The 55666-nt window shown below is 66.6% G+C and carries 54 protein-coding genes, 1 tRNA gene and 2 pseudogenes (2 of these 57 running past the window's edge); 25 read left to right on the top strand and 32 right to left on the bottom strand.

Going from position 1 to position 55666, the window contains the following annotated elements:
* A protein-coding gene (locus ACW18B_RS20050) for a cytochrome ubiquinol oxidase subunit I (RefSeq protein WP_492048758.1) crosses the window boundary here: on the bottom strand, nt 1–1170 show its 5' portion. It extends 390 nt beyond the left edge of the window; only the first 1170 of its 1560 coding nucleotides appear in the window; the start codon lies at nt 1168–1170; its stop codon lies beyond the left edge, outside the window.
* Nucleotides 1171–1293: 123 nt separating this feature from the next.
* Here ACW18B_RS20050 and cydD point away from each other — a divergent pair, with 123 nt between their 5' ends.
* From cydD to fixJ, 4 genes are all read left to right on the top strand, one after another.
* Nucleotides 1294–2955, top strand: a complete 1662-nt coding sequence (gene cydD / locus ACW18B_RS20055) for a thiol reductant ABC exporter subunit CydD (RefSeq protein WP_492048759.1) — start codon at nt 1294–1296, stop codon at nt 2953–2955.
* Nucleotides 2952–4604, top strand: a complete 1653-nt coding sequence (locus ACW18B_RS20060; protein WP_492048760.1) for an ATP-binding cassette domain-containing protein — start codon at nt 2952–2954, stop codon at nt 4602–4604. The genes cydD and ACW18B_RS20060 overlap by 4 nt, the downstream gene beginning before the upstream one ends.
* 82 nt (nt 4605–4686) lie before the next feature.
* Nucleotides 4687–6156 (top strand): PAS domain S-box protein, encoded by a 1470-nt coding sequence (locus ACW18B_RS20065; protein ID WP_492048761.1) that lies wholly within the window; start codon nt 4687–4689, stop codon nt 6154–6156.
* Entirely contained in the window at nt 6153–6770 is a 618-nt protein-coding gene (gene fixJ / locus ACW18B_RS20070) for a response regulator FixJ (RefSeq protein ID WP_492048762.1), read from the top strand. The genes ACW18B_RS20065 and fixJ overlap by 4 nt, the downstream gene beginning before the upstream one ends.
* Here the strand turns inward: fixJ and ACW18B_RS20075 are convergent.
* On the bottom strand, nt 6767–7159 hold the full coding sequence (locus ACW18B_RS20075) for a response regulator transcription factor (protein ID WP_492048763.1): 393 nt from the start codon (nt 7157–7159) through the stop codon (nt 6767–6769). The two genes, fixJ and ACW18B_RS20075, sit on opposite strands and share 4 nt — an antisense overlap.
* Nucleotides 7160–7322: 163 nt before the next feature.
* Between ACW18B_RS20075 and fixK the strand changes: the two genes are divergently transcribed.
* Nucleotides 7323–7967 carry a transcriptional regulator FixK gene (fixK, locus tag ACW18B_RS20080; protein ID WP_492048764.1) on the top strand — a complete coding sequence of 215 codons (645 nt, stop codon included), beginning with the start codon at nt 7323–7325 and terminating at the stop codon, nt 7965–7967.
* On the opposite strand, the gene ACW18B_RS20085 is transcribed toward fixK, so the two are convergent.
* A complete protein-coding gene (locus tag ACW18B_RS20085) occupies nt 7964–9274 on the bottom strand; it encodes an MFS transporter (RefSeq protein WP_492048765.1) in 1311 nt (436 codons plus the stop codon). The two genes, fixK and ACW18B_RS20085, sit on opposite strands and share 4 nt — an antisense overlap.
* A gap of 117 nt (nt 9275–9391) precedes the next feature.
* Between ACW18B_RS20085 and motA the strand changes: the two genes are divergently transcribed.
* The 3 genes from motA (at nt 9392) to mnmC2 (ending at nt 12689) form a co-directional block, all read left to right on the top strand.
* Complete coding sequence (gene motA / locus ACW18B_RS20090) at nt 9392–10261, top strand: flagellar motor stator protein MotA (protein WP_492048766.1); 870 nt, start codon at nt 9392–9394, stop codon at nt 10259–10261.
* A 147-nt stretch (nt 10262–10408) separates the two neighbouring features.
* The gene (locus tag ACW18B_RS20095) at nt 10409–10735 is read left to right on the top strand and encodes a hypothetical protein (RefSeq protein WP_492048767.1); all 327 of its coding nucleotides are present in this window, start codon (nt 10409–10411) and stop codon (nt 10733–10735) included.
* Nucleotides 10736–10910: 175 nt separating this feature from the next.
* A complete protein-coding gene (gene mnmC2 / locus ACW18B_RS20100) occupies nt 10911–12689 on the top strand; it encodes a tRNA (5-methylaminomethyl-2-thiouridine)(34)-methyltransferase MnmC2 (RefSeq protein WP_492048768.1) in 1779 nt (592 codons plus the stop codon).
* Between the two features lie 286 nt (nt 12690–12975).
* On the opposite strand, the gene ACW18B_RS20105 is transcribed toward mnmC2, so the two are convergent.
* From ACW18B_RS20105 to cpdR, 3 genes are all read right to left on the bottom strand, one after another.
* Entirely contained in the window at nt 12976–14187 is a 1212-nt protein-coding gene (locus ACW18B_RS20105) for an OmpA family protein (protein ID WP_492048769.1), read from the bottom strand.
* A gap of 315 nt (nt 14188–14502) precedes the next feature.
* Nucleotides 14503–14577, bottom strand: a tRNA-Val gene (locus ACW18B_RS20110).
* Nucleotides 14578–14675: 98 nt separating this feature from the next.
* Nucleotides 14676–15032, bottom strand: a complete 357-nt coding sequence (cpdR, locus tag ACW18B_RS20115; protein WP_492048770.1) for a cell cycle two-component system response regulator CpdR — start codon at nt 15030–15032, stop codon at nt 14676–14678.
* A 217-nt stretch (nt 15033–15249) separates the two neighbouring features.
* On the opposite strand from cpdR, the gene ACW18B_RS20120 reads away from it, so the two are divergent.
* The 3 genes from ACW18B_RS20120 (at nt 15250) to ACW18B_RS20130 (ending at nt 21137) form a co-directional block, all read left to right on the top strand.
* Nucleotides 15250–16140 carry an N-formylglutamate amidohydrolase gene (locus ACW18B_RS20120; RefSeq protein WP_492051802.1) on the top strand — a complete coding sequence of 297 codons (891 nt, stop codon included), beginning with the start codon at nt 15250–15252 and terminating at the stop codon, nt 16138–16140.
* Nucleotides 16141–16691: 551 nt separating this feature from the next.
* Complete coding sequence (gene typA, locus ACW18B_RS20125; RefSeq protein WP_492048771.1) at nt 16692–18524, top strand: translational GTPase TypA; 1833 nt, start codon at nt 16692–16694, stop codon at nt 18522–18524.
* 183 nt (nt 18525–18707) lie between these two features.
* Nucleotides 18708–21137: a putative bifunctional diguanylate cyclase/phosphodiesterase gene (locus tag ACW18B_RS20130; RefSeq protein WP_492048772.1), complete on the top strand. Its 2430-nt coding sequence runs from the start codon at nt 18708–18710 to the stop codon at nt 21135–21137.
* A gap of 19 nt (nt 21138–21156) precedes the next feature.
* Here the strand turns inward: ACW18B_RS20130 and ACW18B_RS20135 are convergent, their stop codons facing one another.
* Complete coding sequence (locus tag ACW18B_RS20135) at nt 21157–21405, bottom strand: GlsB/YeaQ/YmgE family stress response membrane protein (RefSeq protein WP_492048773.1); 249 nt, start codon at nt 21403–21405, stop codon at nt 21157–21159.
* 74 nt (nt 21406–21479) lie between these two features.
* Nucleotides 21480–21935 (bottom strand): GNAT family N-acetyltransferase, encoded by a 456-nt coding sequence (locus ACW18B_RS20140; protein WP_492048774.1) that lies wholly within the window; start codon nt 21933–21935, stop codon nt 21480–21482.
* A 52-nt stretch (nt 21936–21987) separates the two neighbouring features.
* Here ACW18B_RS20140 and ACW18B_RS20145 point away from each other — a divergent pair, with 52 nt between their 5' ends.
* Entirely contained in the window at nt 21988–22110 is a 123-nt protein-coding gene (locus ACW18B_RS20145; RefSeq protein ID WP_492048775.1) for a hypothetical protein, read from the top strand.
* Entirely contained in the window at nt 22107–22640 is a 534-nt protein-coding gene (locus ACW18B_RS20150; RefSeq protein WP_492048776.1) for a GNAT family N-acetyltransferase, read from the top strand. The genes ACW18B_RS20145 and ACW18B_RS20150 overlap by 4 nt, the downstream gene beginning before the upstream one ends.
* A gap of 41 nt (nt 22641–22681) precedes the next feature.
* Here the strand turns inward: ACW18B_RS20150 and ACW18B_RS20155 are convergent, their stop codons facing one another.
* Both ACW18B_RS20155 and ACW18B_RS20160 read right to left on the bottom strand, forming a co-directional pair.
* Complete coding sequence (locus tag ACW18B_RS20155; protein ID WP_492048777.1) at nt 22682–25267, bottom strand: ATP-binding protein; 2586 nt, start codon at nt 25265–25267, stop codon at nt 22682–22684.
* A gap of 88 nt (nt 25268–25355) precedes the next feature.
* Entirely contained in the window at nt 25356–26120 is a 765-nt protein-coding gene (locus ACW18B_RS20160) for an SDR family NAD(P)-dependent oxidoreductase (RefSeq protein ID WP_492048778.1), read from the bottom strand.
* Nucleotides 26121–26276: 156 nt separating this feature from the next.
* Between ACW18B_RS20160 and ACW18B_RS20165 the strand changes: the two genes are divergently transcribed.
* From ACW18B_RS20165 to ACW18B_RS20175, 3 genes are all read left to right on the top strand, one after another.
* A complete protein-coding gene (locus ACW18B_RS20165) occupies nt 26277–26747 on the top strand; it encodes a pyridoxamine 5'-phosphate oxidase family protein (RefSeq protein WP_492048779.1) in 471 nt (156 codons plus the stop codon).
* 90 nt (nt 26748–26837) lie between these two features.
* Nucleotides 26838–27320, top strand: coding sequence for an SRPBCC family protein (locus ACW18B_RS20170; RefSeq protein ID WP_492048780.1), 483 nt, complete (start codon nt 26838–26840; stop codon nt 27318–27320).
* A gap of 93 nt (nt 27321–27413) precedes the next feature.
* Nucleotides 27414–27710 (top strand): hypothetical protein, encoded by a 297-nt coding sequence (locus ACW18B_RS20175; protein ID WP_492048781.1) that lies wholly within the window; start codon nt 27414–27416, stop codon nt 27708–27710.
* 18 nt (nt 27711–27728) lie between these two features.
* On the opposite strand, the gene ACW18B_RS20180 is transcribed toward ACW18B_RS20175, so the two are convergent.
* Entirely contained in the window at nt 27729–28481 is a 753-nt protein-coding gene (locus ACW18B_RS20180; RefSeq protein WP_492048783.1) for an extensin-like domain-containing protein, read from the bottom strand.
* A 188-nt stretch (nt 28482–28669) separates the two neighbouring features.
* Here ACW18B_RS20180 and ACW18B_RS20185 point away from each other — a divergent pair, with 188 nt between their 5' ends.
* Entirely contained in the window at nt 28670–30061 is a 1392-nt protein-coding gene (locus tag ACW18B_RS20185) for an MFS transporter (protein WP_492048784.1), read from the top strand.
* A gap of 7 nt (nt 30062–30068) precedes the next feature.
* Here ACW18B_RS20185 and ACW18B_RS20190 read toward each other — a convergent pair whose 3' ends face one another.
* From ACW18B_RS20190 to ACW18B_RS20220, 7 genes are all read right to left on the bottom strand, one after another.
* A complete protein-coding gene (locus tag ACW18B_RS20190) occupies nt 30069–30425 on the bottom strand; it encodes a HepT-like ribonuclease domain-containing protein (protein WP_492048785.1) in 357 nt (118 codons plus the stop codon).
* Nucleotides 30418–30708 (bottom strand): nucleotidyltransferase family protein, encoded by a 291-nt coding sequence (locus ACW18B_RS20195; RefSeq protein WP_492048786.1) that lies wholly within the window; start codon nt 30706–30708, stop codon nt 30418–30420. Before ACW18B_RS20195 ends, ACW18B_RS20190 begins: the two co-directional genes overlap by 8 nt.
* A gap of 22 nt (nt 30709–30730) precedes the next feature.
* A complete protein-coding gene (locus tag ACW18B_RS20200) occupies nt 30731–31075 on the bottom strand; it encodes an HVO_A0114 family putative DNA-binding protein (RefSeq protein WP_492048787.1) in 345 nt (114 codons plus the stop codon).
* Between the two features lie 109 nt (nt 31076–31184).
* Nucleotides 31185–31763, bottom strand: coding sequence for a hypothetical protein (locus ACW18B_RS20205; RefSeq protein WP_492048788.1), 579 nt, complete (start codon nt 31761–31763; stop codon nt 31185–31187).
* Between the two features lie 89 nt (nt 31764–31852).
* Entirely contained in the window at nt 31853–33841 is a 1989-nt protein-coding gene (locus ACW18B_RS20210) for a methylmalonyl-CoA mutase family protein (RefSeq protein ID WP_492048789.1), read from the bottom strand.
* A 137-nt stretch (nt 33842–33978) separates the two neighbouring features.
* Nucleotides 33979–34221, bottom strand: a complete 243-nt coding sequence (locus tag ACW18B_RS20215; protein ID WP_492048790.1) for an HP1242/YdcH family protein — start codon at nt 34219–34221, stop codon at nt 33979–33981.
* A 107-nt stretch (nt 34222–34328) separates the two neighbouring features.
* Nucleotides 34329–35057, bottom strand: a complete 729-nt coding sequence (locus ACW18B_RS20220; RefSeq protein ID WP_492048791.1) for an enoyl-CoA hydratase/isomerase family protein — start codon at nt 35055–35057, stop codon at nt 34329–34331.
* Between the two features lie 255 nt (nt 35058–35312).
* Between ACW18B_RS20220 and ccrA the strand changes: the two genes are divergently transcribed.
* Nucleotides 35313–36587 carry a crotonyl-CoA carboxylase/reductase gene (ccrA, locus tag ACW18B_RS20225; RefSeq protein ID WP_492048792.1) on the top strand — a complete coding sequence of 425 codons (1275 nt, stop codon included), beginning with the start codon at nt 35313–35315 and terminating at the stop codon, nt 36585–36587.
* 52 nt (nt 36588–36639) lie between these two features.
* Here ccrA and ACW18B_RS20230 read toward each other — a convergent pair.
* The 4 genes and pseudogenes from ACW18B_RS20230 to ACW18B_RS20245 all read right to left on the bottom strand — a co-directional run.
* Nucleotides 36640–36768, bottom strand: a pseudogene (locus ACW18B_RS20230) (hypothetical protein); the annotation flags it as partial.
* Between the two features lie 34 nt (nt 36769–36802).
* Nucleotides 36803–37975, bottom strand: a complete 1173-nt coding sequence (locus ACW18B_RS20235; RefSeq protein ID WP_492048793.1) for a carboxynorspermidine decarboxylase — start codon at nt 37973–37975, stop codon at nt 36803–36805.
* Between the two features lie 4 nt (nt 37976–37979).
* The gene (locus ACW18B_RS20240; protein WP_492048794.1) at nt 37980–39185 is read right to left on the bottom strand and encodes a saccharopine dehydrogenase family protein; all 1206 of its coding nucleotides are present in this window, start codon (nt 39183–39185) and stop codon (nt 37980–37982) included.
* Nucleotides 39186–39453: 268 nt separating this feature from the next.
* A complete protein-coding gene (locus tag ACW18B_RS20245; protein WP_492048795.1) occupies nt 39454–40353 on the bottom strand; it encodes a LysR family transcriptional regulator in 900 nt (299 codons plus the stop codon).
* A 92-nt stretch (nt 40354–40445) separates the two neighbouring features.
* Between ACW18B_RS20245 and ACW18B_RS20250 the strand changes: the two genes are divergently transcribed.
* Nucleotides 40446–41465, top strand: coding sequence for an NAD(P)H-binding protein (locus ACW18B_RS20250; RefSeq protein ID WP_492048796.1), 1020 nt, complete (start codon nt 40446–40448; stop codon nt 41463–41465).
* Nucleotides 41466–41555: 90 nt separating this feature from the next.
* On the opposite strand, the gene ACW18B_RS20255 is transcribed toward ACW18B_RS20250, so the two are convergent.
* Both ACW18B_RS20255 and ACW18B_RS20260 read right to left on the bottom strand, forming a co-directional pair.
* Nucleotides 41556–42497, bottom strand: a complete 942-nt coding sequence (locus ACW18B_RS20255; RefSeq protein ID WP_492048797.1) for an electron transfer flavoprotein subunit alpha/FixB family protein — start codon at nt 42495–42497, stop codon at nt 41556–41558.
* Entirely contained in the window at nt 42498–43244 is a 747-nt protein-coding gene (locus ACW18B_RS20260) for an electron transfer flavoprotein subunit beta/FixA family protein (protein ID WP_492048798.1), read from the bottom strand.
* A gap of 212 nt (nt 43245–43456) precedes the next feature.
* On the opposite strand from ACW18B_RS20260, the gene ACW18B_RS20265 reads away from it, so the two are divergent.
* A complete protein-coding gene (locus ACW18B_RS20265) occupies nt 43457–43732 on the top strand; it encodes a hypothetical protein (RefSeq protein ID WP_492048799.1) in 276 nt (91 codons plus the stop codon).
* A gap of 4 nt (nt 43733–43736) precedes the next feature.
* On the opposite strand, the gene ACW18B_RS20270 is transcribed toward ACW18B_RS20265, so the two are convergent.
* Nucleotides 43737–44315, bottom strand: a complete 579-nt coding sequence (locus tag ACW18B_RS20270) for a cob(I)yrinic acid a,c-diamide adenosyltransferase (RefSeq protein ID WP_492048800.1) — start codon at nt 44313–44315, stop codon at nt 43737–43739.
* Between the two features lie 26 nt (nt 44316–44341).
* The gene (locus tag ACW18B_RS20275) at nt 44342–44539 is read right to left on the bottom strand and encodes a twin transmembrane helix small protein (protein WP_492048801.1); all 198 of its coding nucleotides are present in this window, start codon (nt 44537–44539) and stop codon (nt 44342–44344) included.
* 310 nt (nt 44540–44849) lie between these two features.
* Between ACW18B_RS20275 and ACW18B_RS20280 the strand changes: the two genes are divergently transcribed.
* The 3 genes from ACW18B_RS20280 (at nt 44850) to ACW18B_RS20290 (ending at nt 46399) form a co-directional block, all read left to right on the top strand.
* Nucleotides 44850–45074, top strand: a complete 225-nt coding sequence (locus tag ACW18B_RS20280; RefSeq protein ID WP_492048802.1) for a CC0731 family SpdR-regulated protein — start codon at nt 44850–44852, stop codon at nt 45072–45074.
* Nucleotides 45071–45718 (top strand): TetR family transcriptional regulator, encoded by a 648-nt coding sequence (locus ACW18B_RS20285; RefSeq protein ID WP_492048803.1) that lies wholly within the window; start codon nt 45071–45073, stop codon nt 45716–45718. The genes ACW18B_RS20280 and ACW18B_RS20285 overlap by 4 nt, the downstream gene beginning before the upstream one ends.
* Before the next feature lie 72 nt (nt 45719–45790).
* Nucleotides 45791–46399: a TetR/AcrR family transcriptional regulator gene (locus ACW18B_RS20290; protein ID WP_492048804.1), complete on the top strand. Its 609-nt coding sequence runs from the start codon at nt 45791–45793 to the stop codon at nt 46397–46399.
* A 1-nt stretch (nt 46400) separates the two neighbouring features.
* On the opposite strand, the gene ACW18B_RS20295 is transcribed toward ACW18B_RS20290, so the two are convergent.
* On the bottom strand, nt 46401–48041 hold the full coding sequence (locus ACW18B_RS20295; RefSeq protein ID WP_492048805.1) for a serine hydrolase: 1641 nt from the start codon (nt 48039–48041) through the stop codon (nt 46401–46403).
* A gap of 106 nt (nt 48042–48147) precedes the next feature.
* Nucleotides 48148–49839, bottom strand: a complete 1692-nt coding sequence (locus tag ACW18B_RS20300) for an acyl-CoA dehydrogenase family protein (RefSeq protein WP_492048806.1) — start codon at nt 49837–49839, stop codon at nt 48148–48150.
* Nucleotides 49840–49943: 104 nt separating this feature from the next.
* On the opposite strand from ACW18B_RS20300, the gene ACW18B_RS20305 reads away from it, so the two are divergent.
* Nucleotides 49944–50570 (top strand): glutathione S-transferase family protein, encoded by a 627-nt coding sequence (locus ACW18B_RS20305; RefSeq protein WP_492048807.1) that lies wholly within the window; start codon nt 49944–49946, stop codon nt 50568–50570.
* 191 nt (nt 50571–50761) lie between these two features.
* A complete protein-coding gene (locus ACW18B_RS20310) occupies nt 50762–51334 on the top strand; it encodes an SH3 domain-containing protein (protein ID WP_492048808.1) in 573 nt (190 codons plus the stop codon).
* Nucleotides 51335–51446: 112 nt separating this feature from the next.
* On the opposite strand, the gene ACW18B_RS20315 is transcribed toward ACW18B_RS20310, so the two are convergent.
* The 4 genes and pseudogenes from ACW18B_RS20315 to ACW18B_RS20330 all read right to left on the bottom strand — a co-directional run.
* Nucleotides 51447–52550, bottom strand: a complete 1104-nt coding sequence (locus ACW18B_RS20315; RefSeq protein WP_492048809.1) for a Rieske 2Fe-2S domain-containing protein — start codon at nt 52548–52550, stop codon at nt 51447–51449.
* Between the two features lie 43 nt (nt 52551–52593).
* Complete coding sequence (locus tag ACW18B_RS20320; RefSeq protein WP_492048810.1) at nt 52594–54069, bottom strand: M20 family peptidase; 1476 nt, start codon at nt 54067–54069, stop codon at nt 52594–52596.
* 248 nt (nt 54070–54317) lie between these two features.
* Nucleotides 54318–54398, bottom strand: a pseudogene (locus tag ACW18B_RS20325) (hypothetical protein); the annotation flags it as partial.
* Between the two features lie 265 nt (nt 54399–54663).
* Nucleotides 54664–55666: the end of a TonB-dependent receptor domain-containing protein gene (locus tag ACW18B_RS20330; RefSeq protein ID WP_492048811.1), read on the bottom strand. It continues 2000 nt past the right edge of the window; the window shows 1003 of its 3003 coding nt (coding positions 2001–3003); its start codon lies off the right edge, out of view; the stop codon is at nt 54664–54666.

A 55666-nucleotide genomic window follows, 5' to 3' on the forward strand; every position in this document is an offset into this window, starting at 1 on the left:
CGCCCAGAACATCACGGGCACGTTGGGCACGGTGTCCCACGAGGCCTTCTTGATGGTGGCGGCGTCGGCCATGCGGGGATCGGCGACATAGCGCTTGAGCAGCAGGCCATAGCCCAGATCGCGGCGATGGGTCTCGAAGGTGGCCCGGGCGGTCATGTCCTTGGGATTGGCCTTCAGGGTCTCCAGTGCGCCATAGGCGACGACACCGGACTCGATGCGGTCCTCAGCGGTGGCGACCAGCTCGAAGATGCCGGCGACGGGCTTATCGATGCTGCGCGTAGCGATCAGGCCCAGCACATAGGGGATCTTGACCTCATAGTGGGTCTCGCGATCGGCGAGGCTGGGGATGCCGAAGGCGGTCAGGCCGGCCGGGGCGGGCTCGGTCTCCCACATGGCTTCCAGAGCCGCGAGCTTCATTTTCTGGTTGTCGGTCAGGGCGTAGCCGCTCTCGTCGCCCAGCACGACCGCTGACAGCGATGCGGCCAGGCCGAAGGCGGCCGCGACGGTCATCGAACGCTTGGCGAAGCCGACATGGCGGCCCTTCAGCAGATAGAAGGCCGAGATCCCCAGCACGAAGACCGCGGCGATCACATAGCCGGCGCTGACCGTGTGGACGAACTTGGCCTGGGCCACGGGATTGAACAGAACCGCGCGGAAGTCAGAGATCTCCATGCGCATGGTCTCGGGATTGAAGGTCGCGCCAACCGGATTTTGCATCCAGCCGTTGGCGACCAGGATCCACAGCGCTGAAAGATTGGTGCCCAGGGCGACCAGGAAGGTGACAACCAGGTGGCCGACGCGGGACAGCTTGTCCCAGCCAAAGAACATCAGGCCGACAAAGGTGGCTTCCAGGAAGAAGGCCATCAGGCCCTCGATCGCCAGCGGCGCGCCAAAGATGTCGCCGACATAGTGTGAGTAGTAGGCCCAGTTCATGCCAAACTGGAATTCCATGGTCAGGCCGGTCGCCACGCCCAGCACGAAATTGATGCCAAACAGCAGGCTCCAGAACCGCGTGACCGTTCGCCAGATCGGGCGCTTGGTCATCACATAGATGCTCTCCATGATGACCAGCATGAATGATAGTCCGAGCGTCAACGGCACGAACAGGAAGTGGTACAGCGCGGTCAGCGCGAACTGCAGCCTCGAGAGGTCGATGACGGCGGGGTCCATGCTCAACTCCGAAACGGACGACGAATGATTGCGCCAGCCGAGGACAGTGTCCTAGACGGGGCGAGGTCCCAGGACCTTGATCCAGATCAAGGCTCGCAGATGAGCGCAACCTACACTCAAGTCATGCAATCTCGTCCATCGCTTATCGACGTCCGTTCCCAAGTTGCGACGCGATTAAAGGCCCTGGAACGAGCCGGCGCGGGCGCGCTGCGCCGCGCCAAAATTCTCACGCTGCTGGACGGCGCAGCCGCCGTGACCTTCGCCGCCGCCTTGGCTTTGGCCATAGACGCCCTCGCTGCGGGACAGCCCCTGACCGGCGTCGCGGGCTGGCTGGGCCTTCTGGTCCTCTCGGGGATCGCGCGCGGCTATATGACGCAACTGGCGGGCGAGGCGGGGGCGACCGCCGCCGCCGCCGTGAAGACATCCGCCCGCGCCGACACCGCCAGCGCCCTGATCGCGCGGTCGCCGGGGGGCGGCGTGTCGACGGGCGACGCGACCACCGCCCTGGTCGAGGGCGTCGAGGCGCTGGACGGCCACATCTCGCGCTTTCTGCCGGCCCGTTTCGCGGCGACCGCGACGCCGCTGGCCCTGATCGCCATCGCCGGCATCGCCAGCCCGATCGCCGCCGTGATCCTTCTGGGCGCGCTGGTCCCGTTCATTGTCGCCATGGCCCTGGCCGGCACGGCCGCCGCCGCCGAGTCGCGCGCCCAGTTCCAGGCTCTGGAGCGTCTGTCAGGCCGGTTCCTCGACCGCGTCCGCGCCCTGCCGGTGGTTCTGGCCTTCCAGGCCGAGGATCGCATCACCCGCGACCTGGCCAGGTCGGCGGATGAACTGGCCTCCCGCACCATCCGCGTGTTGCGCGTGGCCTTCCTGTCTTCGGGCGCGCTGGAGTTCTTCGCCGCCCTGTCGGTCGCCCTGGTGGCGGTCTATTGCGGCTTCAATCTGCTGCGACTGCTGCCCTTCCCGGTTCCCGAGCAGTTGGACCTGAAGCGCGCCTTCTTCGTCCTGGCCCTGGCCCCGGAGGTCTATCTGCCCCTGCGCCGCCTGGCCGCCGCCTATCATGACCGTCAGGCCGCCGAGGCCGCCGCCGCCAGCCTGATCGCCCTGCCCCGTCCTTCGCCGCGCCCGGCCGCGCCGGAGTTCACCGCCCCGCCAGCGATCCGCTTCAGCGGCGTGACCATCCGCTACCCCGACGCCGACGGACCTGTGCTGAAGGACTTCGATCTGGACGTTCCCGCCGGCGCGATCACCGTGCTGCTGGGTCCCAGCGGCGCGGGCAAGAGCTCGCTGCTGAACCTGCTGCTGGATCTGGCGCCGCTGAGCGCCGGCGAGATCCTGCTGGATGGTCATCGTCTCGCCGATCTGGGCGCCCTGTCCGGCGCGGTCGCCTGGGCAGGACAGCACCCGCTGATCACGCCGGGCTCGATCGCTGACAATATCGCCCTGGCTCACCGTGCGGCCAGCCGGGCGCAGATCCAGGCCGCCGCCGAGCGGGTGGGTCTGGCCGGCGCCCTTTCCGGACGCGCCGGCGGTCTCGACACCGTGCTGGACGAGCGCGGCGGCGGGCTCTCCGGCGGCGAGCGCCGGCGCCTGTCCCTGGCTCGCGCGATCCTGAAGCCCTCCCCGATCCTGCTGATGGACGAGCCCACCGCCAATCTCGACCACGTCGCCGAAGCCGAACTTCTGGTGGCGATCCGCGAGGCCGCGCGGGGCCGCACCACCCTGATCGCCACCCACTCCGAGGCCGTCGCCGATCTGGCCGACCATGTGGTGAGACTGACATGAGCGCCTCGCCCCTCCAGACGCTGATCCGGGCCCAGCGCCGTCATCATGCCCAGGGCCTGTTGCTGGCCGCAGTCTGCGCCGGCGTGGTCGGCGCGGCCTCGACCCTGCTGCTGGGCCTGTCGGGCTGGTTCATCACCGCCTCGGCCCTGGCCGGCGCGGCCGGGCTTGCCGCCGCCCAGACCTTCAATGTCCTGCTGCCCAGCGCAGCGATCCGGCTGCTGGCGATCCTGAGAACCGGCGCCCGGTACGGCGAGCGGCTCAGCGGGCATATCGCGGCGCTACGGGCTCTGGCGGCCATTCGCCCCGTCCTGTTCTCCGCCCTGGCCGCCGCGCCCCCCGGCGAGGCCTTGGTGCTCTCCAGCGGTGAGGCTTCATCGCGGCTGGTGCAGGACGTGGACGCGGTCGAGACCCGGTTCGTTCGCCTCTCGGCCCCCTGGGGCGCCGCCGCCGCCGTGACGGCCGGTATGGCGCTGGCCGTCCTGGCCGGTTGGCTCGCCGCCCTGATCATCCTGCTCTCGGCGGGGGCCGCGATCCTGGTCGCGCGCGCCCTGGCCCGATGCTTTTCGGACCCCGCGGGTCGCGAGATCCAGATCCGGATGGGCGCCCTGAAGGACGCCGCCGCCAATCTCGCCGCCGCCGCGCCCGAACTGCGCGCCTATGGTCTTGAGGCCTGGGCCGGCGAAACCCTGGCGGCCCGCGGGCAGGCCGTCGATGCGGCGCGACAGGTTGCGGCCCGGGCCCGGGGCCTCATCGCGCTGTCACAGGCCGCAATCCTGGGACTGGCGACCGCCGCCGCCATCGCCGCCGCCGTCCCGGCCGGCGCCGCCCTGGCCGCCCTGGCCGGCCTGGCCGCCGCCATGGCCGTGGACGGCGTCTCCAACCTGGCGGCCGCGTTCGACCAGGCCGGCGCGGCTGACGAAGCGGCCGACCGCCTGGACGCCGTGCTGCGGCACGCGCCGCCGATGGCCCCGAGAGAGCCGCGCCCAGCCGCGCCAGGCCTGCGCCTGCTGAGTGAGGACTTCGCGCCCGGCGAACGGATCGCGATCCTGGGTCCGTCCGGCGCCGGCAAGACCACCCTGCTGGAACAACTGTTGGTCTTGCGGCCCTGCGCTCCCGGCGTGCTCAAGATCGGCGATGCGGATCTGGCCGGGCTGGCTCCCGCCCACGCCCGAGCAGCCTTTGCCTATGCGCCCCAGGACGCCGCCCTGATCGCGGGTTCGGTCGCCGACAATCTTCGCCTCGCCGCGCCAGAGGCCTCGACTGAGGACATGTGGGCGGCGCTGCATGATGCGGTTCTGGACGCGCGCATCCGCGCTGCGCCAGCCGGTCTCGACGCCTGGCTGGGCGACAATGGCGAGCGACTGTCGGGCGGTGAACGTCGCCGACTGGCTCTGGCCCGCGCCTATCTGCGTCCCGCGCCCTGGCTTTTGCTGGACGAGCCGACCGAAGGCCTGGACCCAGCCACCGAAGCCCTGGTGCTGGAGCGGCTCGCGGCGCGGCTGGATCGTTCCGGGCAAGGCGTCCTGCTGGTCAGCCACCGTCCGGCGCCGTTGACGCTCTGCAGCCGACGCCTCGTGCTGTCGGGCGAACCAACACTCCCCGGCGAACAGCCGACCGCACCGCGGTTGATCCTCGGCGAAGCGCGGTAGACGAACGATGGCGTCTCGCGAAGCCGGCTCCCTCCGCTATAAGGCGCTTGAGCGCTTGGCGCGCCACGGAGACGACGACACGATGAAGGCGCTCAGGTTGGGCCCCTATCCGCTGTTCAGCGACCCCCGTCCCGGCCCCTATATCGTGGCCGCGATGACGGTGGCCGCGACCATTGTGGCGCGACTGTCGCTAGGCGACGCCTTCTCTGCGGCTTCATCATTCTTGCTGTTCATTCCCGCCGTTCTGGTCAGCGCCGCCATCGGCGGGCTGGTCTGCGGTCTGTTCGCGACGATCGTCGCCAGCATAGCCGTCGGCTGGGTCACCGAGGGCGACGCCCAGTCGCTGGTGGGCGCCCTGAGCGGCGTGATCTTCCTGCTGGTCGGGGCCGGCATGGCCGTCGGCGGGGGATGGTTCCACGCTGCGCGGCTAAGAGCGGCCGCCACCAACGCCCACCTGCAGTCCATTCTCGACACCGTGCCCGAAGCGGTCGTGGTCATTGACCGCAACGGGATCATGACCTCGTTCAGCCCAGCCGCCGAGCGGCTGTTTGGCTGGACGGCCGCCGAAGCGCTCGGCCAGAACATCAAGCTGCTGATGCCCAGCCCCTATCGCCAAGCGCATGACGGCCATCTCGAACGCTATGCGCGCACAGGCGAGAAACACATCATCGGCGTCGGTCGGGTGGTTGTGGGCGCGCGCAAGGACGGTACGACGTTTCCCATGGAGCTGGCGGTCGGCGAAACCAGGGGCCCCCGTCCGTCCTATACCGGCTTCATCCGCGACTTGACGGATCGCCAGAAGACCGAGACCCGGCTGCAGGAGCTGCAGAATGAACTGGTCCATGTGTCGCGCCTGACGGCCATGGGCGAGATGGCCTCGACCCTGGCCCACGAGCTGAACCAGCCCCTGTCGGCGATCGCCAATCTGCTGACCGGGTCCCGGCGGCTGATCGACCGGGGCCGCGAGGTCGACCAGACCAAGGTTCGCGACGCCATTGACCGCGCGGCGGCCCAGGCGCTGCGGGCGGGCGAAATCATCCACCGCATGCGCGACTTTGTTCGGCGGGGGGCGAGTGAGCGCGAGCCCGAAACCGTTTCCAAGCTGGTTGAGGAGGCCAGCGCCCTGGCCCTGATCGGCGAGAAGGAACGGCGCGTCGACGTGCGCCTTTCGCTGGATCCCGCCGCCGACGCGGTGTTCGCCGACCGGGTCCAGATCCAGCAGGTGCTGCTGAACCTGATCCGCAACGGCATCGACGCCATGGAAGGGCAGGACAGGCGCGAACTGATCATCTCCAGCGGCCTCAATGACGAGGGCTGGACCCGCATCAGCGTCTCGGACACCGGCAGCGGCATCGCCGCCGATGTGCGCGAAAAGCTGTTTCAGCCCTTCATGACCACCAAGCCCCAGGGCATGGGCGTGGGTCTGTCGATCTCGCGCTCGATCATTGAGGCGCATGGCGGGCGGATCTGGGCCGACGCCAATCCGGGCGGCGGAACGATCTTCAGCTTCACCCTGCCGCCGTTTGACCAGGAAGACGAGATTCAGCCATGAAGCCCGCCCTGCCCGAAGCCACCGTGCACGTGGTCGATGACGACGAAAGCGCCCGCGAGTCTCTGGCCTTCCTGCTGGAGTCGGCCGACTTTCAGGTCGCCACCTATGACAGCGCGCTCGCCTTTCTCGAGGCCCTGCCCGACGCCGCTCCGGGCTGCGTCATCACCGATGTGCGGATGCCAGAGATGAGCGGCCAGGAGCTGGTGGCGCGGATGGCGACGCTGACCCCACGCATGCCTGTCATCATGATGACAGGTCACGGCGACATTCCGATGGCGGTGGAGGCCATGCGCTCCGGCGTCATCGACTTCATCGAAAAGCCGTTCTCCGAAAGTCGCATCCTCGACGCGCTGAAGCGCGCCCTTGCGATGGGCGTCGAGTCTCCGACGCCTTCCGGAGATCAGATCGAGGTTCGTCAACGCCTGGCCACCTTGTCGGAACGCGAGCGGCAGGTTCTGAACGGGGTCGTCATCGGCCATCCCAACAAGGTCATCGCCCGCGATCTGGGCATCAGCCCTCGCACCGTCGAAATCTATCGCGCCAAGCTGATGACCAAGATGCACGCCGACAACCTGGCGGCTCTGGTGCGCATGACCCTTTCAGCGCGGAGCTAGTTGGTCGACAGCGCTTCGGCGATCTGGCGGCTGAGCGCGTCGGTGATCAGCGGCTTGTCGACCACCCTGATCCGTCCGACGCCGCGCAAGCGACGGGGTCCGCCCGCCGACATCAGGACAACAGGAGCCTTCGCGCCACGCAACGCCCCTCGCAGACGCTGATCACAACCTGCTTCGTCGATCACGAAACAGGCCACGCCCAGGCTGTCGGCGCAATCCAGGAGGTCTGCGGCCTGGCCAAACGTCAGGACCCGGTAGCCTTCGGTCTCCAGCGAAAAGTGCAGCGCCTCGCGCAGCGCCTCGTCCTCGTCGAGGACCACGATCAACGGGCGCTGGGCGAAATCGCCATCACCGGCATCGAGACCCGAGATATCTGTACGACCGCACATTCGATCAAAAAACCATGATCGGCCACAAGCCGCCTTGATCCATCGCAAGCCCGTGTCGAGAGCGCCTCCGCAGCCGCGCTTACGTGGAGACACTTAGGCGCCGCACCCGAATTTACCGCGGGGCCAGCACCCGCCAGAACTGAGCCAACAAGAGGTTCGCCACATGTTGTCTCCCCTTCGCCAAACCCACCTTGAACCGTTGGCCGTCGCGCCCCTGGGCTTTACGGGGCCTTGTCAGCATCACACGCGCGACGAGGAAATCTTCGGCGAGGGCGAAAAGGCCGACTACATCTATCAGGTCATTTCCGGTTCGGTCCGGACCTTGCGGTCACTGCGTGACGGTCGACGTCAGATCGATGAATTCCATTTCGCCGGCGACTATTTCGGCATCGAGGCGGGCGATCTGCACCGCGTCACCGCGGAAGCCATGACCCATACCACCGTGCGCATGGTCCGGCGCGGGACGCTCAGCCAACTGGCCTCACAGCGCGAGGGCGTCGCCCAGGCTCTGTACCAACTGACGGTCGACGGACTGCGCCGCAGCCAGGATCACGTGGTGATGCTGGGTCGCAAATCGGCGCGCGAGCGGGTGGTGGCCCTGCTGGTCGACCTCGCCGAGCGGACTGGCTCGGACGTCGAACTGGACGTGCCGATGTCGCGCCAGGACATGGCTGACTATCTGGGCCTGACCATCGAAACCGTGTCGCGCACCCTCACCCAGCTTCAGACAGACGACGTCATCGCCATTCCCAGCTCGCGCCACATCGTGCTGCGCGACAGCGCGGCCCTTCGGCGTCTGCAGGACTAGCTGCCCTCGTCGCTGCGCTCGAGGCTGGCGAGCGTGGCTTCGTCCTGGGCGTCGGCTTCGCTGGCCCTGCGCAGGGCCGACTGGCGAAGGGCGTAGATCAGCAGTCCCGACAGGATGGCGGCGTTCAGCACGAACGGCCCCCAGCCGATCGCGCGGTACAACATCACGAACAGCGGCCCAAACACGACATTGAGGCCATTGATCGCCGCAATGGCGCCGGCGGCCCCGGCCTGGTCCTTGGCCCCCACCGACAGGGAAGCGCCCGCCGTGAACCCGGGGCGCGCGAAGCCGTAGCCCAGATTGGCGATGGCGAAGCCGATGGCGACGGCCGCGTAGTCGGGCGAGAAAGCCACCACCACATTGCCGATCGCCGCCGCCGCGACGCCCCAGCGCATCAGGTCGCGCGGACGCATGGAAAACATCCGGATCAGGCCCCACTGGGCCAGCAGCCCCGCCACCGCCCCCGCCGCCATGGCCAAGGTGATATAGCCCTGGGCCTGCATCGGCGGCAGCTTGAGCTTGTCGATGATCAGAAAACCCAGGGTCTGGGACTGGGCGGTCTGGCAGGAGGCGACCAGGAAACCGTAGATCAGGAAAGGCTTGAGCCGCGGGTCCTTCCAGAGCGCCGCGCCCTCGCCCCTGAAGGTAAAGCTCATCCGCCTGCGGGGCGGAATGTCGCCGCGACCCGGCTTAAAGGTCTCGGGCAGCCCGCGCTGCACCACGACCAGCATGATCCCGGCCAGGATCGCAAAGGCGAACATCGGCCCCGCCAGACCGACAAAAGGCAGAACAAACAGCGGCGCCAGAAGCGGCCCCACCACCGTGCCCAACCCGAAGGCCCCCGCCAGGGTGGCCATGCTCTGGGTGCGTTCCTCGCGGCTGGTTCGCTCGGCCATATAGGCCTGGGTGGCGGGATTGGAGGCCGAGCCGAACAGGCCAAACAGCGCCCGCGCGGTCAGGAAGAGGCCGAAGATCACCATGGGCGCGGCCAGATGATGCAGGCCGGCGCTGACCACGATGGCGCACAGGGTCATGGAGACGCTGAACCCGGCAAGGCCAAGGAGGATCAGGGGTTTGCGGCCGTGAATATCGGACTGCCGCGCCCAGAACGGCGAACTGATCGCCCACAGCACCGCCGACAGCGAGAAGATCGCCGCCACCAGCACATCGGGGATCCCGATCTGGCGGCCGATGGCCGGCAAGACCGACCACATGCCGCTGTTGCCCATGGCCGAGACCACCGACACTCCAAAGAGGATCGCAAAGGCGCCCCGGTTATCCCGGGTTTCTGGCGTGGCGGTCGACATCAAACACTTGTTAGGCCCGGTGATGCGCGCGCGCAACTCACCACCCGAGGGCCGGGAACCTTGGCTTAATCATTAACCGCGATGATGCCGCATCAATTCTCGGGGTCGGCTTTCGTCATGTTCCAGATCATCGGCATCGTCATGCTTTTCGGCCTCGTCTTCGGCAGCTTTGTCATGGCCGGCGGCAAGATGGACGTTATCATCGAGGCCGCGCCCCACGAACTGATGGCCATTCTGGGGGCCGGCGTCGCCGCCTTCCTGATCGCCAACTCGATGACCGTGATCAAGGGCACGGCCGCAGGCTTCGGCAAGATCTTCGCGGGTCCGAAATGGAAGAATTCCGACTATCGCGATCTGCTGGCCCTGCTGTTCCTGCTGACCAAGACCATGAAGTCCAAGGGCGTCATCGCCTTGGAAAGCCACATCGAAAAGCCGCACGAAAGTTCGATCTTTTCGCGCTACCCCAAGATCACCAAGGACCACTTCGCCGTCGACTTCATCTGCGACACCCTGCGGATGATGACCATGAACCTGGAAGATCCCCACCAGGTCGAGGACGCGATGGAAAAGCAGCTCGAAAAGCACCATCACGAAGCGCACGGGCCCGCCCACGCCTTGACCCAACTGGCCGACGGCCTGCCCGCCCTGGGCATCGTCGCCGCCGTGCTGGGCATCATCAAGACCATGGGCGCGATCAGCGAACCGCCGGCCGTGCTGGGCGGGATGATCGGCAGCGCCCTGGTCGGCACCTTCCTGGGCGTGTTCATGGCCTATGGTCTGGTCGGCCCCATGGCGACGCGCCTGGCGGCGGTGATCGATGACGATGCCGCCTTCTACAAGATCATCCAGGCCGTCCTGGTGGCCCACCTGCACGGCAACGCCGCCCAGATCTCGGTCGAAATCGGTCGCGGTAACGTGCCCAGCGCCGCTCAGCCCAGCTTCCTGGAGCTGGAAGAGGCCCTGTCCCAGATCCCCAACGAAGCCTGATCGGGCGATCCGAGTCTGTCGCCGATGTAATCACGGACGCGTGACCTCACGCTTGCGCGCCCGATCGAACCGGTATTCCCTTCCGCGGGTAGACGTCATTCGGACCTGCGCGCGACGCGCTTGAGCCATCAGCCGTAAGGGATATCCATGAACACCCATAGTCTTCGCATGTTGTTCATCGCGGGCGTGGCCGTCTCGGCCCTCTCGCTGACCGCCTGCGGCAAGAAGGACGAGGGTCACGACGCCTCGACCGCCGAGGCAGCCGCCGGCGACGCCAGCACGGTTCAAGACGCTGCGACGGCCCAGGAACAGGCCATCGCCGACGCCAACAAGGCGGCCGCCGACGCGGCTGTCGCGCCGATCGACGAAAGCGACACGGCGACCACCGCCGAGGCCCCAGCCGCCGCCACCGCCGCCGAAGAGCCGGCTCACCCGCCCGCCGCCCATGCCGAAGAGAAGAAGGCCGCGCACTAAAGCGTCGTGCGGAAAAGTGGACGCCGGTTTTCCGCAAAAAACGGTGCGAAAAGAAAAACCTAGAGCAAGACCGGCAACGGCGCTCTCCAGGGTCGTCCGAGAGGGCGGCCCTTTTTCGTGGGCGGTCCCCGGCCCGGATTGACAGCACGCGTCGTGAAGAGGCTTTAAGCCGCGCATGAGCGACACCGCCGAGCCTTCCGACGACGCCTCCCCCCTTATCTGGAATGCGGACGGACTGCCGCGCTCGCGGTTCTATGGCGACGTCTATTTCTCCAGCGCCGATGGCCTGGCTGAAACCCGCGCGGTGTTCCTGGCCGGCTGCGGCCTGCCGGACGCCTTCGCCGGACGTGAGCGATTCGTGGTGGGTGAACTGGGCTTTGGCACGGGCCTGAACATCGCCGCCCTGCTGGACCTGTGGCGACGCGAAGCGCCCCCGACGGCGCGGCTGCACATCTTCTCGATCGAGGCCCATCCGATCAGCCGGGAAGACGCCGCCCGCGCCCTGGCGGTCTGGCCCGAGCTTGGCGAAGCCGCTGAGGTGCTGCTCGACGGCTGGCCGGGCCAGGCGCGGGGCTTCCACCGCCTGGACCTGCCGGGCTTTCGGGCCACCCTGGACTTAGCCGTGATGGATGTGCGGCCGGCCCTGGAGGCGTGGGACGGCGCAGCGGACGCCTGGTTCCTGGACGGCTTTTCGCCCGCCCTCAACCCGGCGATGTGGAGCGAGGACATCATGGCGGCCGTCGCCGCACGCTCGGCGCCCGGGGCCAGGGCTGCGACCTTCACCGTGGCGGGCGCGGTGCGGCGCGGTCTGCAGGCCGCCGGCTTCGAGATCGCCAAGCGCCCCGGTTTCGGCCGCAAGAAGGACCGTCTGGAAGCCTGGCTCCCCGGCCCGCCCCTCGCGGCGCGACGCCCCGCAAGTCTGGCGATCATCGGCGGCGGGATCGCGGCGGTCTCCCTGGCGCGGGCCGCCGCAGCCCAGGGCCTGCCGGCCACGATCGTCGATGACGGCCTGGCGCCCGCCTCGGGCAATCCGGCCGCCATGGTCACGCCGGCCCTCGACGCCGGCGGCGGTCGCCGCGCCGCGCTCCACGCCCAGGCGTTCGGGCGGGCGGGCGATCTCTATGAGGCCCTGCCCGCGGCGGTGATCGCGCGCGGCGCCCTGCAGTTGGCTCAAACCGAACAGGTTGAGGGGCGTTTCGCCGCGGTGGCGGCCCAGGACATCTTCGAGCCGGGATCCATGACTGTGCTCGCCTCATCCTCGGACCGACTGGGCGAGCCCGGCGGTCCGGCCCTGGCTCTGGATCGCGCTCTGGTCGTCGAGCCACAGATCGTGCTGACCGCCTGGCGCGGCGCGGCGATCACAGATCAGGTTCACGCCCTCGAGCGCGACGGCGCCGGTTGGCGTCTGCTCGATGCGGCCGGCAAGGAGATCCTTCGCGCCGACGCCGTGGTGGTCGCGGCGGGCGCCGGACTGAGCCGCCTGCTGCCGCACCTTCCCCATCTCTCGATCCGGGGCCAGGCCAGCTGGACCCGCCTCGAGGAAGGCCCGGGCCGCGTCGCCGCCGCGTTTGGCGGCTATGTCATCCCTACGCGGGACGGCCTCCTCTTCGGGGCGACCCATGATCGCGGCGACCTGGACACCGACGAGCGACCGGAGGATCACGCGCGAAATCGCGAGGCCCTGGCCAAGGGCTTGCCAGAACTTGCGGCGCGGGTGCGTGACGCGCCTCTGTCGGGCCGCGCCGCGACACGGACCGCCACAGCCGATCACCTGCCTTTGGCTGGACGGGTGGCGGAGGGTCTGTTCGTGCTGGGTGGCCTGGGCGGTCGGGGCTTTTGCCTGGCGCCATTGCTCGCCGAGCACGTGGTCGCCCAGGTCCTGGCGGCGCCCTCGCCGCTCCCGCGCGAATTGTCGCACCTGGTCAGAACGACGCGTTTTGACTGGCCCGCTTAGCGGCCAAGCTTATAGTCGCACCATGCCGGACGACGACGTTCGGCGAACAGATTTCACCCAAACCGCCAGGCTCGGGTGTTGGGCTTCCGCAACCAAAGCGGGGCCCGAAGACATGAGGCCGACGCCCCCAAAAAAGGTCGGTCCGTGACGACGGCCACGTCGCCCTCTAGGCCGTCGATATTGACGCTCCCGACGCCCCATCGGGAGCGTCCTTTCGTTCAGGCCTGGCGCAAGAAAAAGGGCCCGGCCTTTCGGCCGAGCCCCAGATCTTCAGAGACGTTCGATCTTAGAAGTTGATCGAGATCGCCGAACGACGGTTCAGCGGTTCCTTGACACCATCGCCAGTGGAGACGGCCGGAGCGCTTTCGCCCTTCCAGTCGACGGCCAGGGTCGTGGCGGGAACGCCCAGACCCACCAGGCCGTCGGCGACGGCCTTGGCGCGGCGTTCCGACAGACGGGCGTTGTACTTGTCCGAACCCGACGTGTCGGTGTGACCCGTCACGGTGATCTTCGTGGCGCCGCCGGTGCGGGCGTAGTCAGCGGCCTGTTGGACCACCGATTGGGCTTCCGGCGTCAGGACGTACTGATCGAACGGGAAGTAGACCACGAACTCACGCGCCTCATAGGCCACCGGAGCGGGCGGGGGCGGCGGGGGCGGCGGAGCCTGGGGCGGCGGAGCCGGAGGAGCCATCGGGGGCGGCGGAGGCGGCGGCGGGGGCGGCGGCGAACCGAAGGTGTAACGCACGCCCAGGGTCACCGAGGTGTCCTTGTACTTGCCGGCGAAGACGCCCGTGTCGGTGATCGAGCCGACGCCCGGTCCGACGTTCTGCGTCACCTGACCCCACTTGAGGTCCTTGGTTTCGAGGTAACGACCGGTCAGGTCCAGGCTCCAGTTGGGCGCGAAGTCCCAGGCCAGACCCAGAAGACCCTGATAGGCGAAAGCCTGATCAACGTCGTCAAAGCTGGCGTTCTGGAACGGCGCGCCGCCGGCGGGAACGCCGCTCAGCTGGCCATAGACCTTGTTGTGAACCCACGCCACGCCCGCGCCGGCGCCGATGAACGGGTGCAGGCTGGAGTCGGGCATGAAGTCATAGATCACGTTGGCCATCGCGGTGGTGGCCTTCATCTCGCCGTTCGGCTCGCCGCACTTGGGCGAGGCCGCGGTGCGAACCGGGCCGGCCGTGCAAAGGCCGGTCGGCTGAGCGCCGGAAAGGCCGTTGCCGCGAACGCCGTCGATGTCGGAACCGCGATAGCCGTATTCGGCTTCAACACGCCAGTTGGGCGTGAACTTGTAACCCATGCGGCCGAAAGCGGCCCAGTCTTCCTTCTGGGAGAAGTCCCAGTCATAGCCCTTCGAAGACGTCGCCTTGACGTCCGTGGGCATGTGGTAGCCAGCGTCGCCGGCCACATACCAGCCGCTCGTCGCGCTTTGAGCCGACGCGCCATTGGCTGCGCACAAGGCGACCGCCGCGACGCCAGCCAGTAATTTGAATCTCATGGTTTGCACCCTCTCGAGGAATTGTCGTGGAGCCGACCTAGAGGCGGACCCGAAAGACAAACGCAGTGGGAGCGATTTCGTATGTGGCTAAAGAGCAACAGTTGGGAAAAACGGCATCAAGGCCGAAGGAACGCCCCGGCGGCGGGCTGTTTGCGCCCCGCCAAAACCCGTGCGGGGTCAGGCCGCATCACAGGCACGGACCCCGTCGCGTTGACCTGTCTCCGGCGATAGCCGATTCCGCGGAACAGCCAGCGCGCAATCGGACGAAGGCCGCGCGGATGCGATCCTGATACGGCGGCATGTTGTGAAGGAGAATGGTGGACGCGACAGGGATTGAACCTGTGACCCCCTCGATGTCAACGAGGTGCTCTCCCGCTGAGCTACGCGTCCGCCAGAGCGGCCTGGAAGCGCCTCGCAAGGCGTCCCGGTCGGGAAGGTCCGGGGATATAGCGGCGGCCTTTGCGATGCGCAAGCCGCTTATCGGCCTTTTATGCTGCCATCATCTTTTCGACCTCGGCGACGAGGTCGCGGAGGTGAACGGGCTTGGACAGCACCTTGGCGCCGGCCGGCGCACGGTCCTGCGCCGAAAGGGCCACGGCGGCGAAACCGGTGATGAACATGATGCGCAGGGACGGATCCCGTGCGGCGGCCTGGCGGGCGACCTCGATGCCATCCATGCCGGGCATCACGATGTCGGTCAGCAGCAGGTCCCAGGGATGATCCAGATGGCCCACGGCTTCTTCGCCGTCAGCGCAGGCCTGAACCTCGAAGCCGGCGCGCTCGAGCGCTCGGGCCAGAAAGCCCCGGAGGGAATCGTCGTCTTCGGCGAGGAGGATGCGGGCCATGTCGGTCTTTTTTCCGGAAGTCGTCGGAGGTGAACGCCTACTATAAGGTACGGACTGTAAATCGGGCATGAACCCGACGCCTCATCCACAGGAACACCGAACTCGTCCAAAGGTGTTTGACCACAGATAGCGCGCCTTGCGAATATGCCCCATGAGCGCCAGCAAGCCGATCGCGACGACACTGCAGACCGCGACGGCCCCGGCGCCGGCCGCTGATATGTCGGCGAGGTCCGGATATGAGTGCTCGCCCGCCCACGATCTGCTGCGCGCCGCGCCCGAGCCCCTGCCGCCGCCGACGGCGCTGGTCTTCGCCTCGCCGCACTCGGGCAGCATCTATCCCGATGACATGATGGCCGCCGCGCGCCTGGACGCCGCCGCCATCCGCAGTTCGGAGGATGCTTTCGTTGACCGGATCATCGCCGGCGCGCCAGCCCTGGGGGCGACGGTCATCCAGGCGCGTCTCGCGCGAGCCTATATCGACCTGAACCGCGAGCCCTGGGAACTGGACCCGGCCATGTTCGAGGACGACCTGCCCGACTACGCCAGAAGCCGCTCGCCGCGCGTCGCGGCTGGGCTTGGCGCAATCGCCCGGGTCGCAACTGAGGGGCGGCCGATCTACGCGCGCAAACTGACCTTCGCCGAGGCCAAGACCCGCATCGACCTGGCCCACCGGCCCTATCATGACGCCCTGACCCGGCTGTTGGCGGCGGCGCGAGCCAGCCACGGCGTGGCGATCCTGGTGGATTGGCATTCGATGCCGGCTGCGGCGGCCCAGGGCCAAAGAGGCCGAGCGGGCGGCGCCTGTGACATCGTACTGGGCGACCGGTTTGGCGCGGCCTGCTCGCCCCTACTCACCGGTCTGGTCGAGCGCGAGCTGGAATCGATGGGCTACAAGGTGGCCCGCAACACCCCCTATGCCGGCGGCTACACCACCGAGCACTATGGGCGGCCGGCCCGGCGCACCCATGCCCTGCAGATCGAGATCAATCGGGCGCTCTATATGGATGAGGTCACGCGCGAGCCGACGGAGGGTCTTGCCCGGCTAACCGCCGACGCAGAGCGTCTGACGCGGACCCTGGCGGCCCTGGACCTGACCAGCCTGCGCTGAGGACGAAGACACCCGCCTTATTGTCATGATTTTTTTGATGGACGCTCCGGGCTCCATCGAAGCGCGATCCTGCCCTCAAGCCTGACCGATACCGCTACCATCGCTTAGGCCAAAAAAAAGCCCGGCTCGAAAGCCGGGCAGTTCATTAGGGAGGAAACGCCCAGGAAGGGCAGAGGCGGCGAGGCCGCCTCACCCCTCGTTTATAGGGTGCGGTGCGAAATTGGGCAAGCGGAAAAGTTGGCGTTAATGTCGATTTCTTTGAGGGGGTTTCGAGAAACCCTTTGCAGAGCAAGGAATAGAGATTGACGAGTCGTGAATAAGCTTAATTTTCAGGCATGCTGCACTGCACAATTAGTTGCGCAAGAAACAACCTCAGTCGCGAACGGATCTCAAACCCCGATAGAATAAGGGTTTCGCATTGACACCGGTTTCCCGAAACTCGCCTTTCGCAACAGGTGGGGTGGATAAATCCAACGCAGTCGCGTAAAAGCCGCGCGCCTGACGCGCGCAGCGTCAAACCTTATTCTCTTCCCCGAAAGTTCGCCTTCTCCATGTCCATGCGAAACATCGCCATCATCGCGCACGTCGATCATGGCAAGACCACTCTCGTCGATCAGCTCCTCGCCCAGTCCGGCATCTTCCGTGCGAACGAAGCCACGACCGAACGCGCCATGGACTCCAATGACCAGGAGCGCGAGCGCGGGATCACCATCCTGGCCAAGTGCACCAGCGTCCTGTGGCACGGTGAGGCGGGCGAAACCCGCATCAACATCATCGACACCCCCGGCCACGCCGACTTCGGCGGCGAAGTCGAACGCATCCTCGGCATGGTCGATGGCTGCGTGATTCTGGTCGACGCCGAAGAGGGTGTCATGCCCCAGACCAAGTTCGTCCTGGGCAAGGCCCTGAAGATGGGCCTGCGTCCGATCCTCTGCCTCAACAAGGTGGACCGTCCGCACGCCGATCCGGACCGCATCCTCAACGACGTGTTCGACCTGTTCGCCGCCATGGGCGCCACGGACGAGCAGCTGGACTTCCCGCACATCTATGCGTCGGGCAAGAACGGCTGGGCGACCATGGACATGAACAAGCCCAACGACACCCTGGCCCCGCTGTTCGACCTGATCGTCAAGCACGTGCCGGAACCCAAGGTCGTCGAGAACGTCGACAAGCCGTTCCAGATCCTGTCGGTCCTGATCGAAAACGACCCCTTCCTGGGTCGCCTGCTGACCGGGCGCATCACCTCGGGCAAGGCCGTCCCCGGCATGTCGATCCACGCCCTGTCGCTGGACGGCAAGGAAATCGAACGCGGCCGCATCACCAAGGTGCTGGCCTTCCGCGGCCTGAAGCGCCAGCCGGTCGATGAAGCCGAAGCCGGCGACATCGTCGCGATCGCGGGCCTGTCCAAGGCGACCGTGGCCGACACCCTGTGCGCCATGGAAGTCACCGAGGCCCTGCCCGCCCAGCCGATCGATCCGCCGACCATCTCGATGACCGTCTCGGTCAACGACAGCCCGCTGGCCGGCAAGGAAGGCGATAAGGTCCAGAGCCGCGTCATTCGTGACCGTCTGCTGCGCGAAGCCGAATCCAACGTGGCCATCAAGGTCAGCGAAACGGCCGAAGGCGACGCCTATGAAGTCGCCGGTCGCGGCGAACTGCAGCTGGGCGTGCTGATCGAAGGCATGCGCCGCGAAGGCTTCGAAGTGTCGATCAGCCGTCCGCGCGTGGTGTTCCAGACCGATCCGGAAACCGGCAAGCGCCTGGAGCCGATCGAAGACGTCATGATCGACGTCGACGACGAGTTCTCGGGCATCGTCATCGAAAAGCTGTCGATGCGTAAGGCCGAGCTGAAGGACATGGGCCCGTCGGGCGCCGGCAAGACCCGCCTGCAACTGGTGGCTCCGTCGCGTTCGCTGATCGGCTATCAGGGCGAGTTCCTGACCGACACGCGCGGTTCGGGCGTGCTGAACCGCGTGTTCAGCCACTACGAGCCCTACAAGGGCGCCATCGACAGCCAGCGCAAGGGCGTGCTGGTCTCGAACTCGGACGGTGAAACCGCGGCCTTCGCGCTGTGGAACCTGGAAGATCGCGGCACGATGTTCGTCGGCGCCGGCGAAAAGACCTACCAGGGCATGATCATCGGCGAGAACGCCCGTCAGGACGACCTCGACGTCAACCCGATGAAGGCCAAGCAGCTGAACAACATCCGCGCCTCGGGCAAGGATGAAGCCGTTCGCCTGACCCCGCCGCGCCGCATGACCCTCGAACAGGCCATCGCCTATATCGAGGAAGACGAACTGGTCGAAGTGACGCCCAAGAACATCCGCCTGCGCAAGCAGACCCTGAACCCGTCGTTCCGCAAGCGTCGCGTCAAGGAAGAGTAGGACCGCAAGGCTCCTGATTGAGACAGGAAGGCCGCCGCCCCGAAAGGGACGGCGGCCTTTTTCTTGCCTGACAGGGCGCTGTACGACGGGCGGCCGGCGCCAACAGGCTTAACCGAGAGTTTACATAAACCACGGACAGTCCAGCCGGGGACCTCGTCGTCCTGGGGAAGTCAGGACCGCTCCGTGGGCCCAGTCGCCGCAAACCCGATCATTGAGGGGCGCCTAACCGCCCTGCTCACGCGCCTGAACCCGACCGTACCCGAAGAGATGGCCGGCCGCTTCCGCATGGAGCAACTGGTCAGCATCCTGCGCCTCACGCCGATCATGATGGGCGCCAATATCGTCATCGCGCTGCTGGTGGGCCTGGCCGGTCTGACCGGCCCCAATTCCGTCGCCGTGATCGTCTGGTCCGCCGTCGTTGTCAGCTACGCCCTGCTGGGTCTGCGCGGCTGGCTGGCCGCCCAGCGCCGCAAGGGCGGCAAGGCCACCGTCTCTGCAGCCGGCCTGCGCCGCATCGCCCAGCAGGCCGGCCTTCTGGGCGCCCTTTGGGGCGCCCTTCCGGTCCTCGCCATGCATGGCGACGCCGCCAGCGTGCAGATGCGGATGCTGATCGTCTCGGTCATTGCCGGCATGATCGGCTGTGGCGGTTTCGCCATGCTGACCCTGCCGACGGCCGCGATCGCCTATTCCACGCCCATGGTGATCGGCTCGCTCTATGTCCTGGTCGGGAGCGGTGACCCGATCCTGTTGGCCTTGGCCGCCCTGCTGATCTTTTGCTACCTCGTTGTCAGCCTCTCGTGCCTGCACCACGCCAAGGTCTTCGCCGATCGCCTGGTGGCCGGCGAGGACCTGGAACGCCAGAAGCAGGTGGTCAGCCTGCTGCTGAGCGACTTTGAAGAAGGGGCCAGCGACTGGCTGTGGGAAGTCGATGAACGCGGCGCCCTGACCCATGTGTCCGACCGAATGGCCGTGGCCGCCGGTGGCGACAGACTGGACTTTGTGGGCCGTCCCCTCGCCGACCTGTGCGAACCGGTCGCCGAGGCGCCTTCTGGGCCCGCCGTCTCTCTGACAAAGCTGTTTGACGACCAGAAAACCTTTCGCGACATCATCGTCTCGGTACCGGTCGGCGGCGAGACCCGCTGGTGGTCGATCAGCGCCAAGCCGATTCACGACCGGGCTGGCGCTTTTGTCGGGTTCCGGGGTGTCGGCGCGGATGTGACCGCCGCGCGGGCCGCCCAGGAACGCATCTCGCGCCTGGCCCATTTCGATGTGTTGACCCAATTGCCCAACCGCCTGTCGTTCATGCAGGCGCTGGGCAAGGCCTGGACCGATCACGCGAGCTCCGGCGCCGAAGCGTCGGGGGGCTGCGCCGTGATGTGCCTGGACCTGGACCATTTCAAAGGCGTCAATGACAGCCTGGGCCACCCGGTCGGCGACGCCCTGCTGATCGAGGTCGCGCAACGTCTGCGTGACGAGGTGGGCGACGCCGGCGCCGTGGCGCGCCTGGGCGGCGACGAGTTCGCCGTGGTCGTCGCGCCCGCGCCTTCGCCCGCCACCCTGGGCGAACTGTCCCGCGCCATCGTCGATCGCCTGTCGCAGCCCTACGAGATCAAGGGCCACAACATTCAGATCGGCGCCAGCATCGGCATCGCCATAGCGCCGGTCGACGCCGCTGACCCTGACAGCCTGCTCAAGCACGCTGACCTGGCCCTCTATCGCGCCAAGGGCGACGGCCGAGGCGCTTACCGGTTCTTCGAGGTGTCGATGGACGTCTGGGCCCAGGAGCGACGCGCCCTGGAAATGGATCTGCGCGCCGCGCTCAAGAATGAAGAATTACGGGTGTTCTTCCAGCCGCTGATCGGATGCCGCGAACACGACATCACCGGCTTCGAGGCCCTGTTGCGCTGGCAGCATCCCAAGCGCGGCCTGGTGCCGCCCAACGACTTCATCGACTGCGCCGAACAGTGGGGCCTGATCGGCAAGATCGGCGAATGGGTGCTGAACGAAGCCTGCAAACAGGCCGCCTCCTGGCCCGCGCCGATGACCGTGGCCGTCAATCTGTCGCCCAACCAGTTCACCGCGGGTGATCTGGTCGGTCAGGTGAAACAGGCGCTCGAGGCCTCAGGCCTGGAACCTTCGCGTCTGGAACTGGAAATCACCGAAGGCCTGCTGCTGAACGACACGGCCCGAACCATGGACCAGCTGACGGCCTTGAAAGCCTTGGGCGTAAAGATCGCCATGGACGACTTCGGGACGGGCTATTCCAGCCTCGCCTATCTGTGGCGGTTCCCGTTCGACCAGATCAAGCTGGACCGCTCGTTCGTCGCCGAGATGAGCGACAATTCGGCCATCACCGACATCGTTCGCACCATCACCCTGCTGGGTCAGACCCTGAAGCTGCAGGTCACCGCCGAAGGCGTCGAGACCGCCGATCAGGCGCGCATGCTGGGTGAAATGCACTGCGACCACTTCCAGGGCTTCCTGTTCGGTCGCCCGATGCCTGTGGACGATATTCCCCACTTCCTAGTCAACGACCTGGCGCGCCGGATGCGCCGTGAAAGCGCCGAAACGGCCGGGATGACCGAGACGGAAAACAGTTCCGTCTCGGCCTGAAAGCCTAGCTCTTCTTGATCTAGCTCTTCTTGATAAGGCCCAGCAGGGCCAGAAGCAGGATCGCGCCGATCGTCGAGATCACGAGGCTGCCGATGAAGCCGCCCCAGGCGATGCCCAGGGCGCTGGCCACGAAGGCGCCCAGGAACGACCCGACCACGCCCACGATCAGATTGGTCAGCAGGCCGTGATTGCGCTTCATGATCTGCTCGGCGATCCAACCGGCCAGAATGCCGATGATGATCGCGCCGATGATGCCTACGCCGCTCATATGTCTCTCCTGAATGCCCTGTTGAGCTTCGGAAATGCATGAGCCGTCGCGAAGGTTGCGTCAGTCTCCCGGCTTTAGAGCGGTCGTTCCATCCAGACATTGCAGCGCGCATAGGGCGTGTCGCGGGCGGGCAGGTCGATGAAACCCATGGCGCGATACAGGCCCATGGCCGGCGCCAGGCCGGCATTGGTCTCCAGATAGAGGCGCGGCGCGCCCAGGGCCCGCGCCTTGTCGATACAGGCCTGCATCAGCAGCCGGCCAAGGCCGGTTCCGCGCGCGGCCTCCGAAACCGTCATCTTGGCGACCTCGAAACCGCCGTTCGGCAGGGCGATCAGACCCACGCAGCCGATAGCGTCGCCGGCTTCGCTCTCAGCCATCAGGATATGGCCGCCCCTGTCGAGAATCTTGCCGACCGGATCCTCCAGCACCTCGACATCCTTGGCCTCCAGCGTGAAATGCTGCGAGATCCAGGCGGTGTTGAGATCGCGCCAGGCGGCGGCATGTCGGGGTTCAAAAGGCAGGATGCGCATGGCAGCGATATTGTGCGATCAGACGGCCGACGCAACAGATGAGACGCGCATCATGCCCCATGGGCTCCTCGAGGCCGATATCGCGCCTGTCCGCCGGCCTCACAACGCCCGGATCCAGACCCGGAGCGACAGCGGCCTCGCCCAGGCGCGGTTGGGGCTTGGCGACTCCGAATGATCCGGTCTCTCCTGGAAGAGCGAGGCGACCTCGTCTCGCTGATCGCCACCACACCTGACCTGCTGGACGCCGAGGAACGCGGCGGCCCGGCCATCGCGGCTGGCCTGGGCGTGCTGCCGCCCGCCGCCTGGCCGCCCCAACACAATGACCCGGCGACCCGCATCTGGATGCGCGGCCTGATCGCCGAGCACCCCGACGAGCCTTGCTATTCCAGCTGGTACATCATCGCCGAGGGCCGGCTGGTGGGGATCTGCGGCTTCAAGGGACCGCCCGACCTGTGGGGCGAGGTCGAGATCGGCTATTCGGTTGTCGATAGCGAACACCGCAAGGGCTTCGGCGGCGCTGCGGCGCGCATGCTGGTCGCCATGGCGTTCCGTGATCCGCGAGTGGCCGTCGTCACGGCCGAAACCCTGCCCGCCCTGGTGGCGTCACAAGCCATACTGACCCGGTGCGGCTTGAGCCATGTCGGCGGCTATATCGACGACGAGCTCGGCCAGGTCATGCGGTTCGAAATCAAGCGACCGGGCTAAGGCGCGCGCCCCAGAACGGATCTGTCCTCAGGCTGACAGGATCAACCGGCCGACGTCGAACGGAAATCATCGCCGCGCCCCGCGGGCAGCCGCGCCGACAGCACCTGATCCATTGCCGACAGCAGGTTGCGCAGGTCGATCGGCTTGGCCACGTGGGCGTCGGCGCCCGCCGCCAGACAGGTCTGGATCTGGGCCGACATCACGTCAGCGGTCAGGGCGATCACCGGCAGCCGGGCGAAGCGGGGATTGGCGCGCAGGCGACGCGTGGCCTCCAGTCCGTCCATGACCGGCATGTTGACATCCATCAGCACGATATCAATCGGGCTGGCCTCCAGGGCGGCCAGCGCCTCCTGGCCGTTCTCCGCCTCGATCAACTCGCACTCGAACGGCGTAAGGAACAGCCTGATGACCCGCCGGTTCAGGGGATGATCATCGACAACCAGAACCCGCCGGCCCTGCAGGGCGGCGAAAGACGACTCGCCGGCCGGCTCGGGAAACTCGTCGCCCGGCGCCGCCTCCTCAGCGGACGACTCCGTACAGGCATCGGCCAGCATCTCGATCCTGAAGACCGAGCCCTCGCCCTCCTGGCTTTCAACCTGGATATCCCCGCCCATCAACTCGACCAGCCGCCGGGTGATGTTCAAGCCCAGACCCGTGCCGCCAAAGGTGCGCGTGGTCGAGGCGTCGGCCTGGGTGAAGGCCCGAAACAGCTTGGCCAGGGTGGCTTCGCTCATCCCGATGCCGGTGTCCGACACACGCAGCCGGACCCTCTGGCGACCCGAAGCGCGATCAGGGCCACTGGACAGAACCACCTCGACCCGCCCGTCGTTGGTAAACTTCAAGGCGTTGGAGACGAGGTTGGTCAGGCACTGCCGTACACGGACGGCGTCGAACATCAGGGGCCCCGGCGCCACGCCCTCGACGCGGAAGACCAGTTCGATGCCCTTGTCATAGGCGACGGGTTGATAGCCGCTGACCAGGCGCGCGCAGGTCTGAACCAGGTCGCCGGCCACTGGCGCGATCTCCAGTTTCCCCGCCTCGATCTTCGAAAGGTCCAGGATGTCGTTGAGCAGCACCAGGAGGATGTCGCCGGAATCCAGGATCAGGTCGATCTGGTCGCGCTGGCGCTGTTCCAACGGTTCGGACCGCAAGGCCTGGGCCAGGCCCAGCATGCCGTTCAGCGGCGTCCGCAGCTCATGGCTCATCACCGCCAGGAAGGCCGACTTGGCCTGGTTGGCGGCCTCGGCCCGGGCCTGGGCCTTGCGCAGGGTGAGGGAAATCCGCCGCTGATGGAACGCCCAGGTCACCCCGCCGGCCACCAGAAGGGCCAGGAGGATGGCGATAACGCCCGAGGCGCGGGCCAGGCTCCGAGTAAGCTCGACCTGTTGCGTCAGACGCCGGCTTTCGTCCCGCTTGGCGCGAAGCTCGGCCTCCAGCGCCGACGACATCTCCGCCACGCTGCGCAAATGGGCTCGCTGGGTGGCCGCCTGGTCCAGTCGCCGCCAGTCGTTCAGCTTCTGGAACGCCAGATCAAAGTTTCCGTCCGAGCGATCGATATAGGCCTCGGCCAGCAGTTCCACCTGCGGATCGCGGTCGAACAGCGAGGGCGGCACGGCGCGCAGGATCGCCAGATCAGTCCGGGCCGCCGCAGCGTCGCCAAGCATGGCCTCCGCCACGATTTTCTTCTTCAACATCAACACATGCAGACGCTCGGTGGGCGCGCGCAGGGCGGCTCGCACATCCGAAACGCAGCTCAGTACGCCGGGCGAACTCTCCTGCGCCTCCGCGACCAGGGCGCAAAGAAACCGATCCCAGGTCCGCAGGGCCGGGTCGCCGGTCGCCCCGACCATGGCGTGATGAAGCTTCGCGAGACGGGCCGCCGCGTCGATCTCTCCCACCTCCACCGCAGTGTAGGCGATGTCGTAGAGCCGCTCGACCTTTCGCATGTAGAAGGCGTCGTGCTCATCAAGCCGCGCGGCCTGGGTCATGCGGTCAAGCGCGCCTTCCTTATCCCCGATATCGGCCAGGGTGTAGGAGTGCACCTGATAGGCCTCCGCCAGCAGCGGCCGGGCGATCTCTCCGCGCGCCTCGATCTCCATCGACAGGTTGGCGGCCAGACGCGCGGCCTGCGCCCAACGCCCGGTCTGGCCCAACTGACGCATCCGCTCCACGCCGGCCATCATCCGAATGTCGCGTGAGGGCCCATCCAGGAACCGGCGCCAGTCGGCCTCGGAAATCGCACGGAAACCCCCGGTCTCGTTGCGATAGGCCTGGCTCATCAGGTCGGTCAGCGCCAGGAGCGGGGCGTCGTTGTCCTGCTGCGCGACCAGCCGGGTTCGGGCTGTCCAGGTGTCGAACCGCGCCCGGACCTGGTTGCTCTTATAGGCATACAGGACGCGCCACAGACCATAGAGGCGCTCGGGGCCGCGACGCTGTATCGCTTTTCGCCCGGCCCGCTCGATATCCTCGTTGTCCTGCGGCGGCGTCTTGATCTGGTGCGCGCCGATCTCGCTGTTCAGCACCTCAAGCCGCGCGCCCATCGAGGTCGGGCGCGCATCCGCCGCCCAACCCAGGGGGCTGGACGCCAAACACGCGACGAAGGCGAAAGAGGCTAGAAGTCGCCGCAAGGATCATCCTCTGTAGGAGGTCAGACCTTGCAGCAGAAGCGGTATATTCCAGGTTAAACTTAACGCCAGGCCGCGCGGGACCGGCGCCTCATATCGTCGCCCCGCCGTCCACCACCAGGGCCTGCCCCGTCATGAAGCTGCCGGCCTGGGAGGCCAGATAGACCGCCGCCCCGGCCAGTTCGTCCGGCTCGCCGATGCGGCGCAGCGGCACGCCCTTGGTGGCGCGCTCCAGGGTGGCGGGATCTTCCCACAGGGCGCGGGCGAAGTCGGTCTTGATCAGGCCCGGCGCGATGCAGTTGACCCGCACATTGTCCGGACCGAACTCGTGGGCCAGATTGCGGGCCAGCTGGAAGTCGGCGGCCTTGGAGATGTTGTAGGCCCCGATGATGGCGTTGCCGCGCAGGCCGCCGATCGAGCTGACGATGATGATCGCCCCGTCCTTGCGCTCGCGCATCTCGGGCGCGACCATGCCGATCAGCCAGTGATTGCTGATGATGTTGTTATCCAGGATCTTGCGGAACTCGTCGTCGGCGATCCCTGACAACGGGCCGTAATAGGGATTGCTGGCGGCGTTGCAGACACAGATATCGATCTTGCCGAACGCCTTTCGCGTCTCGTCGACCAGGTTCTGAAGATCGTCCTTGGAGGCGATATTGGCGGGCACGGCGATGGCCGTTCCCGGGCCGTGTTCGGCGTTGATCGCGGCGGCCACCTCATCGCACGGCCCGGCCTTGCGCGATGAGATCACCACCCTGGCGCCCTGCTCGGCCATGCGTTCGGCGATCGCCTTGCCGATGCCCTTGGAGGATCCGGTGATGATCGCCACCTTGCCGGTGAGGTCGAAGAGGCCCATGGCGCGCTCCCTGAAACGCTTGTTTGAATTTTAGGCACAGTGAAACGCGGCGACCATCGGGTCAAGACGCGCCGACCCTGCGGCGATTGACCTAGATCATGGCCGCCGCGCCGCGACGGGCGATCGTCGTCAGGCTTGCACACGGGAGAGAGCGGCATGGAACAGAAATCCAGACACGAGATCGTCCAGATTCTGGACGCGGCGGACGACCTGACCCTGGCTACCCTGCAGGACGACGGCGCCCCGCACGCCACCACCGTCAGCTTCGTCAATGACGGCCTTGCGATCTATTTCGGCTGCTCGGGCGCGTCCCTGAAGGCGCACAATCTCGCGCGGGATCCGCGCGTGGCCCTGACCGTCGACCTGCCCTACGACGACTGGAGCCAGATCCGCGGCCTGTCGATCACCGGCCGGGCCGACAGGATCGTCGCCCCGCACGAGGTGCTGGAGATCGGGCGACTGTTTCTCGACAAGTTTCCGCAGGTCGGGGGACAGCTGGACGCTTCGAACGGCGAACTGGCCCTGTTCTGCATCACGCCGCAGCGGGTCTCGATCCTCGACTATCGCCAGGGCTTTGGCCACACGACCCATGTCGAGGCCGGCGAACTCGAGGAAATTCCGCGCTAGGCGGCGGGAAAGTCGCGCGGGTCCTGTCGGAATCGCTGGAGGTCGGCCGTCCTTGGGGCGACAGTCACGCCAAGTCCGACGGAGACGACCATGCCTCTCGACACCGCCACGATCGACGCCGACCGCGACCTGATGCTGACCCGCATCATCGACGTCCCGGCCGCCAAGCTGTTCAAGTGCTGGGCATCGCCCGAGTTGTTGCCGATCTGGTTTTGCCCGCCGCCGTGGAAGGTGTCGAAGGCGCTGATCGACGTGCGCACCGGCGGCAATAGCCTGATCACCATGAACGGCCCCGATGGCGAGGTCGTCGACAATCCGGGCGTCTATCTGGAGGTGATCGAGAACCAGAAGATTGTCTTCACCGACGCCTTTACCGAAACCTGGAAGCCGTCCGCCAAGCCCTTCATGGTCGGCATCGTCACCTTCGAGGATCTGGGCGACGGCAAGACCCGCTACACCGCCATCGCCCGCCATTGGACCGCCGAGGACAAGGCGACCCACGAGCAGATGGGCTTCACCGAGGGCTGGGGAATCGCGGCCGACCAGATGGCGGCGCTGGCGGCCACGCTTTAGGGATTTGCCCCCTGCGGACGCCGGCGAACGGCGTTTGGCGAGGAACCGCCCCGGGCTCATGCTCGTTGCGCCTGGGAGACCCAGGAGTTCGAGATGCACAAGACCGTCGACGCTGACACTGCGCTGGAAGAGGTGATGACCTTCCTGGATCGCCCACCTGAGCCGGGCTCGCCGCAGGACGCGCTGTTTGGCGAGCGACTGCGTCAAGTGATCGCCGCCGCGATCCCCAACGATCCCGACGACGAGGCGGAAGACGCGCCGACCCTGGCTCTGAGCGAAGACCTGCGCCGCAAACTGGAGGTCATAGCCCACCGCCGCGGAAACCATCCGTTCGGCGAACATCCCGACGGCATCGGCCCGACCCTGGGCATGGATCTCAGCAAGAGCTGACGGTTCAGCCCCTCCGCGTCAGGCGCATTTGTTCCAGCCGCTCATGTCCAGATGGAAGTGGTCACGATGCTCGGCGTTGTAGTCCGGGCTGAGCGTCGTCAGGAACACCCGGCAGGCGCCGTCGCGCACGCGGCGCAGGAACTGCCCCCGCGGGCCCGGATCGGTCCAGTCGCTGGCGACCTGGACGCTGGAGCCGTCGGCGAGCCTGAAGCCCGCGATGTCGATGGCGCCGGCCAGGGCGTGCTCGCTGACCGGTCCGTCCGCCTTGCCGTACATCCGCCGGCAGGCATAGCTGCCATAGTGCTCCAGGCCGATGACGCCCTGCCCCAGCAATTCGTCAGCGGCGGGTTGCACGATCTGGCGCTCCCAGATGGTCAGGGCCAGGGCCTCCTTGCAGACCAGTGGCGCATCGGCGGGCTCCAGCCGGGCCAGGCCGCCCTGGATCCGAACGGCGTCGTGAACCTTGCAGAAGTCGCCCTCGACCCGGTCCGGAACCTCGCTGAAGGTCACTTCGGCGCGGTTGAGGATGGCGCGGCAAAGCTGGGGATCGGCTCCGGCCCGCGCCGCCTTGATCCGCGTGGCCATGCCGACCGGATCAACGACGCTCAACGGCTTCCAGGGCAGGTGCTGGTCGGGGATCACGCGCTCGGCCACAAAGGCCATGATCAGCACCAGCACCCACAGCAGAACCAGACCGGCATAGCGGGCGAGGCGCGTCTGGCGCCGCGCCTGATGGACGATGCTCGAATGGCGCGGAACGCGATAGGCCATGGGGCGGAAACGCGCCTTCAAAAGGGTTAACGCCCCAGCAAGCACGACCTTGAGCCTTGGTTCAACCGGCAAAGCGATCGCCTGGAGGAGAGCTCGAAGGACGATTGCGGGTCACCCTGACTTGGCGCGTGGTCCGGAAAAGGGCATCACCGCCCGCCAAGTCCTCCGTCGACCCCGAAAACGCGTTCATGTCCCCACCCGCCAAGCCGACCGCCACGGGTCGCCCCGCCCGACTCGATCCCGCGCTTCTGCCGCGCTTCGCCTTGCTGTGCCTGGGCATCTGGCTGAACGCGGCCGACACCCTGGTGACGGCGACGATCATGCCCAGCGTCGCCCGTGACATCGGCGGCTATCAGTATTTCGGTTGGTCGGTGGCGGCCTATCTGATGGGCTCGATCGTGGCCGGCGCGTGCAGCGGCAAGCTGTCCCTGGCTTTGGGCCTGCGCCATGCCACAGCCCTCAGCGGCCTCGTCTATGCGATCGGCTGCGCGATGAGCGCCCTGGCGCCGGAGTTCGTCACCTTCATCCTGGGCCGGCTGATCCAGGGCTTGGGCGCAGGAGCCATCGTGGCCCTGTGTTATGTGGCGATCACCGCCCTGTTCCCGGAGCGCCTGTGGCCCAAGGTCTATGGCGCGGTGGCCGGGATCTGGGGCGCGGCGACCCTGCTGGGCCCGCTGCTGGGCGGGCTGTTCGCGCAGGCGGGCTTCTGGCGCGGCGCCTTCTGGATGTTCGTGGTCCAGGCCGTGATCTTCATCGGGGCCGTGGCGGTCATGCTGCCCTCCGAGAAGCGCGGTGATGAACGTAGCCGCATCCCGATCCTGCAGTTGACCCTGCTGGTGGTCGGCGTGGCCCTGATCGGCGCGGCGGGGGTCGTGGCCGATGTGCGCCTGGCCGCCGCCGCCGCCCTGGGCGGGATCGTGACCATGGCCGCCATGCTGGTCGCCAATCGACGGACCCGGGATCGCCTGTTGCCCCGCGCCGTCGCCGACCTCTCGACCGCCACCGGCCTTGGCCTGCTGACCGTCTTCGCCTTCGAGGCCGCCGCCATCGGCTTCACCGTCTATGGCCCTGCCTTCATCCAGGCCCGCCTGGGCGCCTCCCCCCTGCTGACCGGGTATGTGGTGGGCGCCATCGCCGCAGGCTGGACCGCCTGCGCCTTGGCGGTCTCGAACCTGCCCGCCCAACGCGACGGGACCGCCATCCGCGCCGGCGCGGGCGTGATCCTGGTCGGGGTGCTGGCCAGCGCCTGGGCGGTGACCCACGCCAGCCTCCTGTTGACCGCCGCCGCCCTGCTGGTGCTGGGCTGTGGCTTTGGCCTCAGCTGGGCCTTCATCGCCCGCCACGCCATCGCCTCGGCCCCGGCCGAGGAACAGGCCCTGGCCTCTGCCGCCGTGCCCACCACCCAGCTGATCGGCGGCGCGGTCGGCGCGGCGGCGGCCGGCGCCATGGCCAATCTGCTGGGCTTTGGCCAGGGCATCGACCCCGCCGCGGCGCAGACCCACGGCTTCTGGCTCTTCGCCGCCTTCGCGCCGCTGGCCGGGGTAGGGTTCCTGGCGGCGTGGAAACTGGCGCGGGTTTAGGAGACGGTCAGGGCTTTTGCACCGAGGCGAGCATGGGCGCGATGACCGCTTCAATCTCGCCGAGCTTGGTGCTGGCGATATCCCAGAGGATCCGCTCGTCCAGTTCAGGATAGCCGTGGGCGACCAGATTGCGCACCGCGACCATGCTCTTCCAAGGCAAACCCGTGAGTTTTTCCTTCAGCCGGTCGGGCAGCCGTCCAATCGACTCCCCGATCACCAGCACGTTCATGGCGACAGCGTCAAAGAGCAGGTTGTCCGCTGCGAACTGCTCAAACGTGACGCCAACGGTGTAGGATCTGATCCGTTCGACCGCCCGCAGGATATCATCCAGCCGCAACTGGGCGTCCCGCTCCGCCTTAGGCATAGGCGACCTCGCGCAAAACCCGATCCCTGATCAGGCGATGCAAGCTATCGGGCGTCGCCAGATCGACATCACGCTCAAGCAACTCAGCCAAGCCATCCCGCAGGGCGAAAAAGCCCAAACCCGGATGTCGCTCCTTGGCGAACTCCACCAGCACGTCCACGTCGCTGTCGGGCCCGGCCTCACCCCGCGCTGTCGAGCCGAACACGCCGACGCGCGCGACGCCGTAGCGGTCCAGCAGCGGCTTGGCCGCACGCAGTCTGGCGAGGGCGTCTTCGAGGGTCATGACAGCAACCATAGCACGAAGCTCAAGCCGCCGCCGTCAGCATGAAATCGACATGGACCGCGTCATAGGGAAACACCACCCCGCCGCCGATCGCGAGCTCAAGCACCCCGGCGTCGAGGAGGGCATGGACGTCGCCATGCACGGCCTTCACGTCGCGCTCGACCCGGCGAGCCACCTCGCGGATAGACAGGGCGCCCTGCCCCGTCATGGCGCGCAGGATCTCCCAACGCTTGCGGGTCAGGGTGGTCCACAGCAGTTCGGCCGAGCCAAACGAGATGTGGGCGCCCTGGGCCTCACCGGCGAAGGCGGCCAGCGCGCGGCGCTTGACGTCATCACGCGAGGCGACGGACAGGGTCACGGTGCTCATCCGGGTCTCCATTGATCAACATCGTTCCAGAAATCGGCCAGCAGGGCGTCAGGCGTGCTGAACCGATAGGGCGTTTCCTGGCCATCCAGATGCCTCGCCAGCGCCGAAGCTACTTGGACGGCAGCAAGAGAGCCTTCAGATCAATAGAAACGCCAAACGCCCCGGGCTTAATTTCAACCGCATTCATAACCCGTTTGCCGATCTCCATCATTGGCCGCTCCCGAGGGTCATGCTTGGCGATCTGGAAGTTCTTCAACTCGAGACCGTTCTTCAGATCAGAGAACACGCCTTCGATGGTGCGCAAGAAATCTGTCTCGTCTTTACAGAACGGCTTGAGTGGGATGACTAGCAGGTCCTCCAATCCAGGTTCCGCAGCGCCTTGCTCATCATAACTTTCCCGAAAATAGTGTGGCGGCGTCTTAGTGATAAGCAGTCCAGGCAGGACTTCGGCGGTATCTAGATCTCCGACCCGATGCCAACTCAAAACCTCGTTTCCGAAATGCACGCCATTCATGCTGCTAACGATGACAGCACCCGTCCGGGTAGCGTGGTCTGCCATATGCATGAAATGGCGCTTAAATAGCTGCTCCCATTCCCCGCCCGGCCAGCCGTAATCCAGGAGATAGATATAGAGAGAGCGGTCCGTCTTTATGGAAACGGTCTCCATATGGCTGATGTACAGTCCCACCTTGATGCTCCCGGCTCGATCACTCGAACATGCCGGAAAACCATCACTACGCCAAACAAGCTATCGCTGCGTCGCGCACCAACACAGCCTCACGCCTCGACCACCGCCGCCCCCTCCACCAGCTTGACGATGTCGCCCATGATGTCGGTGATCTTGAAGTCCTTGGGCGTGTAGATCCGCGCCACACCCATCTGTTTGAGCACCAGAGCATCCGCATCTGGGATGATGCCGCCGACCACCACCGGCACATGGCCCAGGCCCTCGGCGCGCATCACGCGCACGACCTCCTGCACCAGATCCAGATGCGAGCCCGACAGGATCGACAGACCCACCACATGGGCGCGGCTTTCCTTGGCGCGGCGGACGATCTCCTCCGGCGTCGAGCGGATGCCGTCATAGACGACCTCCATGCCGCAGGCCCGGGCGCGGGTCGCGATCTGCTCGGCGCCGTTGGAGTGACCGTCCAGGCCCGGCTTGCCGACCAGATAGGTCAGGGTGCGGCCCAGCACCTGCGAGACCCGCTCGACCTCGCGCTTGACCGCTTCGACGTCCTCGGCCTCGCCGGTCGAGACCACCACCGCCACGCCCGTGGGGCCGCGATATTCGCCGAACACTTCGCGCAGGGCGCCCGACCATTCGCCGGTGGTGACCCCGGCCTTGGCCGCGACGATCGAGGGCTCCATGATATTGCGGCCGTCCTGGGCGGCGGCCTTCAGGTCGGCGAGAGCCGCCTGGATCGCGCCGTCGTCACGCGCCGCGCGCCAGGCCTTGATGCGCTCGACAACGCCGGCTTCCAGACGCGGGTCGACGGTCTCGATCGCGCTTTCGCCGGCTGACAGCGGGGAAGCCTCGGTGTCGGTCCAGCGGTTGACCCCGACCACGGTCATGTCGCCGGTTTCGACCGCCCGCACCCGCCGGGCGTTGGAGCCCACCAGCTGGGTCTTCATGTAGTCGATGGCGTTCTGGGCCCCGCCCATCTCATCGATCAGGGCCAGTTGCTCCAGCGCGCCCTTGCTGAGCTCGGCGACCTTGGCCTCGACCACGTGGCTGCCGTCGAACAGGTCCTCGTATTCCAGCAGGTCGGTCTCATAGGCCAAAACCTGTTGCAGACGCAGCGACCACTGCTGATCGAACGGACGCGGCAGGCCCAGGGCCTCGTTCCAGGCCGGCAGCTGCAGAGCCCGGCAGCGGGCGTCCTTGCTCAGCGTCACCGCCAGCGCCTCTATCAGGATGCGATAGACGTTGTTCTCGGGCTGCTGCTCGGTCAGGCCCAGGCTGTTGACCTGCACCCCATAGCGGAAGCGCCGGGCCTTCTTGTCCTGCACGCCGTAGCGCTCCAGCAGGATCTGGTCCCACAGGCGCGTGAACGACCGCATCTTGCACAGCTCGGTGACGAACCGTACGCCGGCGTTGACGAAGAAGCTGATGCGCGAGGCGACGATCTCGAAGTCCTGCTCGGGCACCTGGCCGCCGGCCTTGACGGTGTCGAGCACGGAGATCGCGGTGGCCAAGGCAAAAGCCAGCTCCTGCTCCGGCGTCGCGCCCGCCTCCTGCAGGTGGTAGCTGCAGACGTTCATCGGGTTCCACTTGGGAACCTCCAGATAGCACCAGGCGATCATGTCGCCGATCAGCCTCAAGGACGGGCCCGGCGGGAAGATGTATGTCCCGCGCGACAGATATTCCTTGATCAGGTCATTCTGCGTCGTGCCCTGCAGGCGCTTGCGGTCGGCCCCCTGCTCGTCGGCGAGGGCCACATACAGCGCCAGCAGCCAGGCGGCCGGGGCGTTGATGGTCATCGAGGTGTTGGACTGCTCCAGCGGGATCTGGTCGAACAGCTGGCGCATGTCGCCCAGATGGCTGATCGGCACGCCCACCTTGCCCACCTCGCCGCGGGAGAGGATGTGATCGGGGTCGTAGCCGGTCTGGGTGGGCAGGTCGAAGGCCACCGACAGGCCGGTCTGGCCCTTGGACAGATTGGCGCGATACAGGCTGTTGGACTTCTCGGCCGTCGAGTGGCCGGCATAGGTGCGGAAGATCCACGGCGCATCCGGCTCGTGCTGATACGGCTTTCCTGACATCCCGCGCTCCCGATTTATCGTTCTTGATTATCGTCGATCATGAACCGGGATTTGCTGCGATGCAATATCGCAAAAGCGAAGGGTTGTGCGACTATGCCGACCCGGCGACGGCCCGCGACGCCGGGTCTGGCGCAGCGTCAGGCCGGCTGGGCCAGGGCCGAGGCGATCTTGTCCTTCAGCTCCAGCCTTTGCTTCTTGAGCTTCTCGAGCACGTCGTCGGCCACCGTTTCGATGTTGGTTTCCATCCGGTGCACGGCGCGATTGACCTCGTTATAGCTGTCCAGAAGCTTGGCGAAGTGGTTGTCGCTGGTCTTCAGCGCATGGATCCGGGCGGCGTCCTGGGGGAATTCTTCGTGCAGTTCGTGAGGGGTGTTGCTCATGGCTTCAGACTTCCAGGAAAATGACGCCCAGATCGGCGACAACCCATCCTGCGCGCAGGCGCTGACGGTCGGCCTTGCGATCAATCAATTTCAGCGCGCCTTCCGTCTCAGGCCCGACGAAACACGGCGGGCCGCTTGGCCGTGAACGCGGCGACGGCTTCGGCGTGATCAGCGCTGGCGACAAGCTGGGCCACATCCGTTTCAGCGCCCGCCACCGCCCGCTTGGCGGCCTCGACCGCCAGGGGCGCGCGCGAGGCGATCCGTTCAGCCAGCTCCAGAGCCGCAGGCAGCAGCGCGTCCGCCGCGTGCACCTGCGTGACGACACCATCGGCCAGGGCCCGCGCTGGATCAAAGGTCGCGCCGGTCAGCAGATGCGCCTTGGCCCGCGCCTCGCCGATCAGACGGGGCAGGCGGACCACCGAGGCCATCAGGCCGATATTGACCCCTGAGGCCGCAAAGCTGGCCCGGTTGCTGGCGAGGCGGATGTCACAGGACAGGGCCAGCTCGAGCCCGCCGCCCAGGCACCAGCCGTCGATGGCCGCGACGACCGGAACCCGGCAGGCCGCCACATGGTCCATCAGGGCGTTGAAGCCGAGCACGGCGGCCAGCTGTGTGTCGCCCCGCCCCGCCGCCTCGCGCAGATCGTCGCCGGCGCAGAATGCGCCGTTGCGCCCGGTCAGCACCACCGCCCGCACGCTCTCGTCGGCGTTGATCGCGGTCACAGCCGAGGCCAGTTGGCGTCGCAGCGCCATGCCCAGCCCATTGGCCGGCCGACTGTCCAGTTCCAGCAGAACGATGGCGGCGGCGGGGCGGGAGACGTGCAGGGTCGGGCTCATGGCCAAGCCTCGCCGATCGCCGGGCGCTTGACCAGCGGTCAGCAACACCAGGCCCGCATCATGTTGCGGCGCACAAGATTCTGCTTGCCAGAGTCTAACGGTTGTTTCAGCTTAAGGACCTTCGGGGCGGATTTATCCATCCCAGGACCCAAAACGATGGGCTGGCGAGGCGAATTTCACCGTTTCGACCGGCCCACGCGCAGCTGAGTTGAGCTTTCGGACGTTGCTGCAACGCCGAAGGAAACGGGGAGTGATATGACAACCGAGACGCTTGAAAAGTCGCCCGTGAAGGATCTCTACGAGATCGGCGAGATTCCGCCGCCCTTTCACGTCCCCGCCAACATGTACGCCTGGAGCATCCGCAAGGAGCGTCACGGCAAGCCCACCCAGGCCATGCAGGTCGAGGTGGTGCCCACCTGGACCATCGGCGAGGACGAGGTGCTGGTGCTCGTGATGGCCGCCGGCGTCAATTACAACGGGGTCTGGGCCGCTCTGGGCGAACCGATCAGCCCGCTGGACGGCCACAAGCAGCCCTATCATATCGCCGGATCCGACGCCTCGGGCATCGTCTGGGCGGTCGGCAAGAAGGTTCGCCGCTGGAAGCCCGGCGACGAGGTGGTCATCCACTGCAATCAGGACGACGGCGACGACGAGGAGTGCAACGGCGGCGACCCGATGTTCTCCACCAGCCAGCGGATCTGGGGCTATGAGACGCCGGACGGCAGCTTCTCACAGTTTTGCCGGGTGCAATCGCGCCAGCTGATGCCGCGCCCCAAGCACCTGACCTGGGAAGAAAGCGCCTGCTACGTCCTGACCCTGGCGACGGCCTATCGCATGCTGTTCGGCCACCAGCCCCATGAGCTGAAGCCGGGCCAGAATGTGCTGGTCTGGGGCGCCTCGGGCGGTCTGGGCGTCTTCGCCGTGCAGCTGGCCGCCGTGGCCGGCGCCAATGCGATTGGCGTGGTCTCGTCGGAAGACAAGCGCGAGTTCGTGCTGTCGATGGGGGCCAGGGCGGTGCTGAACCGCAACGAGTTCAACTGCTGGGGCCAGCTGCCCACCGTCAACGGGCCCGAGTTCGGCGACTACATGAAGGAGAGCCGCAAGTTCGGCAAAGCCCTGTGGCAGATCACGGGCAACAAGGACGTCGACATGGTGTTCGAGCACCCGGGCGAAGCCACCTTCCCCGTCTCGGTGTTTGTGGTGAAGCGCGGCGGCATGGTCGCCATCTGCGCCGGCACCAGCGGCTTCAACCTGACCATGGACGCCCGCTTCCTGTGGATGCGCCAGAAGCGCGTTCAGGGCAGCCACTTCGCCAACCTGATGCAGGCCAGCGCCGCCAACCAGCTGGTCATCGACCGCCGCGTCGACCCCTGCCTGTCGGAGGTGCTCCCCTGGGAAGACATCCCCCTGGCCCACGAGAAGATGCTGGCCAACCAGCATCTGCCCGGCAACATGGGCGTGCTGGTCTGCGCCCAGCGGCCCGGCCTGCGGACGTTTGAAGAGGTGCAGGAGCTGAGCGGGGCGCTTTAGGAGGTAGAGCCTCGGTCGGGAGGCTTATGACCTTGAGCGGATGCTGATGCGGTGCGTCCTTCGAGGCCCGCTGCGCGGGCGCCTCAGGATGAGGCGCTTTTTGGCGACTGAAATCCTCATCCTGAGGTGCGAGGCGTAGCCGAGCCTCGAAGGACGCAGTGTGGCGCCCGGCCTCCCCCACCCCTGCGGGAGAAGGAGGCGCAAGGGGGCGCCCGTCAGGACAGCCGGTCGCGGAAGGTGGTGTAGTCGAACTGCCGGACCAGCTTGAGGACGTCGCTGTCGCTGTTCCACAGGGCGATGGCCGGCAGCGGCACACCGTTGAAGGTGTTGGTCTTGACCATCGAATAGTGCGCCTGGTCGAGGAAGGCGATCCGCGTTCCCGGCGTCGGGCGCGCGGCGAAGACGTAGTCGCCGATGATGTCGCCGGCCAGGCACGAGGGCCCCCCGATCCGGACCGTGACGCCCGCCTCGCGCTCGTCCAGCATCGCCGGACGGTACGGCGCCTCGATGACGTCGGGCATGTGGCAGGTGGCCGAGATGTCGGTGATGGCGACGGCCATGCCGTTGTCGAAGGTGTCGAGGATCTCGCCGACCAGGATGCCGGCGTCCAGGGCGATGGCTTCGCCGGGCTCGATATAGACCTGCACACCGTGACGCTGGGCGATCTGGCTCAGCAGCGCGATCAGACCGTCCGTGTCGTAGTCGGCCCGGCTGACGTGGTGGCCGCCCCCCAGGTTCAGCCACTTCAGACCGCCGAGCAAGCCTTCGAGCCTGGGCTCCAGAGACGCCCAGATCCGCTGCAGGGGCTCGAAGCCCTGCTCGCACAGCGCATGCACGTGCAGGCCGTCAACGCCCTGAAGGTGCTCCGGACGAAGCTGCGACACCGGGAAACCCAGTCGCGACCCCAGCTGGCAAGGATCATACTTGGCGACCTCGGCTTCGCTGTGCTCGGGATTGAGCCGCAGGCCGATATCGAACACCTGCCCGTCCGCCCGCGCGGCCGCGATGACGTCGGCGAACCGCGCGACCTGGCTGGGGGCGTTGAAGATCACCGAATCCGACAGCCGCAGGATCTCGGGCAGATCCTCGCGCTTGTAGGCCGGCGAATAGGTGGTCAGGTGGCCGTGATAGAACTCACGGGCCAACCGCGCCTCCCACAGGCCCGAGGCGCAGACGCCGTCGAGATAGTCGCCCACCACATCGGCGAGCGACCACATCGAGAACGCCTTCAGCGCCAGCAGCACCTGGGCGCCGCTACGGTCGCCCACGGCCTTCAGCGTCGCCAGATTGCGCCGCACCGCGACCTCATCGACCACGAAACAGGGCGACGGAACGTTGTTGAGGTCGAAGCGGGCGAAGGCGCCGGGCCCGGCGGACTTGGTTTCCATCGGATCAGAAGGCGAGCGACGCCGGCAGGTCGTGGACCTTCCACGGCAGACCCTGCTTGTTCAGCATGTCCATGAACGGATCAGGATCCATCTGCTCCATGTTGAACACCCCCGCGCCCTTCCACTGGCCGGTCAGCATCATCGCCGCGCCGATCATCGCCGGAACGCCGGTGGTGTAGCTGACGGCCTGATTGTTGGTCTCGGCGTAGGCTTCTTCGTGATCGCAGATGTTGTTGATGTAGACGGTCCGGGCCTTGCCGTCCTTTTCGCCCGTGGCGATCGTGCCGATATTGGTCTTGCCCTTGGTGATCGGACCCAGCGACGACGGCTCGGGCAGTAGGGCCTTGAGAAACTCGATCGGGATGATCTCGCGGCCCTGGAACATCATCGGCTCGATGCGGGTCATGCCGATGTTCTCCAGCACTTCCAGATGCTTGAGATAAGAGTCGCCGAACGTCATCCAGAACCGGATGCGCTTGATCTCCGGATAGAACTTCACCAGCGATTCCAGCTCCTCATGATACATGAGGTACATGTTCTTCTCGCCGACCTGGTCGAAGTCGAACACCTGCTTGTGGCTCAGCGCCGGGCCTTCGATCCACTGGCCGTTTTCCCAGTGCCGCGACGGCGCGGTCACTTCGCGCAGATTGATCTCGGGATTGAAATTGGTGGCGAACGGCAGGCCGGTGTCGCCGCCGTTGCAGTCCAGGATGTCCAGCGTGTCGATGCGGTCCAGCAGGTGCTTTTTGGTGTAGGTGGCGAACACTGAGGTCACGCCCGGGTCGAAACCGCTGCCCAGCAGCGCCATCAGGCCGGCGTCCTTGAAGCGGTCCTGATAGGCCCACTGCCAGCTATATTCGAACTTGGCCTCGTCGCGCGGCTCGTAATTGGCCGTGTCGAGATAGTTCACACCGGCCGCCAGGCAGGCGTCCATGATGTTCAGGTCCTGATAGGGCAGCGCCAGATTGACCACCAGGGCGGGCTTGACCGCCTTGATCAGCGCCGTGGTCGCCGCAACGTCATCGGCGTCCAGAGCCGCCGTGTCGATCGACACGCCGGTGCGCTGTTTTACGGACTCGGCGATGGCGTCGCACTTGGACTTCGTACGGCTCGCCAGGGTGATATGCGAGAACACATCGGCGTTCATCGCCATCTTGTGGACAGCGACTGAACCCACGCCGCCTGCACCGATAACCAGCACCCTACTCATCCGGGCTTCTCCTGACGTCTAAAAACCTGAGGCAGACATGGGGGTCTGCACGCGGGGTGGGGGTCTTATCACGAGGACGGCAGGTCCGCTAACCCGCCGAGGTTGTGCAAAAACCGAAAAGCGATGTCCGTCCGAAGATCAGGTCCGCGTCGCCGAGGTGCTAACGCATGAACTGTTCAATTGGGGACGAAAGGTGAGCTTCAAGCAGAAGAAATTACCCGTAAAATTTTTGCGACGATGTTTTTAGGCGCTCGCCATCTCCTGCAGATCAGCGTCGCGCATAGGCGCTGAGCCCCTCGACCAGAGCGTCGAACACCAGCCGCACGCGACGCACCTCGCGCAGGTCCTCATGGGTGACCACGAAGGTTTCAAGATCGAAGGTGAAGTCCGGCAGCACCCGCTCCAGCATCGGGTCGCGGGCCGCCAAGCCGAGCTGACAGATGCCGACCCCGACACCCGCGCGGATCGCCGCCAGCTGGGCCAGGTCGCTGTCTGTGCGAAAAGCGAAGTCCTCCCGGCGCAGGTCCAGCCCCAGCGCCTTGACGGCGCGCACGCCGATGGTCTCGCTCTCGTAGCCGATCAACGGCAGGGCCTTGGCCGCCTCAAGGGTGACGGGACGACCCAGCGCGTCCAGCAATCGCCGATGGCCGTGAAACCCCAGGGGAATGGCGCCCACGCGGCGGGCGACCAGGGCCTCCTGCAGCGGGCGGGTCATCCGCACCGCGATATCGGCCTCACGGCGCAGCAGGTCCTCACTGTGATTGCTGAGGCTCAGTTCGATCACCAGACCCGGATAGGCGGACCGCAGGGCCGCCAGCATCGGCGGCAACACCTCGACCCCGACCACCTCGCTGGCGGAGATCCGCACCGCGCCCGTCGTCGATCCGGCCTCGGCCGAGGCCGCGCGCGCGAACGACGCCGCCGCCGCCGCCATGGCCTCGACATGGGCCGACAGTTCCCGCGCCAGGGCGGTGGGGGTCAGGCCGGCTGGAGAGCGGGTGAACAGGGCCACGCCCATCTGCCGCTCCAGATCCTCGATCCGGCGGCGGACGGTGGGCTGAGCCGCCCCCAGCGCACGAGAGGCCGCAGACAGGCTGCCCTCGCGCAGTACGGCCAAAAACGCGCGCTGGCGTTCCCAGTCTGTTGGATCGTTCGGGAGATTGCTCATACATTTTAGACTAGCGGATCAATCATTCCTGACAATTTCTTTCCATGCGTCACGGCGCGATCCTGAGGCTCACAACAGCACAGGAGGTCATCATGACCGTTTCGAACTCACGCATCGCTCTGGTCATCGGCGCTCAGGGCGGTATCGGCAGCGCGGCGGCCCAGGCTCTGGCCCGCCACGGCTGGACCCTCCGCGCCCTGGCCCGTGATCTTTCAAAGACCGGGGACAGCCGGGGATGGACCTGGATCGCCGGCGACGCCATGGACCGGGCGACTGTGATCGCCGCCGCCGAGGGCGCGGCGATCATCGTCCATGCGGTCAATCCGCCCGGCTATCGCGGCTGGAAAAAGCTCGTCCTGCCGATGATCGACAACACCATCGCCGCAGCCCAGGCCAGCGGCGCGCGCATCCTGCTGCCCGGCACGATCTACAACTACGATACCGACGCCCATCCGCTGTTGACCGAGGGCTCGCCGCAGAAGCCCAAGACCCGCAAGGGCAAGATCCGCGTCCAGATGGAGGCGCAACTGGAGGCGGCCTCGGCGCGGGGCGTACGCTCGCTGATCCTGCGGGCCGGTGACTATTTCGGGCCCGGCGCCGGCAACAACTGGTTCAGCCAGGCGCTGGCGACGCCCGGCAAACCCCTGAAGGCCATGACCTATCCGGGCCAGCGCGGCGTGGGCCACGCCTGGGCCTATCTGCCGGATGTGGCCGAGACCTTCGCCCGGCTGGCCGATCGCGAACGCGAGCTGCCCGCCTTCTCCCGCTTCCATTTCGATGGCCAGTGGGACGCCGACGGGACGGCGATGACGTCGGCGATCCGCCGCGCGGCCGGCGCGCCCAACCTGCCGGTCAAGGCCTTCCCCTGGGCGCTGCTGGGCTTGATCGCGCCGTTCAGCGAGACGATGCGGGAAATGATCGAGATGAAGCCGCTGTGGCGTCAGCCCGCACGCCTGGACAATAGACGTCTGGTCGCCTTTCTGGGCGCGGAGCCGCATACGCCGCTGGACCGGGCCGTGCCCGAAACCCTGGCGGGGCTGGAGGTCATCCTGACCACGGCGCCCCGCGCCCTCCGCTCGCCGTCCGCGCCCCGTCCCCGCCCCGCCGCCTGAACCGCGAGCCGCCCCGAGATCGCCGCCGCGAACCCAAACAAAAAGGCCCGGAGTCGCCTCCGGGCCTTTCCGCTGTTCTGGAGCCGAAGCCTACTTTCCGGCCGCGCTGAGCGCGTCCATCAGTTCGGGCACCGCGGTCTTGTAGTCGGCGACCAGGCCGAAATCAGCGACCTGGAAGATCGGAGCGTCGGCGTCCTTGTTGATCGCGACGATGATCTTGGAGTCCTTCATGCCGGCAAGATGCTGGATGGCGCCCGAGATGCCGATGGCGATGTACAGCGCCGGCGCGACCACCTTGCCGGTCTGACCGACCTGATAGTCGTTGGGCGCATAGCCCGCATCGACCGCCGCGCGCGAGGCGCCGACGGCGGCGCCCAGCTTGTCGGCCAGGGGATCGATGACCCGCTGGAACTCCTCGGCCGAACCCATGGCCCGACCGCCGGAGACGACGATCTTGGCCGCCGCCAGTTCCGGACGGTCCGACTTGACCATTTCTTCGCTGACGAAGCGGGTCTTGCCGGCGTCCGCGCCCGAGACGGTTTCGACCGAAGCCGAGCCGCCCTCTTCCGCCGCCGCGAAGGCGGTCGGACGGACGGTGATCACCTTCTTGGCGTCCGAAGACTGGACGGTTTCGAGGGCGTTGCCGGCATAGATCGGGCGAACGAAGGTGTCAGCGCTGACCACTTCGACGATTTCCGAGATCGGGGCGACGTCCAGCTTGGCGGCGACGCGCGGCGCGAAGTTCTTGCCGCCCGACGTGGCCGGCACGAGGATCGCGTCGTAATTGCCGGCCAGGGCCAGCACAGCGTCAGCCTGCGCCTCGGCCACGCCGTGACCCAGGGCGGCGCTGTCGGCCAGCAGCACCTTGCGGACGCCGCTGATCTTGGCGGCCGCATCGGCCACCGCCTTGGCGCCGTGACCCAGAACCAGAACGTCCACGTCGGACGACAGCTTCAGGGCGGCGGTGACGGTCTTGTGGGTGCCATCGCGCAGGTGCGCGTTGTCATTGTCGGCGACGACGAGAACAGCCATCTAGAGCACTCCCGCGAGGTTGAGCTTGGCCACCAGGTCGGCGGCGGTTTCCACCTTGATGCCGGCCGAGCGCTTGGCGGGTTCGTTGACCTTCAGCACCTTCAGGCGCGGCGCGATATCGACGCCGTAGTCGGCGACCGTCTTGCTGACGATCTCCTTCTTCTTGGCCTTCATGATGTTGGGCAGGCTGGCGTAGCGCGGCTCGTTGAGGCGCAGGTCGGCGGTGATGATCGCCGGCAGATCCACGTCCAGCACCTGCAAACCACCGTCGACTTCGCGGGTGACCTTGGCGGTCGAACCCGAAACGTCCACGGCCGAGGCGTAGGTGGCCTGCGGCCAGCCCAGCAGGGCCGACAGCATCTGGCCGACGGCGTTGTTGTCGCCGTCGATGGCCTGCTTGCCCATCAGAACCAGGTTCGGTTGCTCTTCACCGATCACGGCGGCGAGCAGCTTGGCCACGGCCAGGGGCTCGGGATCAGCATCGGTGGTGATCAGGATGCCGCGGTCGCCGCCCATGGCCAGGGCCGTGCGGATGGTTTCCTGGGCTTGAGCCGGGCCGATAGAGACGATCACCACCTCGGTGGCGACGCCCTTTTCCTTGAGACGGACGGCTTCTTCCACCGCGATCTCACAGAAGGGATTCATCGACATTTTCACGTTCGCCAGATCGACGCCCGTCTGATCCGCTTTGACGCGAACCTTCACGTTGTAATCAATAACCCGTTTGACCGGGACTAGGACCTTCATCGGGTTTCACGCCTCCAGGCTGCGTTTTCTCCTGCGTAGGCACGGAATTACCTCTTCCGCACCGCAATGCAAGTTTCCCCTCACGTTAGCGTAAAGCTCAACCGTGCAGGGCTCAAACAACTGTACGATACTTCGCGCGCCGCGTCCGCCCATGCGGAACGACGGCGCGAAAGGACTGGTCAGACTTTCGAGCGGCGATTAAAGAGCCGGCCATGAACCGCACGATCAATCGCCTGAAGATCATCTTCGTCGGCCTGTTTCTGGTCAGCTGCACGGCGGTGTTCGCCTATCACTATGTGTGGGTCTGGCCGAAGGCGCGTTGCGAAGCTGAGGGCCGCCCCTGGGCCGCCAAATGGATGAAATGCGCGCGGGTCTATTCGATCGAGACGATCACCCGGCGCCCGCTGAACGTGCCGCCGATCAATGGCGAAGCGCAGACGCCCGCCGCACCGGCTGCCGCCCCCGCGCCTGCGCCGGCCGGGAAATAGATCCTCAGCGCGTCGCGCCGGGCTTCCACAGAACGTCAGCGCCGCCCTTGTCATTGGCCCAGCGCGCTGCGACGAACAACAGGTCCGACAGGCGGTTGAGATATTTCAGCGCCGGTTGACCGACGATCTCGCCTTCCGTTTCCGACAGCAGAACCACCGCCCGCTCGGCGCGGCGGCAAACCGTGCGCGCCACGTGCAGGGCCGCGGACGCCGGCGATCCCGCCGGCAGCACGAAGGACGTCAGAGCGCCCAGATGGCCGTTCAGGCGGTCGATCTCCTGCTCGAGCCGATCGACCTGGCTTTCGACAACGCGCAGGGGCTCCCAGGCGGGCTTTTCGTGTTGCTCCGGCGTGGCCAGATCCGCCCCGAGGTCGAAAAGGTCGTTCTGGATGCGCTCCAGCATCGAATCCAGCTCAGGATCATGAGCGGTGTATTGTCGCGCCACGCCCAGAAAGGCGTTGGTTTCGTCGACGCCGCCATAGGCTTCAACCCGCAGGGACGCCTTGCTGACAGGGGCTCCGGTGGCCAGACGCGTCGAGCCGCCGTCGCCCGTGCGGGTATAGATCTTGTTGAGCGTGACCATGGGTCGCAGACCGCCGTTATCGATTTTCAGCGCGTGCGCCACCAAAATGCCGCCACCAGCACGATGATGGCGATGAACTGCAGAAGCACGCGAAGGCGCATCAGCTTGTTGGAATAGGAGCGGCCGAAATCGCCGCCCCGGAAGAGTGCGTAGAGACCCCCGCCAAGGGCGAGCAGGACCGCAAGAAGCGCGGCGGGCACCAGGATGTCGAAGAGTCTGTCCATGGCTGCAGGATAGGCGCTTGAACGGACCTTGACCACTAGGCTCCGCGCCGGCGGAACCTAGTCCGATGATCATGCTCAGCGAACTAGTTCGTTGAGTGCATTTGTCACACGTACAAGCTGATACCGGTAGCATATATGTGACTGTCGCCGATGGGCGGCGATTTTGAATGCGGTAATCGGTTGCAATCGCACCGATACGGCGATATGGCCCCCGCTTCGATTTTGATGTATGCGTTCGTTGAACATGATCAACTCCTCACCGCAGATCGTTCAACGCTTCATTCCCAGCGGGGAGGCAGGAGAAATAAGTATGGCAAAGGCTGCACCAGCCAACGCCGCGTTCTCCGCGTCCGAACGCGAAGACGCCATGGCGGAAGTTCGCCAGTTGATCACGGACCTGCGCGACGCCGCGCAGGACGGCCGCCTGCTGGCGCGCCGCTATACCGACGTTCTTCAGAACGTTGTCGATGAATATTGTAACGAGTTCGAGAAGCGTGCTGAGGCCGCTCTGGCTCGCCTGGAGGCCGCCGCATGAGCTTTGTTTCCGTCAACATCGAGTCCGCAACGGACTCTCCCGCAAAACTGACCCGTCGAGCCCTGGCCAAACAACGCACGCGCGAGCGGGTGGTGGCGGCGGCTCGTCGACTGTTCAGCGAGCGCGGCTATGAAGGCGCCACGATCCGTGACATCGCCCAGGCCGCAGGCATGTCGACAGGCGCGGTGTTCGCCAGCTTTTCCGACAAGTCCGAACTGTTCGACGAGATCCTGACCGCGGACTACGAAGTCCTCTACGCCCAGATGACGCAGGCCGCTCGCGCGAGCGGCCGCGCCGAAGACGCGTTGCTGGGCATGTTCGGCGTCGCCTACGCGTTCCACCTTGACCAGCTGCCCCTGCTACGCGCCGGCATCGCGGTGTCCTGGACCCATAGCGAAGCGGCCGAGCGCCGGTCGCGCGATGACCTCAAGACGATCCTGAATCTGATCGCCGAGGTGATGCAGCGCGGTATCGATCAAGGCCAGCTGAGAAGCGATATTAACCTAAACCTCTTGGCTGAGATCGCCTGGGACGTGTATGTCGCCAACTATCGTCGCGCCGTTTTTGACGGCTGGTCGGTTGAGGCGTTGGTGACGCGGCTTTCAGATCAACTGAAAATCATCTTCGCGGCCGCTCGCGCCTAACACTTGGGACGCCCTGTTGGGGCGGGGCGTCCTTAATCATAATCAGACTCTAGCGTGTCGAGGGGGACGGGCTTGGGCATAAGGGATGAACAGAAACAGGCGACGCGGGAGAAGGTCCTTGAGGCCGCTCGCGACCTGTTCAATGACGTCGGTTACGAGGAAACCACCATCCGCGCCATAGCGGAGCGGGCGGGTGTCTCGGTCGGCAGCGTCTTCACGACATTTGCGTCGAAAGCCGAAGTGCTCAGCCACGTGATGGAGCACCGGCTGACAGACCTCTATCACGAGTTCGACCGGGTTCTGCCGTTTCTGCGGGGCGCGACGGCGGATCGACTTTGCTCGATCTTCGCCATCCACTACGAGTTCGAGACCCGTCGGGTGAAGCTGTTCCTGGCCCATATCGCCGCGTCCTACAGCCCCAACCTGGACCCGGGGATCAAACCCTATGGGCGCAACTCGCGCCTGACCGACATGCTGCGCGATGTGCTGGCTGAAGGAGTCAAGCGCGGCGAGGTCCGCGACGATCTCGACAAGCAGGTGGCGATCGACGTGCTCAAGGCCTCCTATGCCTGGAACTATCGCATCGCGGCCAACGAAGGCGGCAAGGGCGACGCCGCCGCCATGTCGGCGGCGATGGAGCGCCAGATCATGGTGATCGCCGAAGGCTGGCGACCGCGCTGAGTCAATTCAGCCGAGCCAGCCGCAGGTCCTGATAGTCGTAAGAAAAATCGGCCAGGGGCGAGACCGCCTTGACCAGGGCCGACGTCACCTTGCCGTCCACGACGTCGAAGGTGATGAAGGCGTCTTCCTGGGTGCGATCGTTGAAAATCGTCTGGAAGGTTTCGCCGTCGAACGGCTTCAACTGGCCCTGCAGGGCCGGGGTCTTGTCGAAAGAGACCGTCAGCCCCTTGGCTTTCTCGCCCTTTGCTTGGCCGCCTTTCGCTTGGCCGCCCTTCGCTTGGCCGATCGTGACCGTCCCGTACCAGGGATCGCGATAGACGCCGACATAGGCCTCAAGCGGCAGGCTGGGCTTGGCGCCGCCGCCCTTGGGCGTCACAGCCTGGGCGGCGTCCTTGATCGTCCTGGCGTCCGCCGCGGCCTGGACCGTCTTGCTGGAGGCGATCCAGTCAAAGTCGCTGCGCCCCTGCAGACGATCGGGGCCGCCATAGCGCAGGGACCGCAGCACCGGGTTCTCCTCGGCATTGGTCATCACCATGATCCCGGACCTTCGGCCCGGCAGCAGGCCCGTATAGGAGATGAAGCCGGCCAGGCCGCCCGTGTGCCACAGCAGGCGCTCACCGCGATGATCCTGAACGAACCAGCCCAGGGCATAGGCCTGGATGGACGGGCGCGCCGGATTGTCGGCTGTCGGCCCCTCGGACGAACTGGTGATGGTCTGCGGCTTCCACAGTTCGCGGGCGGTCGCCTCGCTCCATAACCGCTTGCCATTGGAAAGGGCGCCCAGCGCCAGTTGCACCCTCATCCACTTGCCGATGTCGGTCGGTGTGGTGTTGACCCCGCCGGCGGCGGCGGCCGAGTCGAAGCTGCCGTCGAACGGCAGAACGGTCTGCGGACCCAGCCCCCGCACCGGCGGTCCCATGCGGCAGTGCGGCTCGGCCCGGCGGCTCCTGTCGACCATGGACGGCATGGGGACCGTATCGGTCATGCCCAGGGGATCGAGGATCCGGCTCTGGATGAAGACTTCCCAGGGCTGGCCGGTGACGGCGGCGATCACCTCACCGGCGGCCACATACAGCACGTTGTCATAGGCGTAGCCGCCGCGGAACTGCGAGCCGATGGGCAGATATTTCAGACCGGCGACGATGTCCTGACGGCTATGGGTGGGGGCGGGCCAGATCATCAGATCGCCGGCCCCAAGGGTCAGGCCGCTGCGATGGACCAGCAGATCGCGCACGGTCATCAGCTTGGTGATCACCGGATCACTCATCGCGAAATCAGGCAGGTAGCGGGTGACGGGCGCGTCCCACTCCACCCTGCCCTCCTCGACCAGCATGCCCAGAGCCGCCGCCGTCATGGCCTTGGTGTTGGAGGCGATGCCGAAGATGGTGTTTTCGTCGCACTTGGCCGGCGCGCCCAGGCGCTTGACGCCATAGCCCTTGGCCAGGGTGATCTCGCCATTCTCCACCACCGCGACGCCCAGACCCGGCTCATCGGGAAAGGCGGCCATCACCTCTTGCGCGTATTGATCGACGGCGGCGGCGACTGAACCGGTCTCGCGGGCCCGGGCCGAGCTTCCGAACGCCGCAAGGCTGGCTGTGGCGAAGCCGGAGATCAGGGCTGTGCGGCGGGTCGTGGCGATCATGAAAGCGTCCTTGCGAGCAGGGCCGCAAGCTAGTCTGAGGCTTGCGGGTCCGACAAGGGCCTGAACATGGGCTCATCCCCGCGACCGCCGGGATGAGCCGATCACGTCAGTTGCCGCCGTCCAGCAGCCGCCGCGCGATCACCTGGGCCTGGATCTCGCCGGCCCCCTCGAAGATGTTGAGGATGCGCGCATCGGCGAGGATCCGGCTGATGGCGTATTCGGTCGCGAAGCCGTTGCCGCCATGGATCTGCAGGGCGTTGTCGGCGGCGGCCCAGGCCACGCGGGCGGCGATCAGCTTGGCCATGCCGGCCTCCACGTCACAGCGCTTGTCCTCATCCTTCTGGGCGGCGGCGAAATAGGTCAGCTGGCGCACGCCCATGATCTCGGCGGCCATCATCGCCAGTTTGTTGGCGACGCGCGGGAACTCGAAGATCGCCTGGCCAAACTGCTTGCGGTCCAGGGCGTAGGACAGGCCCGCCTCCAGCGCCGACTGGGCGACGCCGACGGCGCGGGCGGCGGTCTGGATGCGGGCGCTCTCGAAGGTGGCCATCAACTGCTTGAAGCCCTGGCCTTCGACCCCGCCCAGCAGGTTCTCGGCCGGAACCGTGAAACCGTCGAAGCCCAGCTCATATTCCTTCATGCCGCGATAGCCGATGACGCCGATCTCGCCGCCGCTCATGCCGTCAGCCGGGAAGTCGTTCCCCTCGACGCCGCGCGGCTTGGGGGCCAGCAACATCGACAGGCCGCGATAGTCGGTGGTGTCGGGATCGGTGCGGACCAGCAGGGCCATGACGTCGGCGCGGGCCGCGTGGGTGATCCAGGTCTTGTTCCCCGTCACGCTGTAGTGCTCGCCCTTCAGCTCGGCGCGGGTGCGCAGGGATCCCAGATCGCTGCCGGTATTGGGCTCAGTGAAGACGGCCGTCGGCAGGATCGAGGCGTCGGCGATCTTGGGCAGCCAATACTGCTTCTGGGCTTCGGTGCCGCCGGTCAGGATCAGTTCGCCGGCGATCTCCGAACGGGTGGCCAGGGAGCCGACGCCGATCCAGGCCCGCGACAGCTCCTCGGAGACCACGCACATGGCGGTCTTGCCCATGCCGCTGCCGCCATATTCCTCAGGGATGGTCAGGCCGAACACCCCCAGGGCGCCCAGCTCCTCGACCAGTTCGATCGGGATCAGCTGATCCTTCAGGTGCCACTCGTGGGCGAAGGGAGTGACCTTCTCCTCGGCGAAGGCGTGGAACTGATCGCGGATCATCTCGAAGGTTTCATCCAGCCCGGTGTTTTCCAGGGTCGGACGACCGCGCGCCTCGGCCAGGCGCTGGGCGATGGCGGTCTTGACGGCCTGGCCGCCGCCCTTGGTCATCAGCGTGACCAGGGCCGGAGCGAACAGCAGGGTCATCGCGCCGCGATCATCGGTCAGGTCGACGGGGCGGATCATCTCGCCCTGGTTCATGGCGATGCCGCCGACCATCTGGGTGGCGTATTCCGCGAACAGCAACTGGGCCAGAAGGGCCTCGATCTCGGTGAAGCGGCCGTCGGCCTCCAGGCGCTCGGCCCAGCCCGCGACCTGGTTGAGCAGCTCGCCATAGGCCGCGTACCAGCCAAAGCCATGGACGGCGTGCTGCTCCCGGTCGGCCAGCCTGCGGTCGACCTTGCCGGCGGCGTCGGCGATGCGCGCCTTCACCAGCGGCTGGACGGTGCTCACAAAGGCCTGGGCCGCCGTGGCCGCTTCGCGCAGCAGGCCGGTCAGACCCGGCAGAATGATCGAGGCATTATCCTGTGCGACCGTGTCGGTCATAGCTTGCTCCCCTGCGCCAAACAGTTGTTTTCTTTTACTCTGAGGCTTTTCGCACCTGCGAGCAATGCCGCAATGCAGCATAAAACCGAAATAGGGGAAGAAACATGCTCAAGGTCCACCACCTCAACGAATCCCGATCGCAGCGGATCCTGTGGCTGCTGGAGGAACTGGCGGTCCCCTACGAGATCGTCTTTCACACCCGGGACACCAAGACCCGCCTGGCCCCGCCGTCCCTGACCGACGTGCATCCGCTGGGAAAATCGCCGGTGATCGAGGACGGCGACCTGACCGTCATCGAGTCCGGCGCGATCATCGACTATGTCGTCCGCCGTCACGGCGGTGGCCGCCTGGCCCCCGATCCGGCCAGCGCCGATTTTGATCGCTACCAGCAGTGGCTGCACTATGCCGAGGGCTCGGCCATGCTGCCGCTGATGCTCAACATGTATGTGGCCCGTCTGGGCGAGGGCGGCGCGCCGCTGCAGCCGCGCATCCAGTCGGAAATCTCCAACCATCTGGCCTTCGTCGACCAGAGCCTGGCCGGCCGGTCGTTCTTCGTCGGCGACAGCCTGTCGGGCGCCGACATCCAGATGAGCTTCGTGCCCGAGGTCGCCAAGGCCATGGGCAAACTGCCGGACTATCCGCACATGGCCGCCTGGATCGAGCGGATGCACGCCCGCCCCGCCTGGAAGACCGCGCTGGACAAGAGCGGCCCCTACGCGCTGGGGGCCTAACCACCGCCCCTCCGGGCCCGACCGCCCGGAGGGAGCTCCGTTTGCCGTCCTGCCCGGCGGCCCCAAACTTTCTTCAACATGAACGAACTCTGTCAGAGCGGTCGCCGACGCCGTTCAGCTTGGCCCTGTCATGGTCTGTCTCACGGGGTTGATGACCCCGGACACATTCCATCGGGACAAGGACTATCGACATGACCAGCATCAAGACCTTCAAGACCATCGCCCTGACCCTGGCCGCCTCGGCCAGCGCCCTGACCCTGATGTCCGCCCCCTCGGCCTTCGCCATGGAGCAGCGGCTGGGCGGCGTCGTCGGCTGCAACGCCTCGGGCCACAAGCAGGAAGGCGGCGCCGTGATCGGCGCGCTGCTGGGCGCCGTCGCCGGCTCCAACCTGGCCAAGAACGACCGCGGCACGGGCACGGCCATCGGCGCCGTGGTCGGGGCCGGCGCGGGCTCCTATGTCGGCTGCAACATGCAGAAGAAGGACGCCCGTCAGGCCGTCGGCGGCGCCTATCAGAGCTACGGCGTCCGCTTCGCCGACTCGGTCAACGCCACCCCCGTGACCAAGATTAAGGGCAAGTATGTCGCCCGCTCCAACCTCAACCTGCGGGCCTCGGCCTCGATCCGCGGCGCCAAGGTGGGCGGAGTTCAGGCCGGCCAGACCTTCCAGGCCCTGGGCCGCACCGGTGACGGCAAGTGGATCCTGGTCGGCCAGGACGGCGTCGGCGTCGGCTACGTCTCCAGCGCCTATGTCTATCGCGCCTAACCCCTAGAGGTCTGGAACGCGGCTTCTGTCCCTCTCCGCGTTCCAAACAAGGGCCCGCCTGGTTGTCCCCCGACCAGGCGGGCTTTTTCAGGCCCGCGTCTTCAGACCCTGATCAGGTGCGCCAGCACAGCACGGCGTCCTTGACCGGATTGACGAAGGCCCGGCCCTCGCGGCGGCTAAGCTGCCATTCGCGCTTGCACTGCTGATACCAGCGGGCCTGCTGGTCGGCGTCGCCCACCCACATCAGCGGCGGATTGCACTTCAGGCCCTGGCTCTGCACCCCGACGATATAGCCGTCCTGGCGCAGGAAGGCCCGGGCGGCGATCCGGATGACCGGATACAGCGCCGTGAAGGCCCAGTGATCGGACCACATGATCTGATTCATACGGGTCTTGTGGGCATTGATCGGCGTCATCGCCGACAGGGCCAGCACCTGCTTGTCGCCCACCGTCACATGCTCCCAGCGCAGGCCCGGCAGGCGGAAGGTGATCTCGGTCAGCGGCTCGCCGCCCAGGATGGCGTAGGCCTTGGAGTTCTTTGACGGCTCGTGCCGCACCATGGTGAAGCCGGCCTCCGACGGGGCGAAGCGTTTCTTCTTCTCGTGCTGGCTGGCCGTGGTCCGCCACCACCATTGCTGATGCACATAGGGGCCGTGGGCCGGGTCGATCAGGCCCAGCACGGCGTGGTCGATATGGATATCATAGTCCAGATGGTCGACCAGCTTGGGCTTGCCGCCCACCACGCCGGGGATCACCGGCGGCGGCTCTGGCGGCTGCCCGTCGAAGCGGGGGTCCGACGCCATCCAGATCCAGACCAGACCCTGCTGCTCGACGATCGGATAGCGGCGCACGCGCACCTTGCGGATATCGACCTCGCTGTCGGCCGTCAGGGACGGGATCGCCGTACAGGCCCCGTCCACGCCGAACCGCCAGCCGTGATAGGGGCATTCGATGCTCTCGGCGCCATCGGCCTCGGTCTTGACCCGGCCGGCCGACAGGGCGGCGGCGCGGTGCGGACAGACATCGCGAATGGCGTAGGCCTGCCCGCCCTTGGTCCGGCCCAGCAACACCGGCTCGCCCAGATATTCGCGCGGCTCCATCTTGCCGGGCTTCAGGTCCGGCGACAGGGCCGCCACATACCAGGCGTCCATGACGAAGCCCTCGCCGAACTTGGCGGCGGGCGAGGACTTGGCGGCGGGCGAAGCGTCGTCGGGCATAGGCTCTTATAGCGCCGTTCTTTGACGTTTTACGACAGTCCGCCTATCGCCCGGCCGCCGTTTCCACCAGACGCTGATAGAACCGCACCATCCGCTGCACATTGTCGATGCTGATATGCTCGTCGGTGCCATGGATCATCTTGGTGTCGTTCACCGACAGCACCAGCGGCTGGAAGCGATAGACGTCGTCGGCCACCGGAGCGAGATAGCGGCTGTCGGTGCCGGCGGTGACCAGGCCGGGAACCACGGGAGCCTGGCTCTCGTCGGCGGCCAGACCGGCCAGGGTCTTCCACGCCTCGGAATCCGTCGACGACACCTTCGAGGGCTCATCGGGCGTCTTGGTCCAGGACAGTTGGACCGGCAGATCGCCCACCGCCGCCCTGGCCTGGGCCATCACCTTGGCGGAGGTGTCGCCCGGCGCGATGCGGTAATTGATCCAGGCGGTGGCGTCCTGCGGCAGGACGTTCTCCTTGGGGCTGCCCTTGAGCATGGTCGGGGCGATCGTCGTGTGCAGCATGGCCGCCCCGGCCGGGGTCTTGCCGGTGACCTTGATCAGCAGCGGCGCGAACAGCCAGGTATTGGCCGCCGCCATCTTGACCACCGGCGAGGCGTGCGGAGCCAGGGCCTTGAGCATGTCGGCCCCGGGACCGCTGAACCTCATCGGAAACGGCTTGTCGGCAATGGCCAGCACGGCCCGCGCCAGGGTGGCGACACCGGTCTGCGGCGGCGGCGCCGAGGAATGGCCGCCGACGGCCGGGGCGACGATCTTCATCGTCGCATAGCCCTTCTCGGCCGTGCCGATGATCGCCGAAGGCTTGCCGGTGACCGGGTTGTCCTTGACCACCACCATGCCCTCGTCGAGCACGAACTGGGCCTTGATCCCGCGCGACTGGAGCAGGCTCGCGGCGGCCCGCGCCCCGACCCCGCGCACCTCCTCGTCATGGCCGCTGACCAGGATCACCGTGCGGACGGGCTTGAAGCCACCGGCCGCCAGAGCGTCCACGGCCTCGAACAGGGTGATCAGCGAGCCCTTGTCGTCGATCGAACCGCGGCCCCAGACACTGCCGTCGGCGACCACGCCGTCAAAGGGCGGATGGGTCCAGGCCCCTTCGCTGCCCGGCGTCACCGGCACCACGTCCTGGTGAGCCATCAGCACGATGGGCGCGAGCGCCGGATCGGAGCCGGGCCAAGTATAGACCAGGGTGTGCTCGGCGATCACCTCGCGGGTCATCACCCTGTGGGCCGCCGGATAGGTGGTCTGCAGCCAGGCGTGCAGCCTGTCCCACTCGGCGGGCTGATCGTCGGCCTTGTCCTGATGGCTGATGGTCCGGAAGCGCACGGCCTGGGCCAGGTTGGCGACGGCCTTGGCGGTGTCGACCGGCCGGGCGGGCGCCAGCCTCGCCCCGGCCACATCCACAGCCGCCGGCGGCTTGAAGGTGGCGGTGCGCACCGCCACCACGCCGGCCACAGCCAGCACCAGTCCCAGCGCCGTCAACCCGGCCTTGCCTGCGATACCCATCGACGCGTCTCCCCCGAACACTTGTTTCAGACTGTGCGGCGGCGCGGCCGCCTTGCCAATCCCCCGACTTCCCCTAAGGGCCGAAACGAAAGGCGCGCCAGCCTCCATCGGAGCGGCGGCGTCCGAACAGCGGACATTGCGAACGGCGGAGCGGGGTGGCGGCCGTGTGGAAACGCGCCTTCCAGGAGGCTTTTCGTCGCGGCGGGGCGAGCGCTGCGCGTGAGGAGGGATGGTCAGCAGACCCGCTCTCAGGTCTGCATCGCCTGGATCAGTGGCGCCACGCCCAAGATCGCGATCACCCGCTTGATGTTATAGGCCAGGATGTGGAGCCGCTGATGGAGGCGATCCAGGCCTGACGCCGACCTCGCCGCGCGCTCGCGCCGGCTCGCCAGGCCGCAGTGGTCAGCGGGTTTTTACACAGCCTCGCTCGGGAACGGGAATTGCCGCCCGTCCGGAATGCGGACCTTGGACCTCACCGCACGACAGCAAACCTTGCGAGCGGCGGGAAGCGTTAGGCTCCGCCCGTCCTTCCCCCAGAACGGGATAGAGCGCGCCCCTTTCGAGGCGCGCTCCTGTTTCCCGAAACTGGAAACCCTAGAACTTCTTGCGGACCCCCAGCTTGTAGGTCCGGCCCAGCGGATCCCCGGTGAAGGGGTCGTAGCCCAGATCGAGACGGGCATAGGACGGGTCCTTGTCGAACACATTGGTGATCGCCGCCGTCAGGGTGGTGTCCCAGGGCAGGAACACCCGATAGGCCAGATCGGTCAGGATCTGGGCGTCGATCTTCTTGCCGGCCGAAACCGTCACCCCCGCGCCCGTCGGGTCCTTGTAGGCGTTGGTGGCGAACGGCGCGGTGCGCTGGTCGGCATAGGAGTCGATATAGTGGACGGTGGCGCGCAGATTGTGCGGGCCCATGCTCCACTCGGCGAACACATCGCCCTTCCACTGCGGGATCGGCACCAGGGTGGTCTGGTAGTTCAGCAGGCCCACGGCGTCGAAGGGTTTTTCAACCACGATGCCTTCAACCGTGGTGGCGCCGACCTTGTACTCCCGGATGTAGGTGGCGTTGCCGCCGACCGCGAGTTCGCCGCCCAGGACGTTGTCGAACCGGTAGTCGACCGAGAAGTCGAAGCCCGAATTCTTCACCGCCGCGCCATTGATATAGTTGGTCTTCAGGCGGGCGATGCTGCTGGGCGCCGAGCATGAGGTGTTGAAGGTGAACCGGGCCGCCAGGGCCGCATAGGCGGGGTCGGCGCAGTTATTGGCTCCGGCCGCGCCGTTGGGATAGAGCGCCGAAACGATGCCGGCCACGGGCTCGATGATGATCGGGTTTTTGAAGTCGAACTGGAAGTAGTCGACGCTCGCCTTCAGATTGCCCGCCTTGAACAGCAGACCGGCATTGTAGGTATTGGCCTTTTCCGGGTCCAGGCCAGGATTGCCGAAGATGTCCACGGCCCGGAACACGCCCAGAATGCCTTGCAGCGAGGTGACCGAGGTGGTGGTGGTCACCGGATCGGGCGGACCGCGGAAGGTCGAACCCGCCGAGGCGCGCACGGCCATCCAGGGCAAGGCCTGCCAGCGCACCGAGGCCTTGGGA

This window comes from Caulobacter sp. FV2ps19 (assembly GCF_058681035.1).

What these genes read in the sequence shown, in the direction of transcription:
- cydD (WP_492048759.1), top strand. Translation starts at nt 1,294, where the DNA reads ATGCAATCTCGTCCATCGCTTATCGACGTCCGTTCCCAAGTTGCGACG.
- ACW18B_RS20060 (WP_492048760.1), top strand. Translation starts at nt 2,952, where the DNA reads ATGAGCGCCTCGCCCCTCCAGACGCTGATCCGGGCCCAGCGCCGTCAT.
- ACW18B_RS20065 (WP_492048761.1), top strand. Translation starts at nt 4,687, where the DNA reads ATGAAGGCGCTCAGGTTGGGCCCCTATCCGCTGTTCAGCGACCCCCGT.
- fixJ (WP_492048762.1), top strand. Translation starts at nt 6,153, where the DNA reads ATGAAGCCCGCCCTGCCCGAAGCCACCGTGCACGTGGTCGATGACGAC.
- ACW18B_RS20075 (WP_492048763.1), bottom strand. Translation starts at nt 7,159, where the DNA reads ATGTGCGGTCGTACAGATATCTCGGGTCTCGATGCCGGTGATGGCGAT.
- fixK (WP_492048764.1), top strand. Translation starts at nt 7,323, where the DNA reads ATGTTGTCTCCCCTTCGCCAAACCCACCTTGAACCGTTGGCCGTCGCG.
- ACW18B_RS20085 (WP_492048765.1), bottom strand. Translation starts at nt 9,274, where the DNA reads ATGTCGACCGCCACGCCAGAAACCCGGGATAACCGGGGCGCCTTTGCG.
- motA (WP_492048766.1), top strand. Translation starts at nt 9,392, where the DNA reads ATGTTCCAGATCATCGGCATCGTCATGCTTTTCGGCCTCGTCTTCGGC.
- ACW18B_RS20095 (WP_492048767.1), top strand. Translation starts at nt 10,409, where the DNA reads ATGAACACCCATAGTCTTCGCATGTTGTTCATCGCGGGCGTGGCCGTC.
- mnmC2 (WP_492048768.1), top strand. Translation starts at nt 10,911, where the DNA reads ATGAGCGACACCGCCGAGCCTTCCGACGACGCCTCCCCCCTTATCTGG.
- ACW18B_RS20105 (WP_492048769.1), bottom strand. Translation starts at nt 14,187, where the DNA reads ATGAGATTCAAATTACTGGCTGGCGTCGCGGCGGTCGCCTTGTGCGCA.
- cpdR (WP_492048770.1), bottom strand. Translation starts at nt 15,032, where the DNA reads ATGGCCCGCATCCTCCTCGCCGAAGACGACGATTCCCTCCGGGGCTTT.
- ACW18B_RS20120 (WP_492051802.1), top strand. Translation starts at nt 15,250, where the DNA reads ATGTCGGCGAGGTCCGGATATGAGTGCTCGCCCGCCCACGATCTGCTG.
- typA (WP_492048771.1), top strand. Translation starts at nt 16,692, where the DNA reads ATGTCCATGCGAAACATCGCCATCATCGCGCACGTCGATCATGGCAAG.
- ACW18B_RS20135 (WP_492048773.1), bottom strand. Translation starts at nt 21,405, where the DNA reads ATGAGCGGCGTAGGCATCATCGGCGCGATCATCATCGGCATTCTGGCC.
- ACW18B_RS20140 (WP_492048774.1), bottom strand. Translation starts at nt 21,935, where the DNA reads ATGCGCATCCTGCCTTTTGAACCCCGACATGCCGCCGCCTGGCGCGAT.
- ACW18B_RS20145 (WP_492048775.1), top strand. Translation starts at nt 21,988, where the DNA reads ATGCCCCATGGGCTCCTCGAGGCCGATATCGCGCCTGTCCGCCGGCCT.
- ACW18B_RS20150 (WP_492048776.1), top strand. Translation starts at nt 22,107, where the DNA reads ATGATCCGGTCTCTCCTGGAAGAGCGAGGCGACCTCGTCTCGCTGATC.
- ACW18B_RS20160 (WP_492048778.1), bottom strand. Translation starts at nt 26,120, where the DNA reads ATGGGCCTCTTCGACCTCACCGGCAAGGTGGCGATCATCACCGGATCC.
- ACW18B_RS20165 (WP_492048779.1), top strand. Translation starts at nt 26,277, where the DNA reads ATGGAACAGAAATCCAGACACGAGATCGTCCAGATTCTGGACGCGGCG.
- ACW18B_RS20170 (WP_492048780.1), top strand. Translation starts at nt 26,838, where the DNA reads ATGCCTCTCGACACCGCCACGATCGACGCCGACCGCGACCTGATGCTG.
- ACW18B_RS20175 (WP_492048781.1), top strand. Translation starts at nt 27,414, where the DNA reads ATGCACAAGACCGTCGACGCTGACACTGCGCTGGAAGAGGTGATGACC.
- ACW18B_RS20180 (WP_492048783.1), bottom strand. Translation starts at nt 28,481, where the DNA reads ATGGCCTATCGCGTTCCGCGCCATTCGAGCATCGTCCATCAGGCGCGG.
- ACW18B_RS20185 (WP_492048784.1), top strand. Translation starts at nt 28,670, where the DNA reads ATGTCCCCACCCGCCAAGCCGACCGCCACGGGTCGCCCCGCCCGACTC.
- ACW18B_RS20190 (WP_492048785.1), bottom strand. Translation starts at nt 30,425, where the DNA reads ATGCCTAAGGCGGAGCGGGACGCCCAGTTGCGGCTGGATGATATCCTG.
- ACW18B_RS20195 (WP_492048786.1), bottom strand. Translation starts at nt 30,708, where the DNA reads ATGACCCTCGAAGACGCCCTCGCCAGACTGCGTGCGGCCAAGCCGCTG.
- ACW18B_RS20200 (WP_492048787.1), bottom strand. Translation starts at nt 31,075, where the DNA reads ATGAGCACCGTGACCCTGTCCGTCGCCTCGCGTGATGACGTCAAGCGC.
- ACW18B_RS20210 (WP_492048789.1), bottom strand. Translation starts at nt 33,841, where the DNA reads ATGTCAGGAAAGCCGTATCAGCACGAGCCGGATGCGCCGTGGATCTTC.
- ACW18B_RS20215 (WP_492048790.1), bottom strand. Translation starts at nt 34,221, where the DNA reads ATGAGCAACACCCCTCACGAACTGCACGAAGAATTCCCCCAGGACGCC.
- ACW18B_RS20220 (WP_492048791.1), bottom strand. Translation starts at nt 35,057, where the DNA reads ATGAGCCCGACCCTGCACGTCTCCCGCCCCGCCGCCGCCATCGTTCTG.
- ccrA (WP_492048792.1), top strand. Translation starts at nt 35,313, where the DNA reads ATGACAACCGAGACGCTTGAAAAGTCGCCCGTGAAGGATCTCTACGAG.
- ACW18B_RS20235 (WP_492048793.1), bottom strand. Translation starts at nt 37,975, where the DNA reads ATGGAAACCAAGTCCGCCGGGCCCGGCGCCTTCGCCCGCTTCGACCTC.
- ACW18B_RS20240 (WP_492048794.1), bottom strand. Translation starts at nt 39,185, where the DNA reads ATGAGTAGGGTGCTGGTTATCGGTGCAGGCGGCGTGGGTTCAGTCGCT.
- ACW18B_RS20245 (WP_492048795.1), bottom strand. Translation starts at nt 40,353, where the DNA reads ATGAGCAATCTCCCGAACGATCCAACAGACTGGGAACGCCAGCGCGCG.
- ACW18B_RS20250 (WP_492048796.1), top strand. Translation starts at nt 40,446, where the DNA reads ATGACCGTTTCGAACTCACGCATCGCTCTGGTCATCGGCGCTCAGGGC.
- ACW18B_RS20255 (WP_492048797.1), bottom strand. Translation starts at nt 42,497, where the DNA reads ATGGCTGTTCTCGTCGTCGCCGACAATGACAACGCGCACCTGCGCGAT.
- ACW18B_RS20260 (WP_492048798.1), bottom strand. Translation starts at nt 43,244, where the DNA reads ATGAAGGTCCTAGTCCCGGTCAAACGGGTTATTGATTACAACGTGAAG.
- ACW18B_RS20265 (WP_492048799.1), top strand. Translation starts at nt 43,457, where the DNA reads ATGAACCGCACGATCAATCGCCTGAAGATCATCTTCGTCGGCCTGTTT.
- ACW18B_RS20270 (WP_492048800.1), bottom strand. Translation starts at nt 44,315, where the DNA reads ATGGTCACGCTCAACAAGATCTATACCCGCACGGGCGACGGCGGCTCG.
- ACW18B_RS20275 (WP_492048801.1), bottom strand. Translation starts at nt 44,539, where the DNA reads ATGGACAGACTCTTCGACATCCTGGTGCCCGCCGCGCTTCTTGCGGTC.
- ACW18B_RS20280 (WP_492048802.1), top strand. Translation starts at nt 44,850, where the DNA reads ATGGCAAAGGCTGCACCAGCCAACGCCGCGTTCTCCGCGTCCGAACGC.
- ACW18B_RS20285 (WP_492048803.1), top strand. Translation starts at nt 45,071, where the DNA reads ATGAGCTTTGTTTCCGTCAACATCGAGTCCGCAACGGACTCTCCCGCA.
- ACW18B_RS20295 (WP_492048805.1), bottom strand. Translation starts at nt 48,041, where the DNA reads ATGATCGCCACGACCCGCCGCACAGCCCTGATCTCCGGCTTCGCCACA.
- ACW18B_RS20300 (WP_492048806.1), bottom strand. Translation starts at nt 49,839, where the DNA reads ATGACCGACACGGTCGCACAGGATAATGCCTCGATCATTCTGCCGGGT.
- ACW18B_RS20305 (WP_492048807.1), top strand. Translation starts at nt 49,944, where the DNA reads ATGCTCAAGGTCCACCACCTCAACGAATCCCGATCGCAGCGGATCCTG.
- ACW18B_RS20310 (WP_492048808.1), top strand. Translation starts at nt 50,762, where the DNA reads ATGACCAGCATCAAGACCTTCAAGACCATCGCCCTGACCCTGGCCGCC.
- ACW18B_RS20315 (WP_492048809.1), bottom strand. Translation starts at nt 52,550, where the DNA reads ATGCCCGACGACGCTTCGCCCGCCGCCAAGTCCTCGCCCGCCGCCAAG.
- ACW18B_RS20320 (WP_492048810.1), bottom strand. Translation starts at nt 54,069, where the DNA reads ATGGGTATCGCAGGCAAGGCCGGGTTGACGGCGCTGGGACTGGTGCTG.